The 54,942-nt window shown below is 65.0% G+C and carries 57 protein-coding genes, 1 tRNA gene and 3 riboswitches (2 of these 61 cut by a window edge); of the genes, 30 read left to right on the top strand and 28 right to left on the bottom strand.

The genetic code is table 11. The features are described 5' to 3' along the window. The 11 genes from MUB52_RS08170 to cbiE form a co-directional block, all read right to left on the bottom strand. Nucleotides 1-475, bottom strand: partial view of a metal ABC transporter permease gene (locus MUB52_RS08170; RefSeq protein ID WP_263843922.1) — the 5' portion only. Its footprint begins 374 nt before the window's first position; only the first 475 of its 849 coding nucleotides appear in the window; it begins with the start codon at nucleotides 473-475; its stop codon lies beyond the left edge, outside the window. Next, nucleotides 475-1,356: a metal ABC transporter permease gene (locus tag MUB52_RS08165; protein ID WP_263843717.1), complete on the bottom strand. Its 882-nt coding sequence runs from the start codon at nucleotides 1,354-1,356 to the stop codon at nucleotides 475-477. The genes MUB52_RS08170 and MUB52_RS08165 overlap by 1 nt, the downstream gene beginning before the upstream one ends. Continuing rightward, nucleotides 1,353-2,252 (bottom strand): manganese/iron ABC transporter ATP-binding protein, encoded by a 900-nt coding sequence (locus MUB52_RS08160; RefSeq protein WP_263843716.1) that lies wholly within the window; start codon nucleotides 2,250-2,252, stop codon nucleotides 1,353-1,355. The genes MUB52_RS08165 and MUB52_RS08160 overlap by 4 nt, the downstream gene beginning before the upstream one ends. A gap of 84 nt (nucleotides 2,253-2,336) precedes the next feature. After that, nucleotides 2,337-3,200, bottom strand: coding sequence for a metal ABC transporter substrate-binding protein (locus tag MUB52_RS08155; protein WP_318527409.1), 864 nt, complete (start codon nucleotides 3,198-3,200; stop codon nucleotides 2,337-2,339). Between the two features lie 144 nt (nucleotides 3,201-3,344). Beyond that, the gene (cobF, locus tag MUB52_RS08150; protein WP_263843921.1) at nucleotides 3,345-4,085 is read right to left on the bottom strand and encodes a precorrin-6A synthase (deacetylating); all 741 of its coding nucleotides are present in this window, start codon (nucleotides 4,083-4,085) and stop codon (nucleotides 3,345-3,347) included. 63 nt (nucleotides 4,086-4,148) lie between these two features. Then, complete coding sequence (locus tag MUB52_RS08145) at nucleotides 4,149-4,826, bottom strand: energy-coupling factor ABC transporter permease (protein WP_263843714.1); 678 nt, start codon at nucleotides 4,824-4,826, stop codon at nucleotides 4,149-4,151. Between the two features lie 50 nt (nucleotides 4,827-4,876). Next, a riboswitch (cobalamin riboswitch) is annotated at nucleotides 4,877-5,058 on the bottom strand. Between the two features lie 35 nt (nucleotides 5,059-5,093). Continuing rightward, nucleotides 5,094-5,813, bottom strand: coding sequence for a uroporphyrinogen-III C-methyltransferase (cobA, locus tag MUB52_RS08140; protein ID WP_263843713.1), 720 nt, complete (start codon nucleotides 5,811-5,813; stop codon nucleotides 5,094-5,096). Next, complete coding sequence (locus MUB52_RS08135; protein WP_263843712.1) at nucleotides 5,810-7,129, bottom strand: cobyrinate a,c-diamide synthase; 1,320 nt, start codon at nucleotides 7,127-7,129, stop codon at nucleotides 5,810-5,812. The genes cobA and MUB52_RS08135 overlap by 4 nt, the downstream gene beginning before the upstream one ends. Beyond that, nucleotides 7,122-7,916 carry a precorrin-4 C(11)-methyltransferase gene (gene cobM / locus MUB52_RS08130; protein ID WP_263843711.1) on the bottom strand — a complete coding sequence of 265 codons (795 nt, stop codon included), beginning with the start codon at nucleotides 7,914-7,916 and terminating at the stop codon, nucleotides 7,122-7,124. Before cobM ends, MUB52_RS08135 begins: the two co-directional genes overlap by 8 nt. Beyond that, entirely contained in the window at nucleotides 7,913-8,281 is a 369-nt protein-coding gene (locus tag MUB52_RS08125; RefSeq protein ID WP_263843710.1) for a cobalamin biosynthesis protein, read from the bottom strand. The genes cobM and MUB52_RS08125 overlap by 4 nt, the downstream gene beginning before the upstream one ends. Further along, nucleotides 8,278-9,477, bottom strand: coding sequence for a precorrin-6y C5,15-methyltransferase (decarboxylating) subunit CbiE (gene cbiE, locus MUB52_RS08120; RefSeq protein ID WP_263843709.1), 1,200 nt, complete (start codon nucleotides 9,475-9,477; stop codon nucleotides 8,278-8,280). Before cbiE ends, MUB52_RS08125 begins: the two co-directional genes overlap by 4 nt. Between cbiE and MUB52_RS08115 the strand changes: the two genes are divergently transcribed. Continuing rightward, complete coding sequence (locus tag MUB52_RS08115; RefSeq protein ID WP_263843708.1) at nucleotides 9,476-10,231, top strand: cobalt-precorrin-6A reductase; 756 nt, start codon at nucleotides 9,476-9,478, stop codon at nucleotides 10,229-10,231. The two genes, cbiE and MUB52_RS08115, sit on opposite strands and share 2 nt — an antisense overlap. On the opposite strand, the gene cobJ is transcribed toward MUB52_RS08115, so the two are convergent. The 9 genes from cobJ to MUB52_RS08070 all read right to left on the bottom strand — a co-directional run bounded on the left by cobJ (nucleotide 10,204) and on the right by MUB52_RS08070 (nucleotide 19,720). Further along, nucleotides 10,204-10,956, bottom strand: coding sequence for a precorrin-3B C(17)-methyltransferase (gene cobJ / locus MUB52_RS08110; protein WP_263843707.1), 753 nt, complete (start codon nucleotides 10,954-10,956; stop codon nucleotides 10,204-10,206). The two genes, MUB52_RS08115 and cobJ, sit on opposite strands and share 28 nt — an antisense overlap. After that, nucleotides 10,953-11,681 (bottom strand): precorrin-2 C(20)-methyltransferase, encoded by a 729-nt coding sequence (gene cobI, locus MUB52_RS08105; RefSeq protein ID WP_263843706.1) that lies wholly within the window; start codon nucleotides 11,679-11,681, stop codon nucleotides 10,953-10,955. The genes cobJ and cobI overlap by 4 nt, the downstream gene beginning before the upstream one ends. After that, the gene (locus MUB52_RS08100) at nucleotides 11,678-12,307 is read right to left on the bottom strand and encodes a precorrin-8X methylmutase (RefSeq protein WP_263843705.1); all 630 of its coding nucleotides are present in this window, start codon (nucleotides 12,305-12,307) and stop codon (nucleotides 11,678-11,680) included. Before MUB52_RS08100 ends, cobI begins: the two co-directional genes overlap by 4 nt. Continuing rightward, complete coding sequence (gene cobG / locus MUB52_RS08095; RefSeq protein WP_263843704.1) at nucleotides 12,304-13,440, bottom strand: precorrin-3B synthase; 1,137 nt, start codon at nucleotides 13,438-13,440, stop codon at nucleotides 12,304-12,306. The genes MUB52_RS08100 and cobG overlap by 4 nt, the downstream gene beginning before the upstream one ends. After that, entirely contained in the window at nucleotides 13,437-16,730 is a 3,294-nt protein-coding gene (cobN, locus tag MUB52_RS08090) for a cobaltochelatase subunit CobN (protein WP_263843703.1), read from the bottom strand. The genes cobG and cobN overlap by 4 nt, the downstream gene beginning before the upstream one ends. Nucleotides 16,731-16,732: 2 nt before the next feature. Further along, on the bottom strand, nucleotides 16,733-17,791 hold the full coding sequence (gene cobW, locus MUB52_RS08085) for a cobalamin biosynthesis protein CobW (protein WP_263843702.1): 1,059 nt from the start codon (nucleotides 17,789-17,791) through the stop codon (nucleotides 16,733-16,735). Beyond that, the gene (locus tag MUB52_RS08080) at nucleotides 17,784-18,182 is read right to left on the bottom strand and encodes a DUF1636 domain-containing protein (RefSeq protein WP_263843701.1); all 399 of its coding nucleotides are present in this window, start codon (nucleotides 18,180-18,182) and stop codon (nucleotides 17,784-17,786) included. Before MUB52_RS08080 ends, cobW begins: the two co-directional genes overlap by 8 nt. An 86-nt stretch (nucleotides 18,183-18,268) precedes the next feature. Further along, nucleotides 18,269-18,476, bottom strand: a riboswitch (cobalamin riboswitch). Between the two features lie 176 nt (nucleotides 18,477-18,652). Further along, nucleotides 18,653-18,820 carry a hypothetical protein gene (locus tag MUB52_RS08075; protein WP_263843700.1) on the bottom strand — a complete coding sequence of 56 codons (168 nt, stop codon included), beginning with the start codon at nucleotides 18,818-18,820 and terminating at the stop codon, nucleotides 18,653-18,655. Between the two features lie 823 nt (nucleotides 18,821-19,643). After that, nucleotides 19,644-19,720 (bottom strand) — tRNA-Arg (locus MUB52_RS08070). Between the two features lie 121 nt (nucleotides 19,721-19,841). Between MUB52_RS08070 and MUB52_RS08065 the strand changes: the two genes are divergently transcribed. Beyond that, a complete protein-coding gene (locus MUB52_RS08065; protein ID WP_263843699.1) occupies nucleotides 19,842-20,885 on the top strand; it encodes a LacI family DNA-binding transcriptional regulator in 1,044 nt (347 codons plus the stop codon). Beyond that, entirely contained in the window at nucleotides 20,882-22,093 is a 1,212-nt protein-coding gene (locus MUB52_RS08060; protein WP_263843698.1) for a winged helix-turn-helix domain-containing protein, read from the top strand. Before MUB52_RS08065 ends, MUB52_RS08060 begins: the two co-directional genes overlap by 4 nt. 279 nt (nucleotides 22,094-22,372) lie before the next feature. On the opposite strand, the gene MUB52_RS08055 is transcribed toward MUB52_RS08060, so the two are convergent. After that, nucleotides 22,373-22,888 carry a winged helix DNA-binding protein gene (locus MUB52_RS08055; protein WP_263843697.1) on the bottom strand — a complete coding sequence of 172 codons (516 nt, stop codon included), beginning with the start codon at nucleotides 22,886-22,888 and terminating at the stop codon, nucleotides 22,373-22,375. Between the two features lie 183 nt (nucleotides 22,889-23,071). Here MUB52_RS08055 and MUB52_RS08050 point away from each other — a divergent pair, with 183 nt between their 5' ends. The 7 genes from MUB52_RS08050 to MUB52_RS08020 all read left to right on the top strand — a co-directional run bounded on the left by MUB52_RS08050 (nucleotide 23,072) and on the right by MUB52_RS08020 (nucleotide 29,408). Next, nucleotides 23,072-24,052, top strand: coding sequence for a TRAP transporter substrate-binding protein (locus MUB52_RS08050; RefSeq protein WP_263843696.1), 981 nt, complete (start codon nucleotides 23,072-23,074; stop codon nucleotides 24,050-24,052). Nucleotides 24,053-24,113: 61 nt separating this feature from the next. Then, nucleotides 24,114-24,638: a TRAP transporter small permease gene (locus tag MUB52_RS08045; protein ID WP_263843695.1), complete on the top strand. Its 525-nt coding sequence runs from the start codon at nucleotides 24,114-24,116 to the stop codon at nucleotides 24,636-24,638. 4 nt (nucleotides 24,639-24,642) lie between these two features. Continuing rightward, complete coding sequence (locus MUB52_RS08040) at nucleotides 24,643-25,950, top strand: TRAP transporter large permease (protein ID WP_263843694.1); 1,308 nt, start codon at nucleotides 24,643-24,645, stop codon at nucleotides 25,948-25,950. Next, a complete protein-coding gene (locus MUB52_RS08035) occupies nucleotides 25,951-26,877 on the top strand; it encodes a hypothetical protein (RefSeq protein WP_263843693.1) in 927 nt (308 codons plus the stop codon). A gap of 1 nt (nucleotide 26,878) precedes the next feature. Then, entirely contained in the window at nucleotides 26,879-27,610 is a 732-nt protein-coding gene (locus MUB52_RS08030) for a 5-oxoprolinase subunit B family protein (RefSeq protein ID WP_263843692.1), read from the top strand. Continuing rightward, nucleotides 27,607-28,641, top strand: a complete 1,035-nt coding sequence (locus MUB52_RS08025) for a 5-oxoprolinase subunit C family protein (protein WP_263843691.1) — start codon at nucleotides 27,607-27,609, stop codon at nucleotides 28,639-28,641. The genes MUB52_RS08030 and MUB52_RS08025 overlap by 4 nt, the downstream gene beginning before the upstream one ends. Continuing rightward, on the top strand, nucleotides 28,638-29,408 hold the full coding sequence (locus MUB52_RS08020; protein ID WP_263843690.1) for a LamB/YcsF family protein: 771 nt from the start codon (nucleotides 28,638-28,640) through the stop codon (nucleotides 29,406-29,408). Before MUB52_RS08025 ends, MUB52_RS08020 begins: the two co-directional genes overlap by 4 nt. On the opposite strand, the gene MUB52_RS08015 is transcribed toward MUB52_RS08020, so the two are convergent. Next, the gene (locus MUB52_RS08015; protein ID WP_263843689.1) at nucleotides 29,405-30,946 is read right to left on the bottom strand and encodes an ankyrin repeat domain-containing protein; all 1,542 of its coding nucleotides are present in this window, start codon (nucleotides 30,944-30,946) and stop codon (nucleotides 29,405-29,407) included. The genes MUB52_RS08020 and MUB52_RS08015 overlap by 4 nt on opposite strands. Nucleotides 30,947-31,216: 270 nt before the next feature. On the opposite strand from MUB52_RS08015, the gene MUB52_RS08010 reads away from it, so the two are divergent. Further along, complete coding sequence (locus tag MUB52_RS08010; RefSeq protein ID WP_263843688.1) at nucleotides 31,217-31,585, top strand: chorismate mutase; 369 nt, start codon at nucleotides 31,217-31,219, stop codon at nucleotides 31,583-31,585. On the opposite strand, the gene MUB52_RS08005 is transcribed toward MUB52_RS08010, so the two are convergent. The 4 genes from MUB52_RS08005 to MUB52_RS07990 are packed head-to-tail and all read right to left on the bottom strand — an operon-like array spanning nucleotide 31,522 to nucleotide 34,718. Beyond that, nucleotides 31,522-31,803 carry a hypothetical protein gene (locus MUB52_RS08005; protein ID WP_263843687.1) on the bottom strand — a complete coding sequence of 94 codons (282 nt, stop codon included), beginning with the start codon at nucleotides 31,801-31,803 and terminating at the stop codon, nucleotides 31,522-31,524. The two genes, MUB52_RS08010 and MUB52_RS08005, sit on opposite strands and share 64 nt — an antisense overlap. Then, nucleotides 31,793-32,839, bottom strand: a complete 1,047-nt coding sequence (locus tag MUB52_RS08000) for a hypothetical protein (RefSeq protein ID WP_318527408.1) — start codon at nucleotides 32,837-32,839, stop codon at nucleotides 31,793-31,795. The genes MUB52_RS08005 and MUB52_RS08000 overlap by 11 nt, the downstream gene beginning before the upstream one ends. Then, nucleotides 32,836-33,234: a hypothetical protein gene (locus MUB52_RS07995; RefSeq protein WP_263843686.1), complete on the bottom strand. Its 399-nt coding sequence runs from the start codon at nucleotides 33,232-33,234 to the stop codon at nucleotides 32,836-32,838. The genes MUB52_RS08000 and MUB52_RS07995 overlap by 4 nt, the downstream gene beginning before the upstream one ends. Continuing rightward, on the bottom strand, nucleotides 33,231-34,718 hold the full coding sequence (locus tag MUB52_RS07990; protein ID WP_263843685.1) for an FAD-binding oxidoreductase: 1,488 nt from the start codon (nucleotides 34,716-34,718) through the stop codon (nucleotides 33,231-33,233). The genes MUB52_RS07995 and MUB52_RS07990 overlap by 4 nt, the downstream gene beginning before the upstream one ends. Nucleotides 34,719-34,988: 270 nt before the next feature. Between MUB52_RS07990 and MUB52_RS07985 the strand changes: the two genes are divergently transcribed. The 5 genes from MUB52_RS07985 (at nucleotide 34,989) to MUB52_RS07965 (ending at nucleotide 38,460) form a co-directional block, all read left to right on the top strand. Next, complete coding sequence (locus MUB52_RS07985) at nucleotides 34,989-35,378, top strand: GFA family protein (protein WP_263843684.1); 390 nt, start codon at nucleotides 34,989-34,991, stop codon at nucleotides 35,376-35,378. A gap of 133 nt (nucleotides 35,379-35,511) precedes the next feature. Further along, nucleotides 35,512-35,805, top strand: a complete 294-nt coding sequence (locus tag MUB52_RS07980; protein WP_263843683.1) for a ribbon-helix-helix domain-containing protein — start codon at nucleotides 35,512-35,514, stop codon at nucleotides 35,803-35,805. A 98-nt stretch (nucleotides 35,806-35,903) separates the two neighbouring features. Next, on the top strand, nucleotides 35,904-36,299 hold the full coding sequence (locus MUB52_RS07975; RefSeq protein ID WP_263843682.1) for a VOC family protein: 396 nt from the start codon (nucleotides 35,904-35,906) through the stop codon (nucleotides 36,297-36,299). 42 nt (nucleotides 36,300-36,341) lie between these two features. After that, nucleotides 36,342-36,866 carry a twin-arginine translocation signal domain-containing protein gene (locus MUB52_RS07970; protein ID WP_263843681.1) on the top strand — a complete coding sequence of 175 codons (525 nt, stop codon included), beginning with the start codon at nucleotides 36,342-36,344 and terminating at the stop codon, nucleotides 36,864-36,866. A gap of 25 nt (nucleotides 36,867-36,891) precedes the next feature. Next, nucleotides 36,892-38,460: a GMC family oxidoreductase gene (locus MUB52_RS07965; protein WP_263843680.1), complete on the top strand. Its 1,569-nt coding sequence runs from the start codon at nucleotides 36,892-36,894 to the stop codon at nucleotides 38,458-38,460. A gap of 40 nt (nucleotides 38,461-38,500) precedes the next feature. Here the strand turns inward: MUB52_RS07965 and MUB52_RS07960 are convergent, their stop codons facing one another. Continuing rightward, nucleotides 38,501-39,241 (bottom strand): helix-turn-helix domain-containing protein, encoded by a 741-nt coding sequence (locus tag MUB52_RS07960; protein WP_263843679.1) that lies wholly within the window; start codon nucleotides 39,239-39,241, stop codon nucleotides 38,501-38,503. A gap of 310 nt (nucleotides 39,242-39,551) precedes the next feature. Between MUB52_RS07960 and MUB52_RS07955 the strand changes: the two genes are divergently transcribed. Next, entirely contained in the window at nucleotides 39,552-40,313 is a 762-nt protein-coding gene (locus MUB52_RS07955) for an alpha/beta fold hydrolase (protein ID WP_263843678.1), read from the top strand. A gap of 54 nt (nucleotides 40,314-40,367) precedes the next feature. Here MUB52_RS07955 and MUB52_RS07950 read toward each other — a convergent pair whose 3' ends face one another. Beyond that, the gene (locus tag MUB52_RS07950) at nucleotides 40,368-41,372 is read right to left on the bottom strand and encodes a LacI family DNA-binding transcriptional regulator (protein ID WP_263843677.1); all 1,005 of its coding nucleotides are present in this window, start codon (nucleotides 41,370-41,372) and stop codon (nucleotides 40,368-40,370) included. A 303-nt stretch (nucleotides 41,373-41,675) separates the two neighbouring features. Between MUB52_RS07950 and MUB52_RS07945 the strand changes: the two genes are divergently transcribed. The 13 genes from MUB52_RS07945 to MUB52_RS07885 all read left to right on the top strand — a co-directional run. After that, nucleotides 41,676-42,944 carry an ABC transporter substrate-binding protein gene (locus MUB52_RS07945; RefSeq protein ID WP_263843676.1) on the top strand — a complete coding sequence of 423 codons (1,269 nt, stop codon included), beginning with the start codon at nucleotides 41,676-41,678 and terminating at the stop codon, nucleotides 42,942-42,944. A gap of 97 nt (nucleotides 42,945-43,041) precedes the next feature. Beyond that, entirely contained in the window at nucleotides 43,042-43,887 is an 846-nt protein-coding gene (locus MUB52_RS07940) for a carbohydrate ABC transporter permease (RefSeq protein WP_263843675.1), read from the top strand. Further along, the gene (locus tag MUB52_RS07935) at nucleotides 43,884-44,723 is read left to right on the top strand and encodes a carbohydrate ABC transporter permease (RefSeq protein WP_263843674.1); all 840 of its coding nucleotides are present in this window, start codon (nucleotides 43,884-43,886) and stop codon (nucleotides 44,721-44,723) included. The genes MUB52_RS07940 and MUB52_RS07935 overlap by 4 nt, the downstream gene beginning before the upstream one ends. A gap of 34 nt (nucleotides 44,724-44,757) precedes the next feature. Continuing rightward, complete coding sequence (locus MUB52_RS07930) at nucleotides 44,758-45,801, top strand: ABC transporter ATP-binding protein (protein WP_263843673.1); 1,044 nt, start codon at nucleotides 44,758-44,760, stop codon at nucleotides 45,799-45,801. Nucleotides 45,802-45,810: 9 nt separating this feature from the next. Continuing rightward, nucleotides 45,811-47,088: an amylo-alpha-1,6-glucosidase gene (locus MUB52_RS07925; RefSeq protein WP_263843672.1), complete on the top strand. Its 1,278-nt coding sequence runs from the start codon at nucleotides 45,811-45,813 to the stop codon at nucleotides 47,086-47,088. Continuing rightward, complete coding sequence (locus MUB52_RS07920; RefSeq protein ID WP_263843671.1) at nucleotides 47,085-47,771, top strand: D-lyxose/D-mannose family sugar isomerase; 687 nt, start codon at nucleotides 47,085-47,087, stop codon at nucleotides 47,769-47,771. The genes MUB52_RS07925 and MUB52_RS07920 overlap by 4 nt, the downstream gene beginning before the upstream one ends. Nucleotides 47,772-47,941: 170 nt before the next feature. Continuing rightward, the gene (locus MUB52_RS07915) at nucleotides 47,942-49,897 is read left to right on the top strand and encodes a bifunctional 2',3'-cyclic-nucleotide 2'-phosphodiesterase/3'-nucleotidase (RefSeq protein WP_263843670.1); all 1,956 of its coding nucleotides are present in this window, start codon (nucleotides 47,942-47,944) and stop codon (nucleotides 49,895-49,897) included. Between the two features lie 125 nt (nucleotides 49,898-50,022). Then, on the top strand, nucleotides 50,023-50,505 hold the full coding sequence (locus MUB52_RS07910; protein ID WP_263843669.1) for a DUF1993 domain-containing protein: 483 nt from the start codon (nucleotides 50,023-50,025) through the stop codon (nucleotides 50,503-50,505). Nucleotides 50,506-50,669: 164 nt separating this feature from the next. Then, nucleotides 50,670-50,775: riboswitch (guanidine-I (ykkC/yxkD leader) on the top strand. A gap of 80 nt (nucleotides 50,776-50,855) precedes the next feature. Further along, nucleotides 50,856-51,902: a putative urea ABC transporter substrate-binding protein gene (locus MUB52_RS07905; protein ID WP_263843668.1), complete on the top strand. Its 1,047-nt coding sequence runs from the start codon at nucleotides 50,856-50,858 to the stop codon at nucleotides 51,900-51,902. Nucleotides 51,903-51,988: 86 nt separating this feature from the next. Next, nucleotides 51,989-52,753, top strand: coding sequence for an ABC transporter permease (locus tag MUB52_RS07900; protein ID WP_263843667.1), 765 nt, complete (start codon nucleotides 51,989-51,991; stop codon nucleotides 52,751-52,753). Beyond that, nucleotides 52,750-53,517: an ATP-binding cassette domain-containing protein gene (locus tag MUB52_RS07895; RefSeq protein WP_263843666.1), complete on the top strand. Its 768-nt coding sequence runs from the start codon at nucleotides 52,750-52,752 to the stop codon at nucleotides 53,515-53,517. Before MUB52_RS07900 ends, MUB52_RS07895 begins: the two co-directional genes overlap by 4 nt. Next, nucleotides 53,498-54,742, top strand: coding sequence for an agmatinase family protein (locus MUB52_RS07890; protein ID WP_263843665.1), 1,245 nt, complete (start codon nucleotides 53,498-53,500; stop codon nucleotides 54,740-54,742). Before MUB52_RS07895 ends, MUB52_RS07890 begins: the two co-directional genes overlap by 20 nt. Continuing rightward, nucleotides 54,732-54,942, top strand: partial view of a hypothetical protein gene (locus MUB52_RS07885; protein WP_263843664.1) — the 5' portion only. It continues 221 nt past the right edge of the window; the window shows 211 of its 432 coding nt (coding positions 1-211); its start codon is at nucleotides 54,732-54,734; its stop codon lies off the right edge, out of view. Before MUB52_RS07890 ends, MUB52_RS07885 begins: the two co-directional genes overlap by 11 nt.

Here is a 54,942-nt window from a genome sequence, read left to right as displayed (position 1 = left end):
AAAGCAGGTCCTTCCACTTGAGCACCAGCATGATCGCAACCACGGCGGAGATCAGACCGGCGGTCCAAAGCTCCTGCCCATCGACCCCCAGCATGTTGCCGAAGAGGATGTGATCGAGATGCGCGTTGGTCTCGACAGACACGTAGAGCACGATGCCGACGCCGAACATGCCCGAGAACACGACCCCCATGACGGTATCCTCTTTGACGCGGCTGTTGGTCGACAGGTAGCCGGTCGCGATGGCGCAGGTCATCCCCGCTGCAAAAGCGCCAAGCAGCAGGGGCAGCCCGAAGATGTAGGCGAGCACGATGCCGGGCAGAACCGCGTGGCTCACCGCGTCGCCCATTAGCGCCCAGCCCTTCATCACCAGAAAACACGACAGCAGGGCCGTCGGAACCGAGACGATGATCGAAATCAGGAAGGCGTTTTGCATGAAGCCGAAGGAGAAGGGCGCGAGGAGCGTTTGCAGGTCCATCATGCGGCCTCCCTCGTGGAGGAAGAGAGCGCGTCTCGTCGGCTGGCCGCCTTGCGTCGCGCGGCAAGCAACCCGTGCTTCGGCGCGAGAAGGAAGGCCAGCAGGAAGACCAGTGTTTGCAGCGTCACGATGATGCCGCCCGTCGCACCGTCAAGGAAGTAACTGATGTAGGCGCCCAGAAAGCTGCTCAGGGCACCGATGGCGACGGAGGTGGCGATCAGCCTCGGGAAACGATCGCACAGAAGGTAGGCCGTGGCCCCTGGCGTGACGACCATGGCGATCACCAGAAAGGCGCCGACGGTCTGCATCGCGGCCACCACGCTCGCCGACAGCAGCATGAAGAACACGACCTTCAGCAGTCCCGGCCGTAGTCCGATAGCGCGGGCGTGGTTCTCGTCGAAGAAGGTGACCATCAGGTCCTTCCATTTCAGCAGCAGAACGCCCAGCGACACGCAGCCGATGAGCACAAGCTGGAGCGTGTCTTCTGGTGTGATCGCGAGGATATTGCCCATGGTGATCGTCTGTATCGACACCGAGACCGGATTGATCGAGACGATGAAGAGGCCGAGGCCGAAGAAGGATGTAAAGATCAGGCCGATGATCACGTCGGCTTTCAGGCCGGACCGCTCGGACAGAAAGAGCATGGCCCCCGCGGCAAGACCGCCTGCCAGAAAGGCGCCGAGCGCGAAGGGCAGGCCGAGCAGATAGGCGCCCGCCACGCCAGGGACCACGGAATGCGAGAGCGCATCGCCGATCAGCGACCAGCCCTTGAGCATGAGATAGGCGGAGAGAAAAGCACAGACGCCGCCGACGAGCGCCGACACCCACATCGCATTGGTCATATAGCCGTAGCTGAAAGGTTCCAGCAGAAGCTCGATCATGAGCCCTGATCCGTCACCTGGGTCTTGTCGCCGTATTGCACAAGCGGACGCTCGTCGTCGGTGAAGATCGTTACCTCGCGCGCATCCTCGTCGTCATGCAGGGTCGTGCCGCCCAGCGTGAAGTGCCGCAGCACTCCACCGAAGGCCTTTTCGAGGTTTTCGCGCGTAAAGGTCGTCTCGGTCGGCCCATGGCAGAGGACGGTGCCTTTCACGAGGATTGTTCGGTCGCAGAATTCAGGAACCGACCCGAGATTGTGGGTGGAGACGAGCATCACCCGCCCCTCCTCGCGCAGGTCGCGCAGCAGCGCCACGATCTGCTCTTCGGTTTTGACATCGACGCCGGTGAACGGTTCATCGAGCAGGATCACCTGCCCGTCCTGCGCCAGGGCACGGGCGAGGAACACGCGCTTGCGCTGGCCTCCGGACAACTCGCCGATCTGACGATGGCGATAGTCCCGCATGCCCACGCGCGCCAACGCCTGCTCGACCGCGTCGTGATCGGCCCGCCGTGGACGGCGCAAGAACCCCATGTGACCATAGCGCCCCATCATCACCACGTCTTCGACAAGGACGGGGAACGCCCAATCGACCTCTTCGGATTGCGGCACATAGGCCACGAGATTGCGGCTCAGCGCGTCGCGCACGCTCATCCCCAGGATGCGGATCTCGCCCGTGGAGGCAGGCACGAAACCCATGATCGCCTTGAAGAGGGTCGACTTGCCTGCGCCGTTGACGCCCACAAGTGCGGTGACGGTCCCACGCGGGATCTCAAAGCTGGCGTTCCACAAGGCGATGTGACCGTTGCGATAGCTCACCGTCACATCATGCGCGCACAAACCGTCACTCCCGGCACCCTTGTCCGGCCGCGCATGCTCTGGGAGTGGATCGTCACGCATGTCGTCGTCCTCACCCAAGGGCGCTGCACAGCGCCCCTGACCATCTGTTGTTCTACGGGCACATAGCCCGTTGTCGGCGATCTATCAATTGATCGCCTCTGTCAGCCCCTCGGCCAGCGTCGTCGAGGTGACCCGCAACAGATCGAGGTAGGTCGGCACGGGCCCGTCCTCCGCGCTCAGACTGTCGACATAGAGCACGCCGCCATAGGTCACGCCGGTTTCGCGCGCGACCTGCTCGGCAGGTGCGGTGTTGACCGTGCTTTCGCAGAACACCACGGGGATGTCATTGGCGCGCACACCGTCGATCACCGACCGCACCTGCTGCGGCGTGCCGACCTGGTCGGCGTTCATCGGCCAGAGGTAGAGCTCCTTCATGCCGAAATCCCGCGCAAGATAGCTGAAAGCGCCTTCACAGGTCACAAGCCAGCGCCGGCTTTCGGGGATCTCGGCAACGGCCGCGCGCAGCGGTTCGATGGTCTCGCGCAGCGCTGTCTTGTAGGCCTCGCCGTTCTCGGCGTAGAGCGCGGCGTTGTCCGGGTCGGCGTCAGCGAAAGCCTTCACGATATTGTCGATGTAGATCAGAGCGTTATCGAGCCCCATCCAGGCATGCGGATTGGGCTTGCCCTCGTAGGACCCCGAGGCAATCGGGATCGGATCGATCCCGTCGGTCAGTGTGACCGAGGGGATGTCATCCATGTTTGAGAGAAATTGCTCGAACCACAGCTCGAGGTTCAGGCCGTTCCACAGGATCAGATCGGCATCCGACGCCCTGACGATGTCCTGCGGTGTGGGCTCGTAGCCGTGGATTTCGGCCCCCGGCTTGGTGATCGAGACGACCTCGGCCGCATCGCCTGCCACATTCGCCGCCATATCCGCCAACACCGTAAAGGTGGTCACCACCTTCATTTTCTCACCCGCAACGGCCCCACCTGCCAAAACCGCAGTCATGGCCGCGACTGCGGTTACTCTCATCGCGTTTTGCAGCATCCGACTCTCCATCAACAGACAGTGTCGCGCTCCTGTAAATGCAAATCACTTGCAACTGTCAAGATATTTGAGAATCGTTCTCAAGTTACGGCGATCACAAGCGCGTCACCGCGGGCTGCGGGCCAACAGATAGGTGTCCATGATCCAGCCGTGCCGGGCGCGTGCGGCCTCGCGCGCCTCGAGGATGACGGGCGCGATCTGATCGAGCGGGCCGAACTGCAGGATCTCCTCGGGCATACCGAGGTAGGCCCCCCACCAGATCGTCAGATCCGATCCCGCAAGCGTGCGAAAGCTGGCCTCGCCGTCGAGCATGACAACCAGCCGGTCGATGCCGTCCGGCCAACCTTCATCACGCAGCCGCCGTCCTGTGGTGATCTGGATCGGCCCGTTGACGTCGTTGAGCGGAATCGCATGCGCCGCCGTCAACGCCTGCACCGCCGTAATGCCGGGGACCACGCGGACCTTGGGCGCAGGCTGCAAGCGACCGGCAATGCGCAAGGTGCTATCATAGAGTGCGGGGTCGCCCCAGACGAGCAAGGCCACCGGTCCCGCCGACCGCGCGTCCTCGGCCGCCGACACCCATCGCGCTGCGATCTCGTCGTGCCAGCGTGATACGCGCTCTTCATATGGCAGGGCGGGATCACGCTCGGGGTAGTCGAAACGCACGACCTGCCCGGTCGCGCCCGCCGCCTCGATAAGTTGATAGCGCAGCTCGGCCAGATCATCCTTCGCGGGTCCCTTGTGGGGAACGAGAATCGTACCGGCTTCGCGGATCGCCCGAAGACCTTCGCCTGTCAGATGCTGCGGCGACCCTGTCCCGATGCCGATCAGCCAGAGCTCGTTGATCATGACACCACCCACAAAAAAGCCCGGACCCCTGGCGCGGGGTCCGGGCCGGTGTCTACCAGCTTACGCGGCGCCGTAAAGTCGCGCCACGAAGAGGCTTTCGATCTTTCTGGAGCGCAGCGCCTTTGCGCCCGCCAGAACCGCGAGATCGGCAATGGGCTCGATCAGGATCACGAGGAGATAGGCCGCCCCGAAGGTCCAGACCGCCTGGGTTGTCTCGGCCCCGACCCCTTGACCGTAGAAGGCCCAGAACGCCACCCAGGCGACGACCCCGCCCTGATACATCGCCGACAGCTTCAGCACATCGGTATAGGCCAGATCGACATAGGCGCGATCCTGCGGGATCAGCCGCTTGGCCAAGGCCGAGATGGCGAAGAGCGGCACCAGAAGTGTCGTTACGTTGACGAAATACATCGGCAGGTCGCTCGGCGCGAAGACCGCCCCCTGGATCAGCAGGCCAAGGGCAAGCCCCAGCGCGGCGGGCGCCGCGCCCATCAGCAGGAACAGCGTTGTGCCGAGGATGAAATGCACCTCGGAAATGCCGACGGGGAAATGCGGCAGCACCTCGAAAAAGATGAAGGTCCCGACCGCCGCCATCACGGTCCGCGCGCCGAAAGAGGCCAGGCTGTGCGTTTTCAGGTCCTGAAGCGCGAGTTTTGCGGTGTAGCCGGCCGCGCCGGCAGCGGTCGCGTAGGCGAAAGCCATTTTGGCCCCATCAACGACACCAGGTTCGATATGCATGTTTGATCCTTTCTGTCCTGCCCCTCCGGCAGCTCCTGATCCGTGCGCGCACGGGTTTGCAGTTTACGGCAGGTCTCCTGACTCGCGGGTCGCGATGCTTTGGTCCTTCCCAGCCATCCGGCCAGTGGATCACCCAAAGCACTCACCGCTTACAGTTGCGGGGGCAGTCTGAGAGTCGCACTCAGTTCCCTTTTCAGCCACACGTCGTGGCACCGTATCCTAGTCCTATCCCCGATGCGCGCGCCCGAACAAGCACAAAAGCGACTTTCAGCTCTCGGCGAACGGCCCGTAGAGGATCAGGGCGGGCCGATCGCTTATCTCTTGGGCCAGCTGCGCCGCCAGATCGGCGACAGTGGTGCGCTGAATGCTCTGATCGGGTGTGCTCACGCTTTCGGCGAGAATGGCGGGTGTCGTCGTCGGCAGCCCCCTTTCGGTGAGCGCGGCGAGCAGCCGCGGAAAGGTCCGCTTGCCCATGAAGACGACGGTGGACGCCGTGGGGTCTGCCAACGCATCGAGGTCGAGGTCCTTCGGAAGCTGGCCGCTGACGTCATGCCCCGTTACGAACTGCACACGCCGCGCGGTCAGCCGCCGCGTCAGCGGGATGCCAACCGCGGCGGCAGCCGCGCAGGCGGAAGGGATGCCCGGAATGATCTCGTAAGGGATGTCGGCCCCCCGCAGCGCGGCAAGCTCTTCCTCCAGCCGTCCGAAGAGTCCGCTGTCACCGGACTTCAACCGGACCACACGCTGATCCATCTGCGCGTATTCGACCAGAAGGCGGCTGACGTGGTGTTGTTTTGGCGACGGGCGCCCGGCCCGCTTGCCGACGCCCACGAGATCGGCACCGGCCCGGGCGTAGGCCAGGATCGGTCCCGATGAGAGGTCGTCAAACAGGACCGCATCCGCCCGCTTCAGCCGATCCACGGCCTTCAGCGTCAAAAGCTCCGGATCGCCCGGCCCGGAGCCCACAAAGCTCACGAAGCCGGTCACGCCGGCTCCTCCGCCGAGATCAGATGGAAGAAGGTGCCCGTGACGGTGCCGACGCGGGATCCGGTCTCGGGAACAGGGGTGCCATCGGCGTCGGCCACATCGGCCAGCGGCCCGTCGGGTTGATCCAGAATGGTCGAGTAATGGAACTCATGCCCACGCAGGGCTGCTCCGGGCGGGTGCCCCGGCAGAGCGGCCCGCAGCACGGCCCGACGATAGCCGAGGTGGAATTTCCGTTTCTCATAGCTGGTCACGAGGCCCAGCAGCCCTGCCATCTCGTGCCGCGCCCCGTCCTTATCCACCAGCGCTTGCCCCAGCGCCATGTAGCCTCCGCATTCTCCATGCACCGGTCTGGTCTCGGCATGCGCGCGCAACCCGGCCTTGAAGCGATGCGCTGCGGCCAGTGTGGGCCCGTGCAGCTCGGGGTATCCGCCCGGCAGCCAGACCAGATCGGCCGCGGGGTCGGGCGCCGCGTCGGCAAGGGGCGAAAACGGCACGATCTCGGCGCCCGCCCGCCGCCAGCCTTCAAGCAAATGCGGATAGGTGAAGGAAAACGCGGCATCCTGCGCCAGGGCGATCCGCTGTGCGGGTGGGTTCGGGAAGCGCGCCTCATGCGCAGGCACCGCCGCACCCCGCGCCGCGGTCCGGATCGCCGCAATGTCCACATGCGCGCGCAGGAACGCGGCATAGCCGGCAATCGCCTTGTCGAGGTCCGGGTGCTCGACCGCCTGGATCAACCCCAGATGCCGTTCGGGCAGAGTAAGATCACCACGACGCGGCAAAACGCCGAGCACCGAGAGGCCCGCGGCCTCCATCCCCAACCGGGCCAGGCGCTCATGGCGCGGCGAGGCGCAGCGGTTGAGGATGACACCCGCGAAAGGCAGCTCCGGATTGTAGGCCTGAAACCCCAAGGCCGTGGCCGCGGCCGATTGCGCCTGCCCGCTGACATCGACGACCAGCACCACCGGCCAGCCCATGCGTTGCGCCGTCTCTGCACTGCTGCCGAAACCGGATTGACCGCGCGTCGCAACCCCGTCGTAGAGCCCCATGGAACCTTCGGCGACGCAGATCTCGGCGGCGTCGGCCTCGGCCGAGATCGCAGCCAGCAGATCGGGGCCCATCGCCCAGGTGTCGAGGTTGAAAGACGCGCGCCCGCAAGCCGCCTGGTGAAAGGCCGGGTCGATGTAATCGGGGCCGGATTTGAAGGCTTGCACGCGCAGCCCGTCATCGGCCAGAGCGCGCAGGAGCCCCAGCATAACGGTCGTCTTGCCGGTGCCCGAGGACGGCGCCGAGATCATGATGCCGGGCCGGTCAGTCATCGCCATGGCTCCAGCTGGCCCAGGGGCTCTCGGCGCTCTGCGGACGGTAGCGGCGGTCGTAGTCGGGTGCATACAGACAGCTTTCGTCAAACCCGTCCCCCGCCAAGGCAGGCCCAACCAGGATGAGGGCTGTCCGCGCAATCTGCGTGCCGAGACGGGCGCCGATATCGGCGAGCGTGCCCCGGATGATCTGCTGATCCGGCCAGCTGGCGCGATAGACCACCGCAACGGGGCAGTCGGCGCCGTAGGCTGGTGTCAGGTCGCGCACCACGGTCTCGATGTTCTGGATCGAGAGGTGAATTGCCAGCGTGGCACCGGTCGCGGCGAAGTTGGTCAGGGTCTCACCCGCGGGCATCGACGAGGCACGGCCCGGAGTGCGGGTCAGAACGACCGATTGGGCCAGCCCGGGGAGGGTCAGCTCGGCGCCCAGAGCCGCCGCCGCGGCAGCAAAGGACGGCACGCCCGGCGTCACCGATACCGGGATCCCTTCTGCCTGCAGGCGGCGGAGCTGCTCGCCCATCGCCGACCAGACCGAGAGATCGCCGGAATGCAGCCGCGCTACATCCTTGCCCGCGCCGTGGGCCGCCCTGATCGCGTCGATGATCTCGTCGAGCGACATCGATGCCGTGTTCACCACCTCCGCACCTGCCGGGCAATGGGCGAGAACGGCCTTCGGCACCAGCGATCCGGCATAGAGGCAGACCGGGCAGGCCGCGATCAGATCGCGCCCGCGCAGCGTCAGAAGGTCAGGTGCACCGGGGCCGGCACCGATGAAATGTACGGTCATGATGTCTCTCTGATGGCCAGCGCGCAGGTCGCGAGCTTGTCGGCTGATATCTGCCTGACAGTCAGGAGCCGTGCGCCGGGGCCGGCGGCGGCAAGCGCGGCGGCCTCGGCCACCGAGCCGGCGCCATAGCGCGCCTTCGACGCCGCCGATTGCGTCGTGGTCTCCTGCTCTTGCAACACATCCACAGGCACAGCTTTCACGGGCAGCCCAAGCTCCTCGGCAAAGAGCCGGAAGGCCTCAGCAACGGCCTTGTCGTCCACGGTGGCCAGCACCTCTGGCGCCGCAGCTTCGCAGGCGCGCCCGTAGGCATCTTCGAGGCTGCTGCTGGAGGCCTCCTTGCGAAATCCGAACCCCGCCGCGATCATAGCGTCACACTCCACTGGACGATGGGATAGCTGGCCTTCCACCCCCGTCGCGGCCCCAGCGGTTCGGACCGCGAAAGCTCGAGCCGAAGAAGATCGCCACCCAACCTGCCCTGAGCTTGCAGCAAAAGCGCCTCGGTCTCCAGCGTTACCGCGTTGGCCACCAGTCGGGTGCCGGGATCGAGATGGGTTTCGAGCCAGCTCAGAAGCTCGGGCGAGAGGCCGCCGCCCACAAAAACCGCCTGCGGCTTGGGCTGGGCGTGCAGGATCTCGGGCGCGCGCCCTACGACCACCACGAGCCTGTCCACCCCAAGCCATGCTGCATTCCGCGCGATCCGCTCGGCACGGTCGGCCCGCTGCTCGATGCTGATCGCATGAAGGGTCGGATGGGTCAGGAGCCATTCGATGCCGATGGACCCCGAGCCACCGCCGATGTCCCAAAGCAGTTCACCCGGCCGCGGGGCCAGCGCCGAAAGCGTGATGGCGCGCACCGGCTGCTTGGTGATCTGGCCATCCGTCTCGAACCAGTGGTCCGGTCGGCCGCTGGCGAGGGGCAGCGCCGCGCCCTCGCCGACCACGTCAAGAGCCACGCAGACCGGGTGTTGAAAGCTGTGTTCTGCCAGGTTCTCCGCCAGATCGCAGGTCTCGCGGGCGCGCGGGCCGCCGAGCGCTTCGAGAACGACCACGCGCGATGCGCCGAAGCCTTCGGTTGTCAGATATGCGCCAAGCTCCTGAACTGCTGCGCCATCGCGCAGCAGAATGAGCAAACGCGCGCCCGGCGCCAGATGCGGACGCAACCGGCTCAGCGGTGCTGCGTGCAGCCCGTGGCATGTGACGTGTTGCAGGGACCAGCCAAGGCGATTGGCGGCAAGCGAGAATGTCGAGGGCCCAGGAAGGCTGCACCACTCCTTGGTATCGAGATGCCGGGCGAGAGTGCCACCGGCGCCGAACCAGAACGGGTCGCCCGAAGCCAGAACGACCACCCGCTTGCCGCGCAGCGCCAGAAGCGGCGCGATCCCGTCCTTGAAAGGGACCGGCCAGGCCCGTGTCTCGCAGGCCAGGGGGCCGACCCGCTCCAGATGACGGGGCGCGCCGATCACGATCTCGGCCTCGTCCAGCGCCTTGCAGCTTGCAGGGGGCAGCCCTTTGAGGCCATCTTCACCCAAACCCACGATCGTCAACCACGGAGCCTCAGACATGGAGCCGAACCTTCTGGTTCTCGGCGGCACGACCGAAGCGACCGCGCTCTGCCGCGCGCTGGCCAAGGCCGGATTGCGCGGCACGATCTCCTTTGCCGGGCGCGTGGCCCGCCCGGTGCGCCAACCCCTGCCGCAACGCATCGGCGGCTTCGGCGGCGCGGCCGGACTGTCGCAATATTTGCGAGACACGAGCACGACCCATGTGATTGACGCGACCCACCCTTTTGCCGCGCAGATGAGCCGCAATGCCGTCACGGCCTGCGCGGAGGCGCGCGTCCCCCTTGCCGCGCTGACCCGCGCGCCTTGGAATCCGCAACCGGACGACCGCTGGACCGAGGTGCCGGACATCGCAGGCGCCGTCGCGGCACTCGACCGGCCCGCCGAATGTGTCATGCTGGCGATTGGACGCATGAACCTTCCCGCCTTCGCCCCGCAGCCGCAGCACAGCTACCTGTTGCGCCTGGTGGATCCGCCGGAGACCGCTCCGCCCTTTCCCGATCATCACGTGGTGGTTGACCGCGGACCCTTCAGCGTCGCGGGCGATCTGGCGCTGATGCGCGACCATCGGATCAGCCTTGTCGTTTCGAAAAACTCCGGTGGAACAGGGGCTTATGCCAAGATCGTCGCCGCGCGAAAGCTGGGCGTGCCGGTCATCATGATCGCACGGCCAGCGCTGCCGCACCGAGCCGAACTGCATGACACCGCCGCCGTCCTGGACTGGATCGCTCATGCCTCGACCGACCTTGGCGTGTAGACAAAGGGGCGTCCGTCGCGGGCGATTAACCGTGTGTTCGATGCGCCAACAATAACCATGGTGCGCATATCGGCCATCTCGGCCGTTGCCTGCGACAGCGGCAGCACACGGATGTCCTCCTCAGGTGTCGAGACGGCCCGGGCAAAGACGATGATCCGGTCTTCCGCGCAGCTGTCCCTCAGCACATCGAGCGTCTTCTGAAAGCCGTCCGGGCGCGACTTCGATCGCGGATTATAGAAGGCCATCGCAAAATCGGCCTCTGCTACATGGCGCAGGCGCCGTTCGATCAGCGCCCAGGGTTTGAGGTTGTCGCTGAGGTTGATCGCGCAGAAATCATGGCCCAATGGTGCCCCGACCCGCGCCGCGGCGGCCAGCATGGCGGTGATGCCCGGCGCCACTCGGATATCAAGCGCGCGCCAGGGATCGGGGCCCGCCTCGACCGCCTCGAAAACGGCCGAAGCCATGGCAAAGACCCCCGGATCACCAGACGACACCACGACCACGCGCCGCCCGTCCGCCGCCAGTTCGAGCGCGTGGCGCGACCGGTCGAGTTCCACCCGGTTGTCGCTGGGGTGCAGGCTCAGACCCGCGCGCGGGGCCACACGCGCCACGTAGGGGCCATATCCCACGATATCGGTGGCCTCGGCCAGCGCCCTGGTAACTTCCGGGGTCACCAGTTCCGCGTCCCCGGGGCCCAGACCCGCGATCACCAGCCAGCCGCTCATGGTCTGCGGCCCTGCCCATGTACGACGATGATCGAGAAATAGGGTGTGATCTTGTCGCCCGCCTCCGACAGTTTCTGCACTGTCTGCTGCGGCATGCTTGCGTATTCGATCAGCCAGGCGGTGTCGTATTTGTCGGCTGCGCGCAGGGCAGATTTCACCTTGTCGAAATGACGGCCGATCTTCATCACCACGACCGCGTCGCTCCGCGTCATCGCGTCGGTCAGCACGTCTTCGGGCAAGGTGCCCATCAGCACCGTCAGGATATCGTCACCCCAGGTGACCGGGTGCCCCGTCGCCGTCCAGGCCCCCGACATGCCGGTGATCGCGGGGACAACCTCGACCGGCACATCCTCCTTGAGCCGGGTGTAGAGATGCATGAAGGAGCCGAAGAAGAACGGGTCCCCCTCGCAGAGCACGACCACATCCTCTCCGGACGCAGCGAGCGCGCGCAGATGCGCGGTACACTCGGCGTAAAAGGTGGAAAGGGCGGCGTTGTAGGCGGGATCGTCCACGGGGATCTCGGTGGTGACCGGATACTCCATCGCGAATTCGACGGCATCGCCGTGCAGCAACCCGTCGACGATCCGGCGGGCCTGGCCCGACCGGCCGGCCTTGCGGAAGAACGCCACATGCCGGGCGCTCCGCAGCAGCCGATCCGCACGCACGCTCATAAGCTCCGGGTCGCCGGGGCCAAGACCCACCCCGTAGATCGTCCCGAGGCTCATTCGGCACGGCTCGCGATGGCGTTGACCGCCGCAACGGTGATGGCGCTCCCTCCCAGGCGCCCCTGCACGATACAGCAGGGCGTAGGCTGATCGGCCCACAGGGCGTCCTTGCTCTCGACCGCGCCGACAAAGCCCACGGGGCAGCCGATGATGGCTGCGGGACGCGGGCAGGCCGGATCCTGCAACATGTTGAGCAGATGGAACAACGCCGTCGGCGCATTGCCTATGGCCACCAGCGCCCCGCCGAGATGGGGGCGCCAGAACTCGAGCGCCGCGGCAGAGCGGGTATTCTGCATGCGCGCCGCCAGATCCCGCACGCCCTCGTCATGCAGCGTGCAGATGACCTGATTGTCCGCGGGCAGGCGCGCGCGGGTGACACCTTCGCTGACCATGCGCGCATCGCAGAGGATCGGAGCCCCCGCCTGCAAGGCTGCGCGGGCAGCCTCGGCAAACCCGGGCGAAAACCGGATGTGCTGTTCCAGCCCGACAAGCCCGGCCGCATGGATCATCCGAACCGCGATCTGCTCTTCATCTTGCGCAAAGCGTGCCAGGTCCGCCTCGGCCCGGATCGTGGCGAAGGACTGCTTGTAGATCGCGGCGCCGTCGGTTTCGTAGACATATGTCATGCGGGGGTCTTCAGTTCCGTCGTGATCTCATCGGGCGTGAGCCCGGTTTTCTGAGGGGCATCCCACGCATGACCGCTTCGGACAAGGTCAAAACGCCCGTCTCGACCGATCAGCGTGACATCTGCGGCCTGTTTGGACGCGCAGGACTTGGCGCAGCCCGAGACATGCACATCGCGGTCGGTCTCGAGCGCCAACCGGCGTGCGAGCGCACGGGTCTCGACAGTCGCGCTGGTGCAGAAGGGCGCGCCGGCACAGGCCTGCGCCGTGAGAAGCGGTGAGCCGCCGGAGCATACGAAGTCGGGATCGGAGGCCGTCTGGACATCCTCCAGGAGGATCATCCGCCACGGCGTGACGCGCACCGCCGGCGTGCCGGTGTCCGAGAGCAGACGCTCCAGCGTCTGCGCCTCGATCTGCCCGAAAGCGGCGCCGATCAGAGCACCCAAGGGATGCGTCCCCACGTCGGGTCGCGGCCCAGGAGAGAGGCGCGGCGTGATCTGCCAGGAGGCTGGAAGTGCGACTCGCGCTGCGGTCTGTGCCATCCTGCGGTCCTCCGGCGTTCGATGACGCATGAACCACTGCGCAAGCTCGGCAACCGCGGCCGTGACGTTGCCGGGGTCAACCACACGGCCACGTGCGACCCCATCAGCGCGCACCATCACACCGCCCCGCGCCTGCTCCACGCGGATGTCCGCAGAGGTCTCTGACAACACGGGCTCTGCCCCCGCATCAACCGCCAGGCCGAACTTCGCAGGAAGCGGCGGGAGCTGGTCGAGCCCCTCCAAGAGCTCACGCGTGATCCGGTGACTGAGATCGCCGCGCTCCCAGAAGGGCGTGACAACAATGTTGCGCCGGGCCTCGCGCTCGGGCGTTGCATCGAGCAGACCGAGGTCATCGAGCGCGCCCAGCAGGCGCTCGTGATCGGCCTCCGCGACGCCGCGAATCTGCAGATTGGCGCGGTTGGTCAGGTCGATGAAGCCGTTTCCGAAGGCTCGTGCCGCAGCACAGAGGCCAAGCGCCTGCTCGCGCTCAAGCCGCGCAAAAAAAGGCCTGACCCGGACGATCAGACCGTCGCCCGACATCATCGGGCGGCGCGCACCGGGACACCAGCCCTTGACCGTCGGCGCGGCGCTCATTGCGCTGCCTCCAGATGGGCAAGAATGGAGTTGCGCCTGGTCGTCCAGAGACCCGCTGCGTGCAACTCCGCAAACCGGGCCAGCATCGCGGCGCGGGCTTCGGGGTTGGCCTCTTGCAGGAAGCGGTCGGTCTCGGCGTGGCCAAGCGTTGCATCGTGGTAGAGGTCAAAGAGATGCGACGAGACAGCACCCGCCAGATGCGCGAAGGCGGCCATGTGGTCGAGCGTTGCGGCGATTTCCGCAGCCCCCCGGAACCCATGCGCGCGCATGCCCGTGATCCAGGCGGGATTGGCGGCGCGCGCCTGCACCACACGGGCCAGCTCCTCCGGCAGCGCCCGTGCGCGGGGCCGGTCCGGGTCGGTGTTGTCCAGATGATAAAGCGCCGCCTGCCCGCCCGTGAGCGCTTGGGCCGCAGCAAAACCGGCCTCATGCGCCGCATAATCCGCGGCGAGCAGCAGATCCGTCTCGGGCAGATCCTGCGCATGTACGAAACTGTCGGCTGCAGCCAGCCGCGCGCGAATGCCCGCGCCTTGTTCGACGGCAGCCTCCCCATCGAGCGCCCAGGCGCTTGCGGTGAGCCAGGCCTCCCCTGCCGCGCGCCGCCCGGCGTCGGTGTAGGTTTCGGCGGCATCTGCCATGCCCACGCCAAAACGGCCCGGCCGCGGACCGTAGACCCGCGCAAGGTCGTCGCGCCCCACGTAAGGATTCCAGTCCGGCGCCTCGTCACGCTGGGCAAGCGTGCGCACCGCCTGGGAAAACAGCGCCGACAGCGTGGGAAAGACATCGCGGAACAAACCCGAGACGCGCAGCGTCACGTCGATGCGCGGGCGGTCAAGTTCTGTGATCGGCAGCACCTCGATGCCCGACACCCGTTCGGAGCCTGCATCCCAAACCGGACGGGTCCCAAGCAGATGCAAGGCCATCGCGAACTCCTCGCCGGCCGTCCGCATGGTGGCCGAGCCCCAGAGATCGACCACAAGACCGCGCGGCCAGTCACCGGCATCCTGCAAATGGCGCCGGACAAGCTCGTCCGCGAGCTTGACCCCTTGCGTATGGGCGGCACGGGTCGGCACCGCGCGGGGATCTGTCGTGTAGAGGTTGCGCCCGGTCGGCAGCACATCGATCCGCCCTCGGTAGGGCGATCCCGATGGCCCCGCGGGGATGCGTCGGCCGTCCAGCGCGTCGAGCAGCGCCCGACGTTCCGCGGCCACGGACAGGCTGGTCTCGAAAGGGGCTGCGGCCCGGGGCGAACGGCCCCAGACGTGCAACCCTTCGCCAAACTGCATCTCCTTGATATCGCATACGAAACGGTCGATGCGCGTGATCGCTTCGGCATCGCATCCGGCCCGGTCGAGGCCAAGGTCTTCCTCGACGCCAAGCGCCTGCGCCTCGTCACGGATATCCGTCTGCAACCGATCGCGGCGACGCGGGTCCAGGCCATCGGCGTTGGAAAACTCGTCGAGCAGCGCCTCGAGCCGGACCAGCCGGTCAGGCGTGCCGCTTTCCCGCAACGGCGGCGGCACATGGCCGAGCGTGACCGCACCAATCCGGCGCTTGGCCTGCGCGGCCTCACCCGGATCGTTCACGATGAAGGGGTAGATCACCGGCAGCGCACCGGTCAGCACCTCCGGCCAGCATTGCGCAGAGAGCGCAACGGATTTGCCCGGCAGCCATTCGAGTGTTCCATGGGCGCCGATGTGGATCAGCGCATCCACCTGGCTTTGGAGCCAGAGATAGAAGGCGACGTAGCCGTGGCGCGGCGTGCGGGCCAGATCGTGGTACTCGTCGACCCGACGCTCAGGCGTGCCACGCTCGGGTTGCAGCGCGATGAAGGCGCGCCCGGCCTCGGTTACCGGGAAGTGAAAGGCACCATCCCGCACCAGCGGGTCGTCTTCCGGCGCGCCCCAGACCGCTTCGAGATCGGCGCGCAGCCCCGCGGAAAGCCCCGCCAACGCCGCGCGATAGTCGGCGACAGGCCACCGTCGCGCCCGTGTTGGTCGCGGATCGGCCTTGTGCCGCTGCGGAGCGGGCACATCGTAGCCCGCCTCGTGCAGGTCTTGCAGGATCGCCGCGGCCGATGCAGGCGCATCGAGACCGACCGCATGGCCGGTGTTCCAATCCTTGCCCGGGTACGTCGAGAGCAGCAGCGCGACGCGCCGGTCGTTCGCCGGCATGCGCGCCAACCGGACCCAGCTGTCGACCCGGTCCGCAATCGCGGCAATGCGGTCGGCCACGGGCGCATGTGCATACCGCGAGAACTCCAGATGCTGATCGCGGGCGCCGGGTTCCTTGAAGGAAGCCACACCGCCCATGATCCGGCCATCGACTTCCGGTAGTACCACATGCATCGCCAGATCCGCGGGCGAGAGTCCGCGTTCGGCGGCAAACCACGCCTCGTGTGTCGAGGTGGCAAGCGCCACCTGAAACACCGGAACACCAGCGGCATCGAGCGGCGAAGAGCCTCCGTCGCCCTTGCCGCTGAAGGCAGTCGCGTTCACGATGGCCACCGGTTTGAGCTGTTTTGCCTGGCGGCGTAGCCAACCTGCTGCCTCCGGCGCCTTCAGCGAGGGCGCGAAGAGACCCATCACCTCGTAACCCATCGCCCGGAATGCCGAGACCAGCGCCTCGATCGGGGCGAGATCGGCCGCCACGAGATAGGAGCGGTAGAAGGTGATGAGCAGGCGCGGTGTGTCGCCGGGCGCCTGCGCCAGCAGCGGGCAGGTTACCCCATGCTCCGGAGTCCAGCCACCCACCATGGGCACGACCTTCGCACCGCGCACCGGCCCGGCGTAGAGCCCCGCGGCCAAAGCCATCTGCGCCAGAGCCGCCTGCGCAGCCACCGCCCCTCCGGTATCGCAGAGATGTGCGAGACGACGCAGGGTCGAGGTCGGCAGCGTCGCATAGTTGTCGAGCCGCGCATCGACGCGCCCATCTGCGGGCAGGACGGCGAGTGCGATGCCCTTGCGCTCGGCCAGCGCCCGCACTTGCTGCAACCCGTAAGACCAATATGGCACGCCGCCGATCAACCGGATCAGGATGCCTTTCGCACCCTCCAACGTCTGTTCGACATAGGTGTCAACCGAGAGTGGATGTTTGAGCGCTGTGAGATTTGCGAGCCGCAGCGTGGGCAGCTTGCCCTCCGGCCCGCCGCCGCGCCGCCAGGCTTCCGCGAAGGCGCCAAGATCGCTGTCGGAGAAGGAGAGCACCACCAGATCTGCGGGCGTCTGCCCCAGATCGGTGGGTGTCTCGGTCTCCTCGAGCCCGTGGCTTTCGCGGAAGACGACGTGCATGGCTACTCGGCGGGCTCGGGCGCGTGGACGCCCAGCACCGCTTCGATGGTAGCGCGTTTGATGTCGTCATGCTCGGCGATCACCACGAGACGCCCCCGCCGCGCCTCGTCCGGCTGCCAGGGGCGGTCGTACTGGTGCCGCACGCGGGCGCCGACCGCCTGCACCAGCAGACGAATCGGTTTGCCGGTGACGGCGGCATAGCCCTTCACGCGGAGGATGTTGTGATCATTCGCCAGCGTTTCGACCGCGCGCACGAGGTCCGCCGGATCAGAGAGTTCGGGGATATCGACGACGATGCTGTCGAAGTCCTCGTGGTCGTGGTCATGCGGCGCGTCGTGGTGGCTGGGGCGCGCATCCATATCGTCTTCGGCGGCGGCCTCGAGCCCGAGGATCACCCGCGGGTCGACCACGCCTTCGGCCACCTCGACCACGGGCAGCGGGCGGGGTGCTTCGGCTGCGATGATTTCTTTGGCCTTGGCCACACCCTCAGGACCAGCGAGGTCGGGTTTCGTCAGCAGGATGATGTCGGCGCAGGAGATCTGGTCTTCGAAGACCTCGGACAGCGGGGTTTCGTGGTCGATGCTCTCATCCGCTGCGCGCTGCGCATCGACGGCGGCCACGTCCGGCGCGAAGCGGCCCGCGGCGACCGCCTCGGCGTCCGCCAGGGCGATCACGCCGTCGACGGTGATCTTCGAGCGGATGTCAGGCCAGTCGAAGGCCTTCAGCAGCGGTTTCGGCAGGGCGAGACCGGAGGTTTCGATCAGGATGTGATCGGGGCGCGGATCGAGCGCCATCAATGCCTCGATGGTCGGGATGAAGTCATCCGCCACGGTACAGCAGATGCAGCCGTTGGCGAGTTCCATGATGTTCTCCGCTGGGCAGTCGGGGATGGCGCAGCTTTTAAGGATGTCACCGTCCACGCCCACATCGCCGAACTCATTGACAACCACCGCCAGCCGTTTGCCACCGGGGTTCTGCATCAGTTGGGAGATGAGCGTCGTCTTCCCCGAACCGAGAAAGCCGGTGATCACGGTCACAGGGAGTTTGGCGAGATCAGTCATGGTCAGCCTCCAGCGGCGGAATGCGCGCGATGCAGTTGCGTTTGAAATGCTCCGGGCGCTCGCGCCATGGGATCAGCCCGTCGTCGGTCGCGTTGTAGCGGGCGGCCCCCTCAATCAGAACGTCCGGATGCGACACTTCATCGATATTTCCGTAAATGTATGTCCATCGGGCACCGCCCCGCAGGGCCACCGTGCAGCCGTGGTCGCAGTTTTGCAGACATTCGACAGCGGTGAGGCGGATGCCGGCGGGCAGCGTATTGGCGGCCAGCCTATCGTAGAGGCGCTGGCCCGGGCGACGCTCGTCCTCCGGGGTCTCCTGACCGCGGCGGCATTTGATGCAGACCAGCAATTCGGTTGGCGGTGGATCAGGCTCGGAGGCCGTTGTTGTCATGTCCATGTCCCATCTGTCATGGGACGCGGGTCAGATGGCGAGAGGGCCCGACGTGGGACATATCTCGACACCGGAACACCCCGTCCGGTTTTCGCAGCATGCTGGCAGGTCTCCCGGCTTGCGGATCACGGCCTTGCGGCCTGCGGTCTGCCCACCTTCCCGGAGCAATGCTCCAGTGGTCTTGGCAGCCCTTTCCGTTCACGGTCGCGGGGGCGGCTGTGCTTCACCGGGGAGCCCGGCTGCACATTCCCTTTTCACTTGGCAGGGCCAAGCACCAGCATGCAAAGCAGTTGCTTTGGATCGGGCGGATTTGTCAAGCGGAACCGGAACCGAAGCCCAGGTTCGACGCGGCATGGCGCAGGTTCAAGCCGCACCTGTCCTGCAAATTTCCAACGGACGCGCCTCGGCCCAAGTCCTCTGCCGGACCTTCTGGGTCGAATTGAAGATCAGAAGATTGATCTCGCGGGCCATCATCTTGAGTGCTCCACAACGATTTCGGCAGGCTGACGGTCCAGCGCCAGGAGCAGCGTGCGAACGGCGATCAGGTCGATATCGCTCCCAGCCTTGTGGTCGCTGTTCATGGCGCGGGCGATCTTGTTCAAATTGTTGCCCGCACGTACAACCGCCGCCAGCAACACGGGATCGACCTCTGGCGGTCTTGCGCGCCGCTGCATCCGCTCAGCGGACAAGAGGGCGCGTGATAGTCGGACAGGGATCGCTCCTCAGCGCAGGCTTTGCGAAGCCAAGCGTCGCGCTCATCCGCAGTAAAGCGCACCCGCAAAACCAGATCAGGCACCAGACGCGGCTTTGGCTCTCGCTTATTCATGCCTGCCACCTGAGGCGCTTTGCGCCGGGCTTGGGGGCGAGGGGCAAAGGCCCGCCCATTCCCTCGCAAGATGCATGTCGCGTAGCCTCGATCCACCCAACCTGCCGTTTCGATATTGCAAGGACATGGCCCATCCTCTCTAGTGAATGCCAGATCGCACAAATCCTACCTTGAAGGAAATCTGACGGCCGGCAGTTGTCGATAGCGAACTCGAGGTACTCCACGGCACCTTTCGAAAGGCCAAGCGAAACTCCGGCTCGTTTCAGAAGCCGTTTCAGTTTGTAGGGTGTAATGTCAGCGGGTAAGCCACCATGTGTCAGCCTTACACTCATGACGCACCGCGCAACGGCAACTCGTTGCCTTGAATCCCAGTTGCTTCCGCGACGGTGCTTGAGGTCAGGTCACGGAGAAAGCTGGACGCTTTTGCTGTAGATTTGATCCCGGTCTCGGTTGCCGCCGAGCCGGGATTTTTCCGTCTTTGGGATCGCCAAATTCCTTTATCCGGCGGGTTGGGCTCTACAGGTTTTGTACCGATGTTCTTTACATGTGCCGGCACAGAGGCCGCAAAATGCTGCACGCTCTTGCAAAGCGGACCGTACGGAGCACTGCAACAATTTGTGTTCGTTGTCTTTTTTTGGCGACCCCGGCAGGATTCGAACCTGCAACCTGCCCCTTAGGAGGGGGCTGCTCTATCCAGTTGAGCCACGGGACCGCCTGGCCCGGGTGTAGAGCAACTCATCCGCTTTGTCATCGCCCGAATGCCGCGTCGAAGTGCGCTTGCGAGCGAGGCGGTACCTGCGGTACCAAGGGGCAACAAAAGCAGGACATGTGCAGTGACAAGACCCAAGCAGCGCCCGTTGACCCTTCGCGACGTATCGGAAGCCTGCGGAGTGTCGGAGATGACGGTCAGCCGTGTGCTGCGGAACCGCGGAGACGTGTCGGAGGCCACCCGGCAGAAGGTGCTGGAGGCGGCCAAATCGCTGGGCTATGTGCCGAACCAGATCGCGGGGTCACTCGCCTCACAGCGGGTCAACCTGGTGGCCGTGATCATCCCCTCGCTGTCGAACATGGTGTTTCCCGAGGTCCTGACCGGCATCAACCGCACCTTCGACGGCACGCCGTTGCAGCCCGTTGTCGGTGTCACCGACTACCTGCCCGAGAAGGAAGAGCAGGTGCTCTACGAGATGCTGTCCTGGCGGCCCTCCGGCGTGATCATCGCGGGGCTGGAGCACTCGGACGCGGCGCGCGCGATGTTGCAGAACGCCGGCATTCCGGTGGTGGAGATCATGGACACCGATGGCAATCCGGTGGATGCCATGGTGGGCATTTCGCACCGCCGTGCGGGGCGGATGATGGCAGCGGCGATCCTGAAGGAAGGCTACACGCGCATCGGCTTCATGGGCACGAAGATGCCCCTCGATCACCGGGCGCGGAAGCGATTCGAAGGGTTCACCGAGGGGCTGACGAAGGCGGGCATCGAGATCGAGGCGCGCGATTTCTACTCGGGCGGCTCTGCGCTGGCAAAGGGCCGGGAGATGACACAAGCCATGCTGGAGCGTGCTCCGGACCTGGATTTTCTGTACTATTCCAATGATATGATCGGGGCAGGCGGGCTTTTGTACCTCCTCGATGAGGGGATCGACGTACCCGGGCAAATCGGGCTTGCCGGCTTCAACGGCGTGGAGCTTCTGCAAGGGCTGCCGCGCCAGCTCGCCACAATGGACGCCTGCCGGTTGGAGATCGGGGCGGCGGCGGCGCAGATCATCCTCGACCGCAGCGCACTGCCAGAGGATGCCGACCCGGGCGAACCGGCACGGATTTCTCTCACGCCCACGATCACCTACGGGGACACGCTGCGCCGCAACCAGCGCCGATGAACACGGCCGTTCTCGACAATAGATCCGCACGGCGGCTGTTTCTCGACCGCCACGCCTTGAGCGAGACGCCAGCGGGGCCCGCCAAGGGCGCAGACCTGCTTGCGCTGATCGAGCGGCTGGGCTTTGTGCAGCTTGACAGCATCAATACGCTGGCGCGGGCGCATGACTTGATCCTGTTCTCGCGACGCCCCGCCTACCGCCCCAAAGCACTGAAGCTGCTCCATGAACGCGATCGGCAGCTTTTCGAGCACTGGACCCATGACGCGGCCGTGATCCCCATGGGATATTATCGGCAGTGGCAGCTGCGACGCGAACGGGATGCGGCGCGCCTGCGCGAGAAATGGAGCGCGTGGCGGCGCGACGGCTTCGAGGCGCAGTTCCAGCCCGTCCTGAATCAGATCCGCGAGCAGGGGCCGCTCTGTTCCTCGGACGTGGGGCTGGACGAGAAACGGGGCTCCGGCGGGTGGTGGGACTGGCACCCCTCAAAGACGGCGCTGGAGTACCTCTGGCGGAGCGGTGTCCTCTGTGTCGTGGGACGCGACGGGTTCCGCAAACGATATGACCTGACCGAGCGGGTGATCGACGAGACGCTCTGCCACCCGCTGGATCCGGAGGAGCATGCAGAGATCGTGGATTGGTGCTGTGCCGGTGCGCTTGAGCGGCTCGGGTTTGCGACGCCAACGGAGATCGCCGCCTTCTGGGACCACGTGACGCTCGAGGAAGCCAAGGCGTGGTGTGCCGGGGCCGTCGCGAAGGGGGACCTGCAGCCTATCGCGGTCCTCTCAGCGGCGGGAAAACCGCAGAGTTGTTACGCCCGCCCCGGCATCTTGGCCGATCCGGCCCTGACCACGGAGCCAACATCGCGCTTGCGCGTGCTGAGCCCATTCGATCCGGCGCTGCGCGACCGCAAGCGGGCGGAGCGACTCTTTGGCTTCGATTACCGGATCGAGATTTTCGTGCCCGAGGCCAAACGCAAATACGGCTATTACGTCTTTCCCATCCTCGAGGGTGATCGGCTGGTGGGGCGGGTGGATATGAAGGCCTTCCGCGACCGTGATGTGCTTGAGGTCCGCGCGCTCTGGCCCGAGCCGAAGGTGCGTTGGGGCAAAGGCCGTCATGCCGCGTTCGAGGCGGAGCTTGCACGGCTCACCCGGCTCGCGGGTGTCGGATCAGTCGCGTTTTGCGACGATTGGTTGTGCCAGGCCTAGGCCAAATGGCCTCTTCACCCGTCTGCAAATACTCAAAAATCAAACCTTCGTAAGAGAATGACCTGCGTCATTCTGGGGACCACACTGCCCGATTGTCCCGCCCGGCTGATAGGCTGGGCATCGCCCGACCTCCCCCCGGAGGGCGATTTTGACGTCAAGCCAAGAGCGTAACATCGGGAGTCTTGGAACGGCATGCACTGCTGTTGGTGGTGCAAACGCCCTCCAGGTCGGGCGACGCCCTTGGCACAAAGATGTCGCTTACCGCAAAGTCCACCAAATCTAGTACGTCGTGGCCGCCCGCGCTGCCTGATCGTATTGTCCGGACATTAGCCGCAGGAGCGAAGCGGCGTGGCTCACCTGCTCCGGCTCCAGCCCCAGTTCACCCACCGCGCGCAACAGCAGGCCTTCGCGGATTTCGCGGTAGCGCACGCAGGTCTCCGCGCCCTTCTCGGTGGCAGCCACGGTCTTTTCCTTGCCCTGCCGCCCGTCCGTCACCAACCCCGCCTTGATGAGCTTTTTGACCGCGTAATTCACGGTGTGCGTGTCCTCGACATTGAGCACCAGACAGATGTCGGCGAGCTTTTTTGGCCGGTCCCGGTGATAGACCGAATGCAGCACCAGCACGTCCAGCGCACCCAGTTCCGGATAGCCTGCCATCGCGATGGCCCGCACCATCCAGCGGTGGAACGCGTTGTTCGCCAGCGTCAGACCGAACTCCAACTCCGAGATCTCCGCGAAGGAGCCGCTCGCGAGATGCGCGGAGGAGACGACAGGGCCGAGAAAACCATCAGACATACTGGAATTCTCCTCAACGCAGACATTTTGTCAACATTTTGTTGACGTGTTGTGAAAGTTGCGCAGTATTGACCCCAGGGAATCATCCCGCGGTGCCTCCGGCTGTCCGCGCGATGGATTGCTCGTGCGACCGGGGCCAACCCCAGCGCGCGGAACAACAGACGACCAACAAGGGAAAACCACATGACATTCACGAAAGCACTGATGGCCGGGACGGCCACGCTGGCGTTGACCGCGAGCGCGGGTCTGGCCGCGGAGAAATGGGACATGCCGATGGCCTATTCGGCGTCCAATTTTCATTCGGAGAACGGCGTGGCCTTCGCCGAGTGCGTCGGCGCGGGCACGAACGGTGAGATCACCATCGAGGTACACCCCGGCGGGTCGCTCTTTGCCGGCGCCGACATCAAGCGCGCGATCCAGACCGGTCAGGTGCAGATCGGCGAGCGGCTGCTCTCGGGCCACCAGAACGAGAGCGCCATCTTCGGCTTTGATTCCGTGCCCTTCCTCGCGCCGTCCTTCGAGGACAGCGAGAAGCTGTATCAGGCCGCCAAGCCGAAAATCGAAGCACTGCTCGACGAGCAGAACCTCGAACTGCTTTACGCGGTTCCATGGCCACCCCAGGGCCTCTATTTCAAGAAAGAGGTCAACAGCGTGGCGGACATGGAGGGGATCAAGTTCCGCTCGTACAACAACACCACCAGCCGTCTGGCGGAGTTAACTGGCATGTTGCCGGTGACCGTCGAGGCGGCCGAGATCAGCCAGGCCTTTGCGACCGGTGTGGCGGAGTCGATGGTCTCCTCCGGTGCGACGGGCTACGACCGCAAGGTCTGGGAGAGCCTCACGCATTTCTACGAGGTCGACGCCTGGCTGCCGCGCAACTACGTGATGGTCAATCAGGACGTCTGGGCTGATGTATCGGACGCCAACAAGGAAGCGATCCGCGCCTGTGCAACGGAAGCCGAAGCACGCGGGCTGCAGGCCTCGAAGGACTACACCCAGTTCACCATGGACGGGCTGGCCGAAGGTGGGATGACCGTGCAACCGGCGGGTGATGCACTGATGGCAGAGCTGCGCGAGATTGGTGCCACGATGACCGCCGAGTGGCTGGAAGCGGCGGGTGAAGAGGGTGCGGCCCTTGTCGATGCCTTCAAGGCCTCGCAGTAATCGCGACGCGGGCGGTGCATCCGGCGCCGCCCATTTTCTGACAGCCTAGAGGGGTGGGCCGGTGACTGCGATCCGCAAGACGCTTGATTTTCTGTATCTGGCCTCCGGCGTGGCGGCGGCCCTCTGCCTGATCGCCATTCTGGGTCTGATCGTGGCGCAGATGGTAGCGCGCTGGACGGGCGAGATTTTCCCCGGGGCCCCGGATTACGCCGGCTACGCGATGGCGGCGGCGAGCTTTCTGGCCTTTGCCAATGCGCTCAATCGCGGGGCGCATATCCGCGTGTCAATCCTGCTGAATGCGGTCACGGTCAAGACCCGGCGGATGCTGGAGATCTGGTGTTTCGCCATTGCGGCGGGGGTGGCGTGGTACTTTACCTATTACGCCTATTGGTTCGTCTATTGGTCGTGGAAGTTCAACGAGGTGAGCCAGGGACAGGACGCCACCGCGCTCTGGATTCCGCAATCCGTCATGGTGATCGGCGGCGGGCTGATGGCCATCGCGCTGACCGACAATCTCGTCGCCGTCATCTTCAAGGGCGATCATCGGATCGTCCGCGAGACGGTCGAAGACAGCTTCGAGGTCTGATGCCATGACCGAGCTTTATGCGATCATACTGTTCCTCGTTGTCCTCTTCCTGTTGCTCGGCACCGGCGTCTGGGTGGGCCTCGCGCTCATGGGCGTGGCCTGGGTCGGCATGGAGCTTTTTACCACGCGGCCCGTCGGCGACACGATGATCACTACGATCTGGGCATCCTCTTCGAGCTGGACGCTGACTGCGCTGCCGCTCTTCATCTGGATGGGCGAGATCCTCTACCGCACGCGTCTGTCCGAAGACATGTTCAAGGGGCTGTCGCCCTGGCTCGCGCGGATGCCGGGCGGGCTGGTGCATACCAACATCGTCTCCTGCACGATCTTTGCGGCTGTGTCGGGCTCCTCCGCCGCGACGCTGACCACGGTCGGAAAGATGGCGATCCCGGAGCTGCGCGCGCGGGAGTATCCCGAGAAGATGGTGATCGGCACCCTGGCCGGTGCCGCGACGCTCGGGCTGATGATCCCGCCGTCGATTGCGCTGATCGTTTATGGCGTGACGGTGAACGAGAGCATCACCAAGCTCTTTTTTGCAGGCGTCTTTCCGGGGCTGATCCTCGCGGGCATGTTCATGGCATATGTGGCGATTGTCTCGAAACTCTCGCCGTCGTGGAACCCGCGCATGGACACAGGCCTCAGCTTTGCTGAGAAGCTGCGCAATTCGCGGTTCCTGCTGCCGGTTCTGCTGCTGATCACCGTGGTGATCGGGTCCATGTACGGCGGCTATGCCACGGCGACGGAAGCTGCGGCCATCGGTGTGATCGGCGCGTTGGTGCTGGCGGCAGCGCAAGGCTCGCTCACGCCCACGTCCTTCCGCGAGAGCCTGATGGGTGCGATGCGCACCTCCGCGATGATCGCGCTCATTCTCGCTGGCGCGGCGTTCCTGAAGCTCTCGATGGGTTTCACGGGCCTGCCCCGCGCGCTGGCCGACAACATCGCGGCGATGGAGTTGGGGCGGTTTGAGCTGCTGATGGCGCTGCTGGTCTTCTACATCATCCTCGGGATGTTCCTCGACGGGATCTCGGCCGTCGTTCTGACCATGGCCATTGTCGAGCCGATGGTGCGTGAGGCGGGCATCGACCTCATCTGGTTCGGCATCTTCGTGGTGGTCGTCGTCGAGATGGCACAGATCACCCCGCCCATCGGGTTTAACCTGTTCGTGCTGCAGGGCATGACCCGGCACGAGATGGGGTATATCACCAAGGCCGCGTTGCCGATGTTCCTGATCATGGTGCTGATGGTCTTCGTGCTGATCTGGTTCCCCGGCCTCGCCACGTGGCTACCGGACAACATCCGCAACACGCCGTAGATGATGCGGGCCCTCGGCTTATGTGCGACCTACTCCCGTACCCTGCTGATCCTCGGCCTTCTGGCCGGCGTCGGGCTGCCCGGCCTTGCCACTGCAATGGCGCCGTGGCTGCCGGAGATGGTGGCGGTTCTGCTGGTGATCACGGCCTTTCGCATCGGGCACCGCGCGGCCTTTGGCGCGCTCAGCGATCTGCGGTGGAGCCTGCCCGCCGTGTTGGTGCTTCAACTGGCGGTGCCGCTGACGGTCGCCGCGCTTGGGCATCTGGCGGGCCTCGGCGGCACGCCGTTCGCGCTCGCGGTGGTGCTGGCCTGTGCCGCGCCGACCATTGCGGGCGGAGCGTCGCTGGCGATCATCCTGCGGCAGGATCCGGGGCGCATGATGCAGTTTCTGGTGCTGGGCACGGCGCTCTTTCCGCTCACACTGCTGCCGGTGCTGGTGGCCGTACCGGTCGTGGTCGATGTCTATGTCCTGGTCGGTGTCGGGCTGCGGGCGCTGCTCATCATCCTTGGTGCGGCCGGGCTCGGATTCCTGCTGAGGCAGTGGCTGCTGCCGGTGGCGAGCCCTGCGCAGATCAAGGCGATGGACGGCGCGTCGGTGCTCTCCTTTGCGGTGATCGTGGTGGGGTTGATGGCCGCGCTTGGTCCGATGCTGCGCAGCGACCCGATGTCTGCGCTGCTCTGGGCGATGGCGGCCTTCACGTTGTCTTTTGGGCTGCAACTGCTGACGCTGCTGGTCCTGCGCCACTCGACGCTGGCGCATGTGAGCGGGCCGCTCGCGCTGGCGGCGGGCAATCGCAACATCGCGCTGTTTCTTGTGACCCTGCCGCCCGAGGTCATGGCACCGGTGATGATCTTCGTCGCCTGCTGGCAGCTGCCCATGTATCTGACCCCGATCCTGCTGCCCCCGCTCTACCGGCTGGCGCCTTGAGATGAGCGGCACCCCCACTATCGCCCGCGTCGGCCTCACCGGCCTGCTGGTCAGCTTCGGCGACATCATGAGCGAGCCTGCCAACCGCGCCGCCCTCGCCTTCCGCGCCGCCGTCGAGGCCGAGGGTTGGCCGGAGGTGAGCGAGACCATGATGACGCTGGTCTCGGTCTTCGTCGCCGTCGATCTGGTGACCGTGCCCGCCGAAGCGGTGGAAGAGCGGTTGCGTGCGCTGCTGGCGGAAGAAGACTGGTTCGCAGCCCCCCTGCCCGCAGGACGCACACTCTGGCATGTGCCCACGGTCTATGGCACCGATCTCGCACCGCAGCTCGAAGAGGCAGCCGGGATTGCGGGGCTTGACCCGGACGAGGCGATCCGCCAGCTCTCGACCGCGCGGATGAGGGTGCTGACACTCGGCTTTGCGCCTGGGCAGCCTTACCTGGGTGAGCTGCCTGCGGTCTGGGACATCCCGCGCCAGCAGGGCCTCACCAAAAGCGTGCCGGCGGGTGCGCTGGTGGTTGCGATCCGGCAGCTCATCATCTTCACCGGGCCGACGCCCACGGGCTGGCGGCACGTGGGCCAGACGGCCTTTCGCAATTTCAACCAACGGGCCAAGATGCCCTTCGCGCTCTCTCCCGGCGATGAGTTGATCTTTCCGGCCATCGAGCGCGCCGCGTTCGACAGGCTGACGGCGACCGAGAGCTATGGCGCAGCGGACCGCGAGGCGATTGCATGAGCGGCACGCTGCATGTCATAAACGCGGGTCCGGCGCTGAGCCTCCAGGATCGCGGGCGCACGGGTTACCTCGCGAAAGGGCTGACCCGTGGGGGGGCGGTAGACCAGCTGGCGCTCTGTGAAGGTGCGGCGCTGCTTGGGCAGTCACCCGATTGCGCCGCCATCGAGATGATGGGGATGGGCGGCACCTTCGAAGCAGATGCCGACACGGTCATTGCGCTGACCGGCGCGGAGATGACCGCGACGCTCGACGGCGCACCGCTGATCTGGAACGCGAGCCATGCGCTGCCCGCAGGCGCGAAGCTGGTGATCGGCGGTGTGCGCAGTGGAACCTACGGCTATCTCCACGTGGCTGGCGGGGTCGACACCGCGCTTGAGATGGGCGCGCGCTCCGCCCATCTGACCGCAGGGATCGGCGCGGTTCTGACGGCCGGCGACGCCCTGCCGATCCCGTCAGCGGCGGCCCGATCCGGCCAGCACCTGACCCCCGACGATCGCTTGAGCGGTGGGGTCATCCGGATGATCCCCTCCTTCCAGTCAGAGCTGTTCTCCCCCGAGACCCGTGCCCGGTTCCGCACTACCCAGTTCCGGCGCGACCCCCGCGCGAACCGCCAGGGCGTGCGGCTGGACATGCCAGGTGAGGGCTTCGTTGCGGAGGGCGGGCTCAGCATCGTGTCGGAGATCATCACCACGGGCGATATCCAGATCACTGGCGACGGTGCGCCCTACGTGCTGATGTGCGAAAGTCAGACCACCGGCGGGTATCCCCGCATCGGCACGGTGATCCCCGCCGATCTGCCCAAGGTCGCGCAGGCCCCCGCCGGGGTCGAGCTGTGCTTCGAGCTGATTTCGCTGGATGCGGCCATCGCCATCGAGACCCGCGCACGTGCCGAGGTCAAGGCGCTGCCGTCGCGCATCGCACCTCTGGTGCGCGACCCGCATGACATCGCCGATCTGCTGGGCTACCAACTGGTCAGCGGTGCGGTCTCTGCCACCGCCGACCCCTTTGCCACAAAAGGAGAACAGCCATGACCCGCGTCGACCTGAACGCCGATATGGGCGAGAGTTTTGGGCCTTGGGTGATGGGGGATGATGCAGCACTTCTGCAGACCGTGACCTCGGCCAATATCGCCTGCGGGGCACACGCGGGCGATCCCTCGGTGATGGCGCGGACGATGCGCATTGCCATGGAGAACGGGGTCGGGCTCGGCGCGCACCCCGGCTTTGCCGATCTGCAGGGCTTTGGGCGGCGGCGGCTGAACATCCCCAGGGCGGAACTGCAGGACCTGATCCGCTATCAGGTCGCAGCGTCCGTTGGGGTCGCCCGCGCGCTGGGAGGCCGCGTGCGCCATCTGAAATTGCATGGAGCGCTGGCCAATATGGCCTCCGAGGACGAGGCGCTGGCCCGCGACTGCTACGAGGCGGCGCTCTCGGTCGACCCCGAGCTCATCGTGATGGTGCTCTGTGCCACAGCGCAGGAAGAGGCGGTGCGCGCGCTCGGCTGCGCCTTCGCAGGCGAGATCTTCGCCGACCGCGCCTACAACGATGACGCCACGCTGGTCGACCGCAGCCTCGAGGGCGCGGTGATCCATGATCCGGAGCTTGCGGGCCAGCGCATGGTCGACATGGTGCGGGCCGGTGCGATCCTGACTGCCTCGGGCAAGCGGATCGAGACGAGTATCGATACAATCTGCCTGCACGGGGACACGCCCACCGCGGTCCAGATTGCGCGGTCCGTGCGCGGCGCGCTGGAGAAGGCGGGCGTGACAGTCACCCAATTCGAGGGGCGGCGGGGCTAGACCGGACCTCCGTCAACCACTTGATCCGGGTGGCGCTCTGCCCACTCGGCCAGCAGCTCACCAAGCTCCGGGACACCGGCCAGATCCGGCGCACGGCGCGGCAACGGCACGCCGGCCTCCAGCGCCAGGGTCAGACAGGCGGCGTGATCCCGCTCGGCGCGCTGCGGGCAATTCTCCGAGCCGTGCAGAATGGTCGAGAGTAAGGTGCCGCCATAGCTGTTCTGATGCTCCAGATCGGCCCCCATGGACATGAAGTAACTCATGACCTCCGGAAGCCCCTCCCAACCCGCAACCTGCACCGGCGTGAGCCCTTCTGTATCCGGCTGGTCAAAAGGCACGCCGAGGTCCACGAGGCGCTGGATGTGATCGAGCTTGCCTGGCAGGTGCAGGATCATGCGGATGATGTTCAGATATGGCTCCGGCATGTCAGCGGGGTCAAGCCAGGCCCCACCGGTGTCCCCGCCCGCGGCCGCAGCGGCCAGCAGCTCTTCCACCGGGCTGAGCGCGGGCGGCGCTGTCCGGGCCTCGATGGCCCGTGTCAGCGCCTCATTGCCGAAGACCCGCGCATAGGCATAGGCCGTCGCACCGTCGAAGACCTCCAAAGGATCAGCGCCCGCGTCCAGCAACACCGCAATCATCTCCGGCCCGCACATGCGCCGCGCCGCCTGATGCAACGCCGGGATCACCCACGGAGGTTCGCCGCCCACATGCGCCCCGTTGAACTCACTGGGGTTTGCGCCGGCGGCGATCAGCATCCTAACCGCTTCCACATCCTCGAAGTCCATCGCCCGCAAAAGTGCATTCGTACCCGCCGGATCCGCACCGTGGTCGAGCAACATCCGCAGCCCTTCGTGATGCCCCAGCTCAGTCGCGTGATAGAGTGACTCGCCGTCGTTCGGGTCGGCGCCCCTCTCCAGCAACCAGCGCCCCAGCGCCATATTGTTCGCATGGCCAATGGCACCATAAAGCGCCGAGAGCCTGTGTTCATTGCCCGGCGCTACTGGCATCGAGTCATTCACACTGGCACCATGGGCGACCAGAAGTTCGGCGATGGCGATCATCTGCGGCGCCAGCTCGCGGCGCTCGTGGATATAGCGGGAGAATGCCAGGTGGCACATAGGCGTCCTCGGGCCGATCATGCGGGTCGCAGCGCCCGGGTCTCGTCCCAGAACCGCCTCCACCGCAGCAAGATCGTAGAGCGCCACTTGCAAGCCAAAGAGCCCCTGCGCAAGATCCGGCGTCTCGGACAGCAGCCGCCGGATCACCGGCCCCTGGCCTTGGAAGACCGCGATCTTCAACCGCTGCTGCCGCGCGGCGCGGTCGAGCCCCTGCAGCTCGGCCGCCAGCTTCAGCGCGGGCCAGCTTTCGAACTGCGCTTCGCGGGCGATCACGTGCAGGAAATCGGCGTGTTTCAGCGCCACCCCATCGGGCCGCGGCGGATAGTTGGCGACACGCTGTCCGGCATAAGTTTCCCCGGCCTCATAGGCCTTGCGGAGCGCCTTTGCATCGCGGCGCAGCTGATCGAGAGATGTCATCATGGGTTTCCTCATGTCTGGCCCTGCGATCCGCTTGGTTGGGCATGAGAAACACCAAGGTGTCGGTCCTAGTCGGCAAAAGGGGTGCTGGTGACAGCTTTCCGCGGATCTGGGTGCCGCCCCTCGCGGCACACTAACCTTACCCTGCCGAACACCCCCTTGCCAAGCCGCGACACGCACGGACGCCATGTCGCAGAGCCGCCGCTTGTGGTGCGCCTCAACCAGGGGTTACAAGGCGGCACCGCTCTGAGCACCGGGGAAAGGACCCGCGCGATGACCCGAACGCCCCCACATCTCTGCGCTGACATGGCAGAGCTCCGCCCCCAGATCGACGAGATCGACGCCGCGCTGATCGATCTTCTGGTCGAGCGCAGCGGCTACATCGACCGCGCCGCCGAGATCAAGGCAACGGCGGGGCTGCCCGCATGCATCGCCGACCGGGTCGAAGAGGTGGTCGCCAATGTGCGCCGCCACGCCAGCGCCCGAGGCCTTGATCCGGATCTGACCGAACGGATCTGGCGACAGCTCATCGACTGGTCGATTGCGCGAGAAGAGGCCCGCCTCGGGACCGGGCCGGCTCAGGTCAGCGGCGCACAGCCTGCGAGCCCCGCGGGCAGCACCAGCAAAGCGCCTGCGCGGTAAAGCTGCTGCACGAGGTCGGCGCCGTCTCCCATCAGGACGGTGCCGAGAGCGGTCTGCTCTATGATGGACACGTGATCCGGCAGCGCCGCGGCAAAACCCGGCAGAGCCACGGGAACGAGGGCCGCCGGCGCGGACTGTGGCACCAGCATAACGGCAGCCAGCACCGCCACCCAGGCCCCGACAAGACAGGTGAGACCGAGGAGTGCCCTAGTAATCATGGATGTGCTCCACCCGGATGCCATCCTGCCGATACCGGCGCAGCCGCGCGCCGAGGTCCCGGACCTTGAGGCCCACGAGGTGGCGGTAATCGCCATAGCCTTGCCTGCGCATCGAACTTCGCGCGGCGTCGAATGTGGGGCTCTCGCTGATCACGGTCAGCATGATATCGTCATTCCCGGCGATTTCGATAAAGTTGACACCACGCGCCGCAAGGTCCTGCAAAAGGTACGTGAGCGCGCGGTAGCGGATGGTCTCGACCTCCAGCCCGGCGTCGCGGGCGGCGATGACCTCCAACCCCTCCTCGCCCTGCCCCGCATAGCCGGTGACGATCATGCGCAGGGTCAGCGCGTCGGCCCCGACCGTCTCCACTGCCGCCGCGATGACCTGCGCGTAGGCGGCCTTGGCCCGGTACTCCAGTCCAAGGGCCAGGCGCCGCTCGCGGTCGCGCAGCCTGTCGGTGGCGGCGGCTTCCAAAGCCTCGGCGTCGGCGGTGAAATCCCAGCGGTACCAGGGCACCTGCTGCAGGAAGCTGGCGTAGCTTCTCGCCTGCGCGGCAGAGAGATCATCGAGCGGCGCGCGCTCTGGCCCGCGCAGCGCGGCGACCACGCGGCCCAAACTCTCCTCATAAGCGGCCTTCAACAGCAACTCGGCGGTAAAGCTGACCCCGATCACATAGACCATCTGCTTGGTGTCTCTCGGCACGCCGCCGTGGGCGCTGGCGACACGGGTGACCTCACACAGCGTCGACCAGAAGCCGGCAATGCTGCGCAGAAAGCCGAAGTCATGCGGATCCCGGGTGGCAATCACCTGTGCGTAGTCGTCATAGGCATGAACGATATGCCACTCGGGGTAGGTGAGATACGTGCGGCTTTCGGCCCGGTGGTGTTCGGGCGCCAGGATCGCGTCATAGGGCTGAGGTGCAGCATCGCCCTGGCAGGTAAGCTCCGTATAGCCCACGGGCGCGAGCAGACCCATCACGCACAGCAGCAGCACCAAGAGGATGCGCCCCAGCCAGCGCCCGAAGGTCCGGATCACGCGCGTCTCAGTCCCGCCCAAAGCGCAAAGGCGCCAAGGGCCAGATGCGGCAGATTGGCCGCGAAGCGGACGAAGGTAAAGGACAACCCGGCAGAGGCATTCGTGAAGATGCCCAGATCGAGATACCCGTAACCGGTGAAGAAGCCGAAGATTCCGTCACCGAGGTAGAGCGCACCGAAGACGATCAGGAAGAACCGCGCTGTCGCATGCGAACGCAACCCCGAGAAGAGCGCCCAGAGCGCCGAGGCGACGTGCAGCGCGTCGTCGAAGATATCAAGCGCGAAGATTCCGAAGGCGAGGCCATCCTCATCGGTGAGCCCGGGGATATAGTTCAGCGAAGCCGCGGCCATCAGAACGACGAAATAGCCCAGGCAGATCTTTTGCAGGTGGCTCACAGGCGCTCCAGATAGCTGTCCCAGAGATTACTACGGAAAAGCAGGTCGGGGTCCAGCCTGCGTTTGGCCTGCGCAAACTCCGCCGCCCGCGGGTAGGCGGCCCGCATCTGGCCGACCGTGGGATGCGGACGGTAGGGCAGATAATAGCTGCCGCCGATCTCCGTGATCGCACCAACAAGCGCGCGGGTCATGCGCTGCATATCCGCCTCGGCGCGGGCGGTTTTTTCCTGGCTGAAGGACATCACGGCAGCGATGCGCGGCTCGGTTGCATAGCTCAGCCAGCTTGTCGCGTCGGTGTCGATGTAGCGCAGCGTGACGTTCAGAAACTCCTGATAAGAGGCGGGGATGATGTCGCGGCAGATCTGCAGGAACTCCGAAAACCGCGCGGGCGCGACAAAGTATTCATGCAGGATGTCCACGCGCCGCGGATTGCGGTCATCCAGCGTCACGACCGGCTCGTTGATCAGCGAATTGCGGGTGCTGGTCCCACCCCCGACCATTGGGCCGAGATCTGTCTCAAAGGCCCAGCGGAGCTTGCGCCCCGCCTCGCTGCCGAGCTGGGTGCGATAGACACGGCTGGCAAGCTGCGAAACCCAGCCGGATCCGGCGGCGGCGGGCAGGTCCGACTGGTCCGCGCTGGGGCGGTAGGTGACCATGAAGGCCTCTTCGAAGAAGGCGTCGTGATCGACGTTCAGCCGCCCGTAGGCCATGTTGACCCTCGGGTCGGTGACGGCTTTGACGAAAGCGTCGCCGAACGCCTCGGCCGGCATCTGTTCGAAAGAGGGATGGAGGCGCAGGTTGGGCTCGGCCGCCACCTCCATCGCGGTGATCGCGCCTGTCAGCCCGTAGCCGCCCATGCTCATGGCGAAGAGCTCGGCGTTTTCGGTGCGGCTGCACCGGACCAGCTCGCCATCGGGCAGCAGCAGCTCGATGGCACGGACCGTGGCGCCCATGGGTCCAAAGGGCACCGCCCAGCCATGGGCATTGACGCAGAAGGTCGCCGCGACCCCAAAGTCGTGGTTCGACTGCATCACCTGCGGCGAAAGCCCTGCAGGATCAAGCACAGCGATGACCTGCGACCAGCGCGCACCGGCGTGGGTGCGATAGGTTTGCACCGCGCTGTCGATCTCGACAAAGCCATTGTCGAAGGTGATCGCGTGACCGTCACGCGGGATCGCCTGTCCGCCCATGGAATGGCGCGCGGCCCCGATGTTCACCGGGCGCCCCGCTGCCCGCGCCTCGGCCATCTCGGCGCGCAACCGATCGACCAGGGCCGCTGTCGGATCTTCGCTCATCACGATGTGCTTGTGCACAGGCGTGGCGCTCAACTCGCTGGCGTCATTGAGCACAGTTTCCCCTGCAGGTGTCTCGGCGAGAATGCGCGGCGCGACGCGGGGGAGTTCGTTGTCGAACGTGCGGCTGGCGACTGCACCGATGACCGCGCCACCGCCCAAAAGCATCGCGCGTCTGCCAAATGTCTTCATCTCAAAATCTTTCTTCAGGTCGTCGGACCACCGGATATGGCTGCCAGAATATCCTCGAAACCGGCTTAGGTCTAAGAAGATCGAGAGGCGGTGTCAGGAAATCCGATGCAAGCGCGCCGGGCTCGGACCTGCGCGAGTCCCCGGCAAACGATCGCGTAGGGTGCAGGTTCCGGCGGTTTTGCGATCTTTTGGCTTTGCCGGTGGCACGAAGGCGGTATCTTGATGAGACCTGTGATGAGCAACCAACCGGCATGAGAGAGGAGCGCAGCCATGGCCAAACCCCGTATCTATCAAGGTGGCTGCCTTTGCGGGGCAGTCCGGTTCGAAGCCACCGGTCCGATCCCGAAGCCGCACACCTGTTCCTGCCGCATGTGCCAGCGCCATAGCGGCGCGCTGACTGCGGTCTGGGTGGAGCTGCCCGCCAACCGCGTGCGCTGGACCGGCACAGCAGGTGCGCCCGCGACCTACCGCTCGTCCGCGGCCTCTTCGCGCGCGTTCTGCTCTGCTTGCGGCAGCAGCCTCGGCGCGATTGACGACGACCCGGTTGTGGCCCTGCTGCTCGGCGCCTTCGACAAGGCGCATTACAAGGAATTCGCGCCCGCCGCGCATTCCTACGTCACCCCGCGCCCGAAGTGGTGGAAGGTGCATATCGCGGATTGAGGCCCGCGACCAATGGAGGACTCAACATAACGCCGAGCGCCTCATATACTCGCTTTCAGAACAAAAAACGCGGCGTGCGGCGAGCTCGCATCATGGGCGGACCCGTATCGGCGTCGCGGGGGAGGACACGACCATGTGCAAGATTTTTGCCAGCCAAGACCCGAGCCGATACGAGCTGCAGACCCGGCGGCTCCGCTTGAACGGGCAAAGCACCAGCATCCGGCTCGAGAACAGCTTCTGGCGCATTCTCGACGAGATTGCGGAGATGAACGAGATGTCGACCCCGGCTTTCATCTCGACCCTGCACAGCGAGGTGCTTGAACAGCGGGGGGAGCCGAAGAACTTTTCTTCGCTGCTGCGCTGCGCCTGCCTTGTGTTCCTGGACCGCAAGACCGACCGGGATGTAACGCATCTCGCCGCGGAGTAGACCGCCCGCGAAATCCGACGACGTAGTAGCCCGCTACTACCCGTACCCCGCCCCCGGTGCTTTGCTGAGAGAAACAGCAAGACATCAGGGAGGTCGCCTTGGCCAAAGCCATTCACAGCATGATTCGCGTGATCGACGAGGAGAAGTCGGTCGCCTTCTATCGCGAGGCCTTTGGGCTGGAGGTCGCGGACCGGCTCGATTTCACCGATTTCACGCTTGTGTACCTGTCAAACGCCGAAACCGCGTTCGAGGTGGAACTGACCGTCAACAAGGGCCGGACAGAGCCCTATGATCTGGGCGATGGCTACGGGCATCTGGCGGTCTCGGTCGAGAACCTCGAGGCCGAACACGCGCGATTCGAGGCCGCTGGCCTCGCCCCCCGCAAAATTGTCGAATTTGCCCCCGACGGACAGCTCGTGGGCAAGTTCTTTTTCGTCGCCGACCCGGATGGCTACCAGATCGAGGTTCTGGAGCGCAGCGGGCGGTTTCTCTGAGCGCATGCGCTCATCACGTTCATGACCGAGGGAGGAGACTCGATGAACATTCAAAGCAAGCCAAGGGCGATGACCCGGCGCCAGCTGCTGAAAAACAGCGCGGCGGCGGGCAGCGCATTCGTGGTCGGCGCAGGCTATCTCGCCGGCGCCGATGCCGCCTGGGCCACGGAAACCAGCGCGCTGGAGCCGCGCACCATGGCCACGCTGGTGCAAATGGCGCGGGACATCTACCCGCATGACCGGGTCAGCGACGAATACTATGTCGTGGCCGTGAAGGGCTATGACACGCCCGAGGCCGCCGAAGAGATCGAGGTCGGGATCGCCATGCTCGACGGTGCGGCGCGCGGCAAGGGCCATGGCAGCTATCTCGACATCGGCTGGGAGCGGGAGCGCGTGGATGTCCTGCGCCAGATCGAAGCCAGCCCCTTCTTCCAGAAGATACGCGGCGGGCTGGTCACCGGTCTCTACAACCAGAAAGCGGTCTGGCCGATCTTTGGCTATGAGGGCGAGTCCTTCAGCCAGGGCGGCTATCTCGACCGCGGTTTTGACGACATCACCTGGCTTTGAGCCATAGCCTTGGAGGAGAGAGATTATGGCTGCACCTTTTGAATTGAGCGACGACTCGGTCGTTGTTGTCATCGGCACGGGCGCAGGCGGCGGCGTGCTGGCAAATGAACTGGCCCAGAAGGGCGTGAGCGTCGTGGCACTTGAAGCGGGCGGGCGTTATCTGCCCGAAGACTATGTGAACGACGAGTGGGAGGCCTTTGGGCAACTGTCCTGGCTTGATGCGCGCACGACGTCCGGCGACTGGCGCGTGGCGAAAGACTTCTCAGGTCTGCCCGCATGGATCGTGAAGGCAGTGGGCGGCACAACCACCCATTGGGCGGGCGCCTCGCTGCGCTTCCAGCCGCACGAGTGGAAGGCGGCGACGGAATACGGTCCCGTACAGGGCGCGAGCCTGCTCGACTGGCCCATCGACGCCGAGGAGATGGACCCGTGGTACGATCTGGCGGAGAAAAAGCTGAACGTCACGCGCACCCATGGCAACGAAGGGCTGCCCGGCAACAACAATTACAAGGTGTTCGAGGCGGGCGCGAAGGCGCTGGGGTATGAGCAGGTGCACACTGGCCGCATGGCGATCAACAGCGCCGATGGCGACCGGCAGATGTGCCAGCAGACGGGCTTCTGCTTTCAGGGCTGCAAGTGGGGTGCCAAGTGGTCCGCCGCTTACACGGACATCCCGCAAGGCGAGGCGACCGGCAATCTGGAGGTGCGCGAGCGCGCCCATGTGCTACGCATCGAGCATAGCGACGACGGCCTCGTGAACGGCGTCGTCTACGCGGATGCGGACGGCAATGAGCACAAGCAGATGGCGCGCGTTGTCTGTGTGGCGGGCAACTCCTTCGAGAGCCCCCGGTTGCTGCTGAACTCCGCCACGTCCATGTATCCAGAAGGGCTGGCCAACAGCTCCGGTCAGGTGGGGCGCAACTATATGCGGCACCTCACGGGCTCGGTCTACGCGGTGTTCGACAAGCCGGTAAAGATGTGGCGCGGCACGACCATGGCGGGGATCATTCAGGATGAATCCCGGCATGATCCGTCGCGCGGCTTTGTCGGTGGCTATGAGCTCGAAACGCTGAGCCTTGGGTTGCCCTTCATGGCCGCTTTCCTGGATCCGGGGGCTTGGGGACGCGAGTTCACCAGCGCGCTCGATCAGTACGAGAACATGGCCGGCATGTGGATCGTCGGTGAGGACATGCCGCAGGAGACCAACCGCGTCACGCTCAACCACGACGTCAAAGACCAATACGGGATGCCGGTAGCGAACGTGCATTACAGCGACCACCCGAACGACCGGGCGATGCGCGATCATGCGTTCCAGCAGGGGGCGGCGGTCTATGACGCGGTGGGGGCCACGCGCACCTTCCCGACACCGCCCTACCCGTCGACGCACAACCTCGGCACCAACCGGATGTCGGAGAATGCGCGCGACGGCGTGGTGAACAAATGGGGCCAGACCCATGACATCAAGAACCTGTTCGTCTCGGATGGCTCGCAGTTCACCACAGGGGCTGCGGAAAACCCGACGCTGACGATCGTGGCACTCGCGATCCGGCAGGCCGACCACCTGGCGCGGGAGCTTGCAGCGCAGTCGCTGTGAGAAGACACGAAGGAGGGCGCCTGCGGCGCCTTCCCACCCCTTAGGCCAGGCTGGGCGGCGCGGCGCCATCGGCTGTCTTGAACTCTGATGGTGTGCAGCCTGTTCTGGCCTTGAAGGCGGTGTCGAACGACGAGCGCGAGTTGAATCCGACCTCGTAGGCGATCTCGAGGACGGTCTTGTCGCTCTGCAGCAGAAGCGGGATCGCCTCGTTCACACGCAGCCCGTTCACGAAATCGAAGAACGACTGACCCATGTGCACGTTCAAGGTCTGGGACAAACGGTTGGTCGACACGCCGAGCCGCTGGGCGAGAGCTGTGAGCGTGACGTTCGGATCACGATGGAGCTGGTCCTGCTGCATTGCACGCAGCAGCTTGGCCCGAATGCATTCCGCCCGGTCGAAGGTGAGGGCGCTCTTTTCGTATTTCGCCGCGTCTCCATCGACGGCCTCGAAAGGCGCACCCGGCATCGGGGGCACAGCCACAGGCGCACGCAAGCCCCAGAGCACCAAGACCAGCACGATGGCCAGGACGAAGAGACTGTCGAACCGCGCCGTCGCGAAGCCGGGCAGGCTGAAGTGCAGCATGATCTCGCGCTGGGGCCGCACGGCATCTTCCGGCCGAAGAACGCGCCGCAGATAAAGCAGGAACAACGGCGCGACGAAGTAATTGGCCGCGAAACTCATAATGGCGATGGTGTCTTCCGGGATCTCGGGGAGGCCGATCAGCGCGACGGCGAGGACCGGTGCAATCTCGCTGAGCGCGAGTGTGGCGAAGAAGGACATCAGAAGCCAGCGCGCCGTCCGTCGCTTGTGCGGGTGACGCAAAGAAGTGCTGCCGCGCAGGCAACAGAGAATGCGGCGATATCGGTGGCCGCCAAAAGAAGTTCTGTCTCAAAATGCATTGCGAAGTGCCCATCCTGCTACCACATGACATCCGGTGTACAGACAGCACGCGCGACCTCGCAAGATCGTTGCGGCGACCTGCGCGTCCGGGCCGTTTGGCCCGGACACATCGCTCTGGGGCGGCGCGTGTCAGCCGCGGGCGATGGGCGATATCTTGGAACGAAACGGGCACACGAGTGGGACAGCAGGCATGGCGCGACCAGATGATTTCGGGGCATCAGAGGGTCAGCCCGCCGGGGACCAGCGTGGCGATCCGCTGGTCCACCGCCCAAGTCTTTGGATACATGGCGCCGGGCTGTCCGGCAGCACCTGGCAAGAGATGACGCAGCATCTGCCCCTGGCGCGGACACCGGACCTGCCCGGCCATGGTGCGGCACCCTTCTGCACGCCCCCGCGGGTCGAGGGGTTTGCCGGGGCGCTGTTGCCCGATGTCCCCCACGGCTCTGTCCTGATCGGACATTCCCTCGGGGGGATGGTTGCCTTGGAGCTGACAGCCCGTGCGCCGGGACGTACGGCTGCGCTGATCCTCATCGAGGCGATCCCCACCCTGCGCGACCGTATGCTTCGGCTCTGGTCGGCCCGCGTGACGGCGCGACTGCTCACAAGCCTGCCGCCGCGCATGATCGCGTGGCTCTCCGGCTTTGGGCAATCAGATGCCGCAAAAACCGAAGTACGCGCACAGCTGGCGCGTCACCCTCGAAAAAGCCTCTCGGCGGCGCTGGAGGCGGCACTTGCCTATGACGGCCGACCGCATCTCGCGGCCATCGAGGTGCCAACGCTGGTTGTGACCGGGCGCAACAATCGCGCCACCCACCGTGGTGCTGCGATGATGGCCGCTCAAATCCCCGGCGCGGAGGACGTTATGCTTCCGGGCGGGCATATGTTGCACTGCGACAATCCCGAGGGCCTGCGGCACGCCATCGACGACTTCCTGCACCGACGGCTGGGCTGACCGCAGCCGCGCAGGATCGAATGCGGGGCCTGTTTCAAGCTGTGACCCGTGCGGTCAGACCGGGCCGGTGGTTTCGCGCAAAACGAGCTCGGCCGAGACCTCGGAGATCGACGCGGGGCCTTCCGGCTCCGACAGCCGCTCAAGCAGAACCCGGGCGAGACGTCGGCCCAGCTGATAGGGCGACACGGCCATGGTCGTGAGCGGCGGCGTTGCCACCGCAGCGTCCGGGATATCGTCGAAGCCGATGACGGAAATCTCTCGGCCCGGCTGCAACCCCATCCGCCTTATGCCGTGGCAGGCCCCAAGGGCCACGATGTCGCCGTTGCACACCACCGCCGTGGTCTTCGGATGTGCCGCGCGCAGTGCCATCATCGCCTGCATGCCCGCCTGCTTGATGTCGTTCGAATCCCAGATCACCGGCGCTCCGAGCCCGCGCGCGGCCATGACGCTCTGGTAACCGGCGATCCGCTCGCGCCGCACGGCCGTCAGCACTTCGCCCCCCAGATAGGCGATGTGCCGGTGCCCGAGATCGGCCAGGTAGGTCGTCGCCTGAGCGGTTGCCTCGGCGTTGCGTATGCCCACGTGATCGAAGCTGCTCGCGTCCGGGCGGCGCAGAAAGGTCACTGTCGGGATGCGATGCGCCGCGAGAAGTTCGAAGATCTCCTGCGGTGTCTGCTCGGCCGGAACCCACAGCAAGCCGCCGCGCCCGTTGCGGATGAAGGCATCGATGTGACGACCCTGGCGTTCGGGATCGTCTCGGGCATCGAGCACCGACACCAGATACCCCTCGGCCTCGAGCAGATCGCTGACGCCGCTGATCACCTCGGCGTTGAACGGGTTGGAAATCTTGTTGATCACGAAGCCGATTTCACGGTTCTGCCCCGACCGCATCGAGGCGGCGCGGTTGTCGGGCACATAGTGCAGCTTTTGCGCGGCCTTCAGCACCTTACTGCGGGTCTTTTCCGAGATTCGCCCCGCCCCACGCATCACCTGGCTGGCGGTCGCAATGGACACGCCGGCCTCCCGCGCCACGGTTTCGAGTTTCGGTTTCCCCGCCATTTTTCGCTCGATTTGATAAAACGATATATCGGGATACTTCCACTCAAAAGCCGTAGAATCAACGTTTTTCGGAGATTTCCTGCTGATTTTCCTGTGCAAAGCCGTCATATGGACAAAAAATCGTTGACAAGAGGTATAACGTTATATCAACATGAGCCATCGCGATCCGGACCGCCGCAAAAGTCGTCCGGGCGGTTCGATACCGCGCGAAGACCGGTGCCGCTGCGCATCTGTCGATTTCGCGAGGAGCTGCGCGCACAAACCGCGGAGCAGGGAGAGAGACAACGCAAGGGGGAGGAAAAAATGACCCTTCGATTGAAGATTGCGGGCGCCGTGTCGGGGCTGGCGGTGCTGACGACCGTGACCGCTGCCCAGGCCGATGTTCTGTTCTGGTCGACACAGGCCAAACCGGTGGAAGAGGCCCAGGCGATGCGCGAACAGGTGCTCGCCGGCGCGGGCGACACCGTTGATTATCAACCCAATGATGCCGGCCCCTGGCTCACCCGTCTGAACGCTGAGCTGCAGGCGGGGTCTGGCTCGATTGGCGTGCTTGGCGCGCTCCATGGTGATTTCTCGGCAATGGACCCCGAGAGCCTCGTCGATCTCGACGTTCTCGGCGTCAGCGCCTCCAGCGATACGTTCAACAGCCTCGCCCAATTGGGCACCGACAAGCCGCAGTACATTCCGTGGATGCAGGCCAGCTACATCATGGCCGCCAACAAACAGGCGCTGGAGTATCTGCCTGAAGGCGCGGATATCGACGCGCTGACCTATGACCAGCTGATTGAATGGGCCGCAAATGTGCACGAAGGCACGGGCTCGCCCAAGTTCGGCTTCCCTGCGGGACCGAAGGGGCTGAAGCACCGGTTCTTCCAGGGTTACCTCTATCCCTCCTACACAAATGGCGTGGTGCGGACCTTCGCCTCACCCGAGGCGGTGACGGCCTGGGAAAAATTCGCCGAGTTGTGGGAGCACACCAATCCCGCCTCCACCAACTTCTCCTTCCTGCAGGAGCAGCTGCTGTCGGGGGACGCCTGGATCGTCTTTGACCACACCTCGCGTCTGGCGCAGGCCTTCAACGAGCGGCCCGATGACTTCGTGGCCTTCCCGGCACCTGCCGGACCCAAGGGGCGCGGGTTCATGCCTGTGATCGCGGGCATTGCGATTCCAAAGACGGCTCCTGACATGGATGCGGCCAAAGACCTGGTGAAGTATATGATGGCGCCCGAGACGCAGATCGCGACCTTGCGCGCCACGAGCTTCTTCCCTGTTGTGGACGTCGAGCTGCCGGATGATCTGCCGCCGTCCGTACAGGCGGCAGGCGCTGCCGTCGCTAAGATGAGCAGCGCGCCGGATGCAAACCCCGGGCTGCTGCCGGCGGGCCTTGGCGACAAGGGCGGCGACTTCAACCGTATCTTTGTTGACACCTTCGAGCGGATCATTCTCGCGCGACAGCCGATTGAGGCCGTGCTGGAAGACCAAAAGACGCGTCTTGCTGCGATCATGGAAGAGACGGGCGCGCCCTGCTGGGCCCCTGATGCGCCCTCCGAAGGCGCCTGCCCAGTCGAATAACCGCGCAGGCCCCGTCCGGGCCTGCCCTCCCGGGCCCGGACACCATCCCATCTGAAAACGCATTTGTGGCGCGGATGCGCCAGTCAGGAGTGTCGTGATGAACGCCCGGATCCTTCCGTACGTCCTGATCCTTCCGGTCACGCTGTTTTTGTGCCTGTTCTTCCTCTATCCCTTCGTTCTGGTCTCGAAGCAGGCCTTCAGCACGGGTGCGGGCTTCACGCTCGATAACTTCCGCGAGGTCGTCTCTTACTGGAAGTTCCCGATTTCGATGCAGAACACGCTGCTGCTCGCCGCCGCTGTTGTGCCCGTGCAACTGGCGCTGGCGCTGCTCATGGCCACGATGGTCAACAAGATGCAAAAGGGCCGCGACATCGTGCTCTACATCTGGACCATCCCGCTGGGCATCTCCGATCTCGCCGCTGGCATCATCTGGCTGGCGATCTTCGAACAATCGGGCTTTCTCAACTCGATGATGAGTGGGCTGGGGATTGTCGATCAGCCGGTCAACTTCCTGTCCTACCAGCATCCCGGTGTCGTCTTCCTTGCCATTGCACTGGCCGAGATCTGGCGGGCGACCGCGATCATGCTGGTGATCCTCGTGGCAGGTATCGGGCTCATTCCCAAGGAATACTACGAGGCCGCTGAGGTCTTCGGCGCTTCGCCCTGGAAGCGCTTCACCCGCATCACCCTGCCGATGCTGCGGCCCTCGCTGCAAACGGCGCTGGTCCTGCGCGTGATCCTCGCCTTCGAGATCTTCGCGGTGGTCGCGGCCCTTGGCGGCACGCTCTTCCCGGTCCTCATGGGTGAGACTTACGCCTATCAGTTCGACCTGCTGAACAGCGGGGCGGCAGCGGCGATGGCGCTGATCATCCTCGGCATCTCCATTGCCTTCACCCTCGTCATCCTGCGCGTCCTGCGCGTCCCGAAAGGAGCAACGATATGACCGATGCGACTGCAAGTGACGTCGCCCCGGACACGCGAGCAACGGGGCGGACCCTCTATATCGCCTCGGTTGTCTTCCTCTGCGCCTGGGTGATCGTGCCGATCTACTTCCTGCTGATCAACACGCTCTCATCGCCCGAGACTGTGAACAGCTTCCCCAAGCCGTTCTGGCCAGAGTTCGACCTGGGCAGCCTGACCTTCTTTGCGGGCTTTGCGGGGATGCTGACGGCGCTGAAGAATTCGGTGATTGTGGCGGCGATGACGATGGTGATGTCGATCGTCATCGGCGCGCCTGCGGGTTATGCGCTCTCGCGCTTCGAGTTTCCCGGCAAGGGGCTCTTCCGGCTCTTGATCCTGCTCACACGGGCCTTTCCACTGCCGCTTCTGGCGCTGCCGCTCGCTGTGATGTTCATCCAGACGGGGCTCGATGATACGGCCTTTGGTCTTGCATTGGTCCATACAACGCTGGCCATCCCTTTCGCGGTGCTGATCACCTTCTCGCTCTTCTCCGGCATCCCGATGGAGCTGGAAGAGGCGGCCTGGACGCTGGGTTGCACGCGGCTCACCGCCTTCACCAAGGTCGTTCTGCCGCTGATCCTGCCAGGTATCACGGCGTCGGCGATCTTCGCCTTCGTGATCTCGTGGAACGAGGTCTTCGCCGCCGCCGTGCTGACCATCGAGAACCGGACGCTCACCGCGTTCTTGCTGCAGAACCTCGACACCTCGCCGCTGCATCTGAAGTTCGCCGGTGGCTTCATCCTCGTTGTGCCCGCGCTGATCTTCATCTTCGCGGTGCGCAAGTACCTCTTTGCCATGTGGGGCATCGCCAATCGCTGAAGGCGGTCGGCGACTAGAAAAGGGAACCAGAGATATGGCTCGTATTGAAATCAAGAACGTCGCAAAGACATTTGGCGCCTATCAGGCGCTGCATGACATCAACCTGACCATCGAGGATCAGGAGTTCATGGTGCTGCTCGGCGCCTCGGGCTGCGGCAAATCCACCCTGCTGCGCATCATCGCGGGGCTCGAGACGGCCACCACCGGCGAGGTCTGGATTGGCGGGCGGCGCATCGACAATCTCTCGCCCAAGGATCGCGGCATCTCGATGGTGTTTCAGAACTATGCCGTCTTCCCGCATCTGTCCGTATTCGAGAACATCGGCTTCGGACTGCGCATGCAGAAGCTGCCAAATGACGAGGTGACGCGCCGGGTCGAACGCACGGCGGGGCTGATGCACATCGAGCAGTTGCTCAAGCGCTATTCCGGCGAGCTCTCGGGCGGACAGCGGCAGCGGGTCGCCGTCGCGCGCGCGCTGGCGATGGAACCGGATGTGATCCTGATGGACGAGCCGCTCTCGAACCTTGACGCGCTCCTGCGCATGGAGATGCGGGCAGAGCTGAAAGGCGTGCTGGCCGAAAGCAAGACGACAGCGATCTACGTGACCCACGATCAGGTGGAGGCGATGAGCATGGCGGATCGCATCAGCGTGATGCATCAGGGCGAGATCGTGCAGGCCGCCTCGCCCATCGAAGTCTATCGCAACCCGTCGGCGGAGTTTGTTGCAGGCTTTATCGGCAACCCGCCGATGAACTTCCTGCCCGCCAAGCCTGCGGACAGCGGCAAATGGGCTGTCGCCGGTCAGATGATGGATGGTCCGGGTGGGGGCTCCGCGTCGCTGAAGTTCGCGATCCGGCCGGAAGACCTGCGCCTGGCCGACACCGGGTTCAAGGCGGTGGCGAAGGTGGTGGAGCCCCTGGGCGCGCATCTTCTGGTGACATGTGAAGTGGACGGGCAACTTTTCCGCGCGGTGCTCGACAGTGACCTCAAGGTCAAACCGGGGGAGGTGCTGACGCTGACGCCACAGCCCGACCGGGTGCGCTGGTTCGACCCGCAGACCACACTCGCCGTCGCGTAAGGAGGCACCATGACTGACGATCTGATCGAGCAGGCCAAGGCGATTCTGCGGCGCAATGACCGGGGCGGCTACACGGTGCCGACCCACGGTCTCTACCCCTTCCAGTGGAACTGGGACAGCTGCCTGAGCGCGCTGGGGTTTTCGCATTTCGACGAAGAGCGCGCGTGGACCGAAATCGACACGCTCTTCGCCAATCAGTGGCCCGATGGAATGGTGCCACATATCGTCTTCCATGAAGAGGACGACGGATATTTTCCCGGGCCGGACGTCTGGCGCACCGGGCGGCCCGTGCCCACCTCGGGCATCACGCAACCGCCCGTGGCGGGCTTTGCCGTCCGACGGTTGGTGGACCGGGCACGTGACCCGGAGCTCGCCGCTGACCGCGCCCGCGCACTGCTGCCGAAAATCCATGCATGGCACGAGTGGTTCTACCGCTGCCGCGACCCGCAGGGCACGGGGCTGGTTGCGATCATCCACCCCTGGGAATCCGGGCGCGACAACTCCGTCGATTGGGACGATGTGTTCGAGCGCGTGCCGACCGACGGGGTCGAGCCCTTCAGCCGCCGCGACATACAGCACGCCAACCCCTCTCACCGCCCCACGCAGGCGCAGTACGAGCGCTACATCTGGCTGGTGCAACGGTTCCGCAGCCTTGGCTGGGACAACACGAAACTGCATGATGCCTCTCCGTTCCAGGTGGTCGACCCCGGCTTCAATGCAATCCTGATCCGGTCCTGCAGCGACCTTGCGGACCTGGCGGAGCGGTTTGAGCTGGGCGAAATCGCCGCGCAGGCCCGCGCATTCGCCGAACGTGGTGTCGCGGCGATGGAGGCGCTGTGGAGTGACGCGATGGGTCAGTACCTTTGTCAGGACCGCACAACCGGGAAGCTCATCCAGAGCCCCTCGATCGCCGGGTTACTGGCTGGCTTTGCGGAACTCCCTTCGCCCCGCGCCGCCGCCATCGCCAAGCGGCTCACTCTGCTGGGAGAGCAGGTGGACTATCTGGTGCCCAGCCACGACCCCAGTCAGCCCGCCTTCGACAGCCTGCGATACTGGCGGGGGCCGGTCTGGCTGATCGTGAACTACATGATAGCGGATGGTCTGACCCGCAGCGGTCAGGCATCGGTCGCTCAGCGCATCATCGCAGACAGCCTGCGCCTGATTGAACAGAGCGGCTTTGCCGAGTACTACGATCCTCACACGGCCGAGCCCTGTGGTGGGGATCAATTCACCTGGACAGCGGCGATCGTGATCGAATTGCTTAGCCAGGAACTCACACCCGCATGAAACGCTCGCGCATCAACGATATCATGGCAGAAGCGGACGAGATGATCCGCGCGCACGGGTTTGTGCTGCCGCCCTTTGCCTATTGGACGCCCGATGCGTTCAAGGCGCGGCGGCAGGACGCCGCGGCGGTGATCGAGGCGCGCTGTGGCTGGGACATCACCGACTACGGCGCAGACCGGTATGACGAGATGGGCCTCTTCCTCTTCACCCTGCGCAACGGGCGTCTGGCGGACCTGCAGCGCGGCGGCGGCATGTGCTATGCGGAAAAGCTGCTGATCTCGAAGCAGGATCAGCTCAGCCCGATGCACACCCATGGGATCAAGGCCGAAGACATCATCAACCGCGGCGGGGCCACCCTGGTGATCGAGCTCTATGGCTCGGATGACGCAGGCCGGTTTGCGGAAGATCGCGGTGGCACGGTGTGGTGCGACGGGCTGCGCCGCGACTTCGGGCCCGGCGAAAAGATCAAGCTCGCCCCCGGTGAAAGTGTCACGCTGATGCCGGGTGACTGGCACGCCTTCTGGGGAGAGGGCGGCGACGTGCTGATCGGCGAGGTCTCCACCGTGAACGATGATGAGACCGACAACATCTTCCGTGAGCCCATAGGCCGCTTTGCCGAGGTCGAAGAGGATGTCGCTCCCACGCATCTTCTGGTGAGCGACTATAGAAACTGGTTGATGTAGCCCCGGGGGGCCAAGCGGCTCGACCTCAGAGGCGCGTTCCTGCCGGGGTCGCGACCGGCGAAGAGGCGCCGACGCTGCGCGTGACCCGCAAAACGGGAGGCTGGCGCCACGATACAGGCCGGTTACACTCGATCTCGATTCCGCCCGACGACAGACCCAAAGGACCGATCATGTCGATATCCCTCAGCCGCCGCGGCTTTCTTGCCGGCACCGCAGGCTTCATCGCGCTGCACCCGTTCTCTGCCAATGCCGCTGCCGGTCAGGCACATTTGCGCATCATGGAGACCACCGACCTGCATGTGCACGTGTTTCCCTACGATTACTACAGCGACAAACCCGTCGATACCGTCGGTCTGGCGCGCACGGCCGCGCTGATCCAGGACATTCGCAACGAAGCCTCAAACGCGCTGCTGATCGACAATGGCGACTTCCTCCAGGGCAACCCGATGGGCGACTACATCGCGTACGAGCGCGGGATGAAAGAGGGCGACATGCACCCGATCATCCAGGCGATGAACACGCTTGGCTTCGATGCATCCACGCTCGGCAATCACGAATTCAACTACGGGCTCGACTTCCTGATGAAGTCTCTCGCGGGCGCCAACTTCCCGGTGGTCTGCGCGAATGTGGCGCTGGAACTGGGCAGCGACCCGACCCAGGACAAGACGCTGATCCCGCCTTACGTGATCCTCGACCACACGGTCACGGATGGCGCGGGCACAGAGCACCCGATCAAGGTCGGGTTGATCGGCTTCGTGCCGCCGCAGATCATGACCTGGGACCGTCGGCACTTGGACGGCAAGGTGCAGGCGCGCGACATCCTGGAGAGCGCGCAAGCCTACCTGCCCCAGATGAAGGAAGCGGGCGCCGATATCATCGTCGTGCTGTCGCATTCCGGCATCGGCTCGCCAAATGCGACCGAAGGCATGGAAAACGCGGCTGTGCCGCTGGCGGGTCTGGAGGGCGTGGACGCGATCCTCACCGGGCACAGCCACCTCGTCTTCCCCTCGCCCGAGTACGACGGCTTTGCGGGCGTCGATGTAGGCGCCGGGACCGTGATGGGCACGCCGGCCACGATGGGCGGCTTCTGGGGCAGCCACATGGGGCTCATCGACCTGCTGATCGAGAAGGATGGCAACGAATGGCGTGTCGTCTCGGCCACCTCCGAAGCGCGGCCGATCTCGAAGCGCAACGAAGACCGCAGCGTGACCGCGCTGGTCGAGAGCGACGAGACAGTCCTCGCCTCGGTACAGACCGACCATGACGAGACGCTCACTTACGTCCGCCGCGCGGTGGGCAAGACCGATGCGCCGCTGCACAGCTATTTCGCGCTGGTCGCCGACGACCCCTCGGTACAGATCGTCTCCATCGCGCAGCTCTGGTACATTGAGCAGATGCTGAAGGGCACCGAGCATGAAGGGCTGCCCATCCTCTCGGCGGCGGCCCCCTTCAAGGCTGGGGGCCGTGGCGGGCCAGAGTATTTTACCGACGTGCCCGCAGGCGATGTGGCGATCAAGAACGTGGCGGACCTCTATCTTTATCCCAACACGGCGCGCGCTGTGCGCATCACCGGGCAACAGGTCAAGGACTGGCTGGAGCGGTCGGCCGGCATCTTCAACCGGGTCAGCCCAGGCGCGCTGGATGCGATGCTGATCAACCCCTCGTTCCCGAGCTACAACTTCGACGTGATCGACGGGGTCGCGTATCAGATCGACCTCTCGCAGCCCTCGAAGTACGACCCGAAGGGTGAGCTTCTGGACGCCTCGGCCAATCGCATCGTGAACCTGACCTATAACGGCGCGCCGCTGGACTTGGACGCGGAGTTCATCGTGGCCACCAACAACTACCGTGCCGGCGGCGGCGGCAACTTCCCCGGAGCGACGCCGGAAACCGTGATCTTCGAAGGACCGGACACCAACCGGGACGTGATCGTGCGCTACATCGTCGAGCAAGGCACGATCAGCCCGCGCGCGGACAGCAACTGGTCCTTCGCGCCGATGGAGGGCACAACGGTGCTCTTCGATACCGGACCCGCCGCCAAAGCCTATCTCGACCAGGTGAATGCAGAGATCGAGCCCGCGGGCGACGGCCCGGATGGCTTTGCGCGGTTCCGTATCTCACTCTGAGCGGAATGGCGCGCCTGTCAGGCAGCATCGGCTGCCTGACGCCGTGGCCGTTCTATGCCGTTGTCGGAGAGCAGCAATCGTGAGAGATTGGAGCCTCCGATTGGCCGCCACACGACAGGTTGCAGATGCCAGCCGATTTCGCCGCGCCCGCGCTGCGCACCCTTCAGCACTATCTGGACCGCTGTGTGCATCTGCTGCAGCGGATCGGCGGCGCCGCAAATCCTGAAGACATGTTGAGCACGCAGCTTGCGCCCGACAGCTTCGACACCGGCACCCATCTCGCCATCGCGATCCAATTCGCTGCGCGCGCGGCAGGCCCGCCTGCCGGTGTGCATGTGCCCGAGATCCCTGACGTATTGAGCGTCCCAAGCCTTCTTGCCTATCAGCGCGACATCGCCGCGCTGGTCGGTCGGATCACGCCGGATCAGCTCTGCTATGTCGTGTCCCATACTGCCGGCGATGCGTCGCTTACGCAGGAGCCGGATGATTATGTTCTCCGCTTCGCGCTGCCGAATATGATATTTCACATGTCGATGGCCTATGCCGCTCTGCGTGTCGCCGGGCTCGATCTGGGCAAGGCGGATTTCGACGGGCTGCACGAATACTGACGGTCGACACGACCGGCGGAAGACGTCCGCGGATTCTCGGGTCAGTGGCAGACCGTCGCGTGACCCAGGACGATCTGCTCATTTTTTAGGCAGACAGCGCCGGGAACAACTCTGGGAGCCCAGTTTTCCATGGCGCGACCCGCCAAAGCGGACTTTGATCGAGAGTGCAGGATATCTAGGGTTCCGCTTCGCCGTGAAGGCCAGGTCCGAGAGATATCGCTGTCCGGCGACAGACCGGGCAGTACACGGCGGGGCAAAATCCCGGGAGGCTACTGCGCTGGTTTGACCCGCGCTCCGCTCATGCCCTCCACGCGGTCATTCCATTCGACAAGAACCAATGGGGACCGAAAATGAAGAAACTGACAGCATTGACCGCAGTCGCCCTGTGCCTGAGCACGGGCGCCTTCGCGCAGGAAAAGACCGAGTTCAAGGTGGCCTGGTCGATCTACGTGGGCTGGATGCCCTGGGGCTATCTGGAAGAGAGCGGCATCATGGATAAATGGGCCGACAAATACGGGATCGACGTCGAGATCGTTCAGATCAACGACTATATCGAGTCGATCAACCAATATACGGCGGGCCAGTTCGATGGGGTTTCGGCCACCAATATGGACACGCTCTCGATCCCCGCAGGCGGCGGTGTGGACACCACGGCGCTGATCGTGGGTGACTACTCCGACGGCAATGACGCGGTGATCCTGAAGGGCGACGGCGATCTGACCAGCCTTGCTGACAAGCCGGTGAACCTGGTGGAACTATCCGTCTCGCATTACCTGCTGGCGCGGGGGCTCGACAGTGTCGGGCTCTCCGAGGCCGATCTGGGCGGGGTGATCAACACCTCCGATGCAGATATGATCGCGGCCTTCTCCACCGACGACGTGCAGGCGGTGGTGACGTGGAACCCGCTGGTGTCCTCGATCCTCGAAGATCCAACCGCCACCAAGCTTTTTGACAGCTCCGACATCCCTGGCGAGATCATCGACCTGATGGTCGTGAACACCGAAACGCTGGAGGCGAACCCGGATTTCGGCAAGGCGATGGCGGGGGCCTGGTATGAGGTCATGGGGCTGATGGCCGCAGGCGACGAAGAGGTGCTGACGGCGATGGCCGAGGCATCCGGCACCGACCTTGCAGGCTATAAGGCGCAGCTCGCCTCGACCGAGATGTTCTACGACCCGGCGGATGCTGTGGCTTTCGCCTCCAGCGCCGATTTGCCGAAGACCATGGTCAGCGTGGCCGAGTTCCTCTTTGACAAGGGCATCCTTGGCGAAGGCGCGCCTTCGGCTGATTTCGTCGGCGTCGCCTACCCCGATGGCAGTGTGACCGGAGATGAGAACAACGTGATGTTCCGCTTTGACACCACATACATGCAAATGGCCGCCGACGGCAGCCTGTAAGAACGCGCCCCGGACTTGATCCGGGGCCTCTTGCTCCGATGCGCCTGATCAATATCAAACCGAGCCGGCCGCTTGCGGTGTTCCTCATGCTCCTGCCCTTCGCGGCAGTGGTCGTGGCCTATGCCATCGGCTCGGAGATCCGGCTGGCCGCGAACCCGTCCGACAAGCTGCTGCCCGCGCCCAGCACGGTCTGGGACACGGCGGTGCGGCTGATCACGGAAGCAGACCGGCGCAGCGGGCGCATCCTCTTCTGGCATGACACCTGGGCCAGTCTGCAACGGCTGGCGCTCGGCATCGGCATCTCGGCCTTCATCGGGCTGGTCTTCGGGCTGGCCATCGGCCTCTTGCCCCTGATGCGCAGCTTTCTGGCACAATTCGTGGCCGTCCTCTCGATGATCCCGCCGCTTGCCCTGCTGCCGATCCTCTTCATCGTCTTCGGCCTCGGCGAACTGTCGAAGGTCGTGCTGATCGTGGTGGGCACCCTGCCGTTTCTGATCCGCGACCTCAGCCAGCGTGTGATCGAGGTGCCTCAGGAGATGATCGTTAAGGCGCAGACGCTCGGCGCCTCCAGCTGGGTCATCGCCCTGCGCGTGGCCCTTCCGCAGCTGATGCCGCGCCTGATCCTTGCCGTGCGCCTTTCGCTGGGCCCCGCGTGGCTCTTCCTGATCGCCGCCGAGGCCATCGCCTCGGACCTTGGCCTCGGCTACCGCATCTTCCTTGTCCGCCGCTATCTCGCGATGGATGTGATCCTGACGTACGTCATCTGGATCACCCTGCTCGCCTTCCTGATCGACTGGGCCCTGCGCTGGCTCTCACGACGGTTCTTCCCCTGGGCGGAGGAGGGCTTGTGAGCTTCGTCACCGTTCAAAACATCTTTCAGACCTATGGTCGGCGCTCGATCATCGAACGGGTCAACATGGAGGCGGACGAAGGCGAGTTTGTCTCCATTGTCGGGGCCTCGGGCTGTGGCAAGTCTACCTTCCTGCGGCTGCTGCTGGCGCAGGAACGGCCGACGCGGGGCGAGATTCGCATCGCAGGCGCAGAACCGGCGCGCGAGCCGGGGCTCGACCGGGGAATTGTGTTTCAGCGCTATTCCGTCTTTCCGCATATGACCGTGCGCGAAAACATCGTTGCAGGCGAAAGCTTCCGCAGCCCCTGGGGCCGGTTCTTCGGCGCGGCCCGCACAGAGGCGCAGACCCGCGCCGATGAGACCCTCACCCGCATCGGGCTCGACCATGTGGCGGATCAGTATCCCGCCACGCTCTCCGGGGGCATGCAGCAGAGGCTGGCCATCGGGCAGGCGCTGACCGCAAAGCCCCGCGTACTGCTGCTCGACGAACCCTTCGGCGCACTCGATCCCGGAACGCGACTGTCGATGCACGACTTCCTGCAGGACCTGCGGGCGGAGACGGGCATGACGGTCTTCATGGTCACCCATGACCTTGAAGAGGCCTTCAAGCTCGGCGACCGGGTTCTGGTCTTCGACAAGCCGCGCTGGGACCCGCATGACCCCAACCTCTATGGGGCCACGATCACCTACGACTTCGACGCCCGCGATGGCGGCATCCCGTTCCAAACCATCAAGGAGGACACCCATGTTCTGCACCCCGCGTGAGCGCTCGCGCTCGCACCACCCGGCCGACCAGAGGCGCCGCGAAGCGCACCGCCACCACCCGGACCTGACCAAGCTGCGCGGCTGGAAGGCGATGCAGGCCGAGGGCGATATCCCCGAAAGCGGCTGGGAGCAGGAGAAGAAGTGGGCGCTGCGCATGGGGCTGACCGGCGCAGACAGCATCGAGGACAAGTCGATCCCTACCTTCGCGCGGGGCGAGTTGCCGCATTACGCCGGGATCAACACCTTTCTCAAGGCGCCTTACGCCGAGGACGTGACGGAGGTGAAGGACTATGACGCCACGGTGCTGGGCATCCCCTTTGACGGCGGCACGACCTACCGCGCGGGCACGCGGTTCGGGCCGCAGGGCGTGCGCAAGATCTCGGCGCTCTACACGCCCTACAACTACGAAATGGGCATCGACCTGCGCGAGCAGATGACGCTCTGCGATGCAGGCGATGTCTTCACCATCCCAGCCAATATCGAGAAGACCTTTGATCAGATCAGCCGTGCGGTCAGCCACGTCGCGTCGTCGGGGTCTTTGCCGATCATGATCGGGGGCGACCATTCCATCGGTTTTCCCTGCGTGCGCGGCATCGCTGAATGCACCTCGAAGAAGATCGGGATCGTACATTTCGACCGCCATGCGGACATTCAGGAGAAGGATCTGGACGAGCGGATGCATACGACGCCATGGTTCCACTCCACCAACCTGCCCAATGTGCCCGCGAAGAACCTCGTGCAGGTGGGCATCGGCGGCTGGCAAGTCCCGCGCGAGGCGGTGAAGGTCGCCCGCGAGCGCGAGACCAACATCATCACCATGGGCGACATGGAGAAGATGGGCGTCGACAAGACCGCCGAGATGGCGCTGGAGATGGCCTGGGACGGGGTCGACATGGTCTATATGTCCTTCGATATCGACAGCATCGACTGCGGCTTTGTACCGGGCACCGGTTGGCCCGAACCCGGCGGCTTCCTGCCGCGCGAGGCGCTGGCGCTCGCCTCGAAAGTGGCCGCCGAGGGCATCTGCGGCATGGAGCTGGTTGAGGTTGCCCCGCCCTACGACCAGTCGGAGATCACGGCCCTCATGGGCACGCGGGTGATCGTCGATGTGCTGGGCTCGCTGGTCGCCGCAGGCAAGATGGGCGCGCACAAGCGGCACATCGATAAGCCGGTCGAGATCCCCCATGGCGAATTTGAAGGAAAGAGGTGGTCCAATGCCACATGATCACGCGCCCGGACATATCGGCCACAACCATGACCATCCTGACCACCTGCACAGCCATATGCACGAGGCCGATGGTGCGGCAGACCTACAGGTGCTCACCGAGCAGTTCATCGACGGGTTCATCGCGGCGAAGGACAAGATGTCGTATCTGCGCATCGCCGGTGTGCCGCTGGAGATCGAGGCGCCGGGGGGCGGGCCGT

It is taken from the genome of Roseobacter sinensis (assembly GCF_025755255.1).
GTDB classification, from domain to species: Bacteria; Pseudomonadota; Alphaproteobacteria; order Rhodobacterales; family Rhodobacteraceae; genus Roseobacter; species Roseobacter sinensis.
This window is presented reverse-complemented; position numbering and strand designations above follow the sequence as displayed.

Excerpts from the sequence above, each read along its gene's own strand:
- MUB52_RS07970 (WP_263843681.1), top strand. The coding sequence starts at position 36,342 with ATGAACATTCAAAGCAAGCCAAGGGCGATGACCCGGCGCCAGCTGCTG.
- cobW (WP_263843702.1), bottom strand. The coding sequence starts at position 17,791 with ATGACTGATCTCGCCAAACTCCCTGTGACCGTGATCACCGGCTTTCTC.
- MUB52_RS08015 (WP_263843689.1), bottom strand. The coding sequence starts at position 30,946 with ATGATGACATCTCTCGATCAGCTGCGCCGCGATGCAAAGGCGCTCCGC.
- MUB52_RS07945 (WP_263843676.1), top strand. The coding sequence starts at position 41,676 with ATGACCCTTCGATTGAAGATTGCGGGCGCCGTGTCGGGGCTGGCGGTG.
- MUB52_RS07935 (WP_263843674.1), top strand. The coding sequence starts at position 43,884 with ATGACCGATGCGACTGCAAGTGACGTCGCCCCGGACACGCGAGCAACG.
- MUB52_RS08145 (WP_263843714.1), bottom strand. The coding sequence starts at position 4,826 with ATGCATATCGAACCTGGTGTCGTTGATGGGGCCAAAATGGCTTTCGCC.
- MUB52_RS08035 (WP_263843693.1), top strand. The coding sequence starts at position 25,951 with ATGATGCGGGCCCTCGGCTTATGTGCGACCTACTCCCGTACCCTGCTG.
- cobG (WP_263843704.1), bottom strand. The coding sequence starts at position 13,440 with ATGAGCGCCGCGCCGACGGTCAAGGGCTGGTGTCCCGGTGCGCGCCGC.
- MUB52_RS08165 (WP_263843717.1), bottom strand. The coding sequence starts at position 1,356 with ATGATCGAGCTTCTGCTGGAACCTTTCAGCTACGGCTATATGACCAAT.
- cobN (WP_263843703.1), bottom strand. The coding sequence starts at position 16,730 with ATGCACGTCGTCTTCCGCGAAAGCCACGGGCTCGAGGAGACCGAGACA.
- MUB52_RS07930 (WP_263843673.1), top strand. The coding sequence starts at position 44,758 with ATGGCTCGTATTGAAATCAAGAACGTCGCAAAGACATTTGGCGCCTAT.
- MUB52_RS07900 (WP_263843667.1), top strand. The coding sequence starts at position 51,989 with ATGCTCCTGCCCTTCGCGGCAGTGGTCGTGGCCTATGCCATCGGCTCG.
- MUB52_RS07905 (WP_263843668.1), top strand. The coding sequence starts at position 50,856 with ATGAAGAAACTGACAGCATTGACCGCAGTCGCCCTGTGCCTGAGCACG.
- MUB52_RS07910 (WP_263843669.1), top strand. The coding sequence starts at position 50,023 with ATGCCAGCCGATTTCGCCGCGCCCGCGCTGCGCACCCTTCAGCACTAT.
- MUB52_RS08010 (WP_263843688.1), top strand. The coding sequence starts at position 31,217 with ATGACCCGAACGCCCCCACATCTCTGCGCTGACATGGCAGAGCTCCGC.
- cobM (WP_263843711.1), bottom strand. The coding sequence starts at position 7,916 with ATGACCGTACATTTCATCGGTGCCGGCCCCGGTGCACCTGACCTTCTG.
- MUB52_RS08115 (WP_263843708.1), top strand. The coding sequence starts at position 9,476 with ATGGAGCCGAACCTTCTGGTTCTCGGCGGCACGACCGAAGCGACCGCG.
- cobI (WP_263843706.1), bottom strand. The coding sequence starts at position 11,681 with ATGAGCCTCGGGACGATCTACGGGGTGGGTCTTGGCCCCGGCGACCCG.
- MUB52_RS08020 (WP_263843690.1), top strand. The coding sequence starts at position 28,638 with ATGACCCGCGTCGACCTGAACGCCGATATGGGCGAGAGTTTTGGGCCT.
- cbiE (WP_263843709.1), bottom strand. The coding sequence starts at position 9,477 with ATGTCTGAGGCTCCGTGGTTGACGATCGTGGGTTTGGGTGAAGATGGC.
- MUB52_RS08100 (WP_263843705.1), bottom strand. The coding sequence starts at position 12,307 with ATGACATATGTCTACGAAACCGACGGCGCCGCGATCTACAAGCAGTCC.
- MUB52_RS07985 (WP_263843684.1), top strand. The coding sequence starts at position 34,989 with ATGGCCAAACCCCGTATCTATCAAGGTGGCTGCCTTTGCGGGGCAGTC.
- MUB52_RS07940 (WP_263843675.1), top strand. The coding sequence starts at position 43,042 with ATGAACGCCCGGATCCTTCCGTACGTCCTGATCCTTCCGGTCACGCTG.
- MUB52_RS07915 (WP_263843670.1), top strand. The coding sequence starts at position 47,942 with ATGTCGATATCCCTCAGCCGCCGCGGCTTTCTTGCCGGCACCGCAGGC.
- MUB52_RS08125 (WP_263843710.1), bottom strand. The coding sequence starts at position 8,281 with ATGATCGCGGCGGGGTTCGGATTTCGCAAGGAGGCCTCCAGCAGCAGC.
- MUB52_RS07980 (WP_263843683.1), top strand. The coding sequence starts at position 35,512 with ATGTGCAAGATTTTTGCCAGCCAAGACCCGAGCCGATACGAGCTGCAG.
- MUB52_RS08040 (WP_263843694.1), top strand. The coding sequence starts at position 24,643 with ATGACCGAGCTTTATGCGATCATACTGTTCCTCGTTGTCCTCTTCCTG.
- MUB52_RS08160 (WP_263843716.1), bottom strand. The coding sequence starts at position 2,252 with ATGCGTGACGATCCACTCCCAGAGCATGCGCGGCCGGACAAGGGTGCC.
- MUB52_RS07960 (WP_263843679.1), bottom strand. The coding sequence starts at position 39,241 with ATGTCCTTCTTCGCCACACTCGCGCTCAGCGAGATTGCACCGGTCCTC.
- MUB52_RS08060 (WP_263843698.1), top strand. The coding sequence starts at position 20,882 with ATGAACACGGCCGTTCTCGACAATAGATCCGCACGGCGGCTGTTTCTC.
- MUB52_RS07965 (WP_263843680.1), top strand. The coding sequence starts at position 36,892 with ATGGCTGCACCTTTTGAATTGAGCGACGACTCGGTCGTTGTTGTCATC.
- MUB52_RS08030 (WP_263843692.1), top strand. The coding sequence starts at position 26,879 with ATGAGCGGCACCCCCACTATCGCCCGCGTCGGCCTCACCGGCCTGCTG.
- MUB52_RS08135 (WP_263843712.1), bottom strand. The coding sequence starts at position 7,129 with ATGACTGACCGGCCCGGCATCATGATCTCGGCGCCGTCCTCGGGCACC.
- MUB52_RS07920 (WP_263843671.1), top strand. The coding sequence starts at position 47,085 with ATGAAACGCTCGCGCATCAACGATATCATGGCAGAAGCGGACGAGATG.
- MUB52_RS07955 (WP_263843678.1), top strand. The coding sequence starts at position 39,552 with ATGGCGCGACCAGATGATTTCGGGGCATCAGAGGGTCAGCCCGCCGGG.
- cobJ (WP_263843707.1), bottom strand. The coding sequence starts at position 10,956 with ATGAGCGGCTGGCTGGTGATCGCGGGTCTGGGCCCCGGGGACGCGGAA.
- MUB52_RS07990 (WP_263843685.1), bottom strand. The coding sequence starts at position 34,718 with ATGAAGACATTTGGCAGACGCGCGATGCTTTTGGGCGGTGGCGCGGTC.
- MUB52_RS08025 (WP_263843691.1), top strand. The coding sequence starts at position 27,607 with ATGAGCGGCACGCTGCATGTCATAAACGCGGGTCCGGCGCTGAGCCTC.
- MUB52_RS07890 (WP_263843665.1), top strand. The coding sequence starts at position 53,498 with ATGTTCTGCACCCCGCGTGAGCGCTCGCGCTCGCACCACCCGGCCGAC.
- MUB52_RS08155 (WP_318527409.1), bottom strand. The coding sequence starts at position 3,200 with ATGACTGCGGTTTTGGCAGGTGGGGCCGTTGCGGGTGAGAAAATGAAG.
- MUB52_RS08080 (WP_263843701.1), bottom strand. The coding sequence starts at position 18,182 with ATGACAACAACGGCCTCCGAGCCTGATCCACCGCCAACCGAATTGCTG.
- MUB52_RS08055 (WP_263843697.1), bottom strand. The coding sequence starts at position 22,888 with ATGTCTGATGGTTTTCTCGGCCCTGTCGTCTCCTCCGCGCATCTCGCG.
- MUB52_RS08050 (WP_263843696.1), top strand. The coding sequence starts at position 23,072 with ATGACATTCACGAAAGCACTGATGGCCGGGACGGCCACGCTGGCGTTG.
- MUB52_RS07950 (WP_263843677.1), bottom strand. The coding sequence starts at position 41,372 with ATGGCGGGGAAACCGAAACTCGAAACCGTGGCGCGGGAGGCCGGCGTG.
- MUB52_RS07925 (WP_263843672.1), top strand. The coding sequence starts at position 45,811 with ATGACTGACGATCTGATCGAGCAGGCCAAGGCGATTCTGCGGCGCAAT.
- MUB52_RS08005 (WP_263843687.1), bottom strand. The coding sequence starts at position 31,803 with ATGATTACTAGGGCACTCCTCGGTCTCACCTGTCTTGTCGGGGCCTGG.